At 69.6% G+C, this 44,422-nt stretch carries 44 protein-coding genes, 1 tRNA gene, 1 pseudogene and 1 riboswitch; of the genes and pseudogenes, 19 read left to right on the top strand and 27 right to left on the bottom strand.

From position 1 onward, the window contains the following. The coding region (locus ACFFNX_RS06470) for a ComEA family DNA-binding protein (protein ID WP_378196704.1) at positions 1–327 on the top strand (327 nt) is incomplete at its 5' end. Between the two features lie 77 nt (positions 328–404). Then, entirely contained in the window at positions 405–1,598 is a 1,194-nt protein-coding gene (locus tag ACFFNX_RS06475) for an arginine deiminase (RefSeq protein WP_378196707.1), read from the top strand. A gap of 20 nt (positions 1,599–1,618) precedes the next feature. Here ACFFNX_RS06475 and ACFFNX_RS06480 read toward each other — a convergent pair whose 3' ends face one another. The 4 genes from ACFFNX_RS06480 to ACFFNX_RS06495 form a co-directional block, all read right to left on the bottom strand. After that, entirely contained in the window at positions 1,619–2,104 is a 486-nt protein-coding gene (locus ACFFNX_RS06480; protein WP_378196710.1) for an ATP-binding protein, read from the bottom strand. 154 nt (positions 2,105–2,258) lie between these two features. Then, on the bottom strand, positions 2,259–4,091 hold the full coding sequence (locus ACFFNX_RS06485) for a sensor histidine kinase (RefSeq protein WP_446678503.1): 1,833 nt from the start codon (positions 4,089–4,091) through the stop codon (positions 2,259–2,261). Positions 4,092–4,220: 129 nt separating this feature from the next. Continuing rightward, entirely contained in the window at positions 4,221–5,570 is a 1,350-nt protein-coding gene (locus ACFFNX_RS06490) for a purine-cytosine permease family protein (RefSeq protein ID WP_378196716.1), read from the bottom strand. Then, positions 5,564–5,679, bottom strand: a riboswitch (TPP riboswitch). It overlaps the preceding gene by 7 nt. Positions 5,680–5,724: 45 nt before the next feature. Beyond that, the gene (locus tag ACFFNX_RS06495; RefSeq protein WP_378196719.1) at positions 5,725–6,063 is read right to left on the bottom strand and encodes a rhodanese-like domain-containing protein; all 339 of its coding nucleotides are present in this window, start codon (positions 6,061–6,063) and stop codon (positions 5,725–5,727) included. 84 nt (positions 6,064–6,147) lie between these two features. Here ACFFNX_RS06495 and ACFFNX_RS06500 point away from each other — a divergent pair, with 84 nt between their 5' ends. Next, entirely contained in the window at positions 6,148–6,666 is a 519-nt protein-coding gene (locus tag ACFFNX_RS06500) for an SSI family serine proteinase inhibitor (protein ID WP_378196722.1), read from the top strand. Positions 6,667–6,804: 138 nt separating this feature from the next. Here ACFFNX_RS06500 and ACFFNX_RS06505 read toward each other — a convergent pair whose 3' ends face one another. The 4 genes from ACFFNX_RS06505 to ACFFNX_RS06520 are packed head-to-tail and all read right to left on the bottom strand — an operon-like array spanning position 6,805 to position 9,242. Continuing rightward, positions 6,805–7,413 (bottom strand): hypothetical protein, encoded by a 609-nt coding sequence (locus ACFFNX_RS06505; protein ID WP_378196725.1) that lies wholly within the window; start codon positions 7,411–7,413, stop codon positions 6,805–6,807. A gap of 49 nt (positions 7,414–7,462) precedes the next feature. Further along, on the bottom strand, positions 7,463–8,323 hold the full coding sequence (locus ACFFNX_RS06510; RefSeq protein ID WP_378196728.1) for an Fpg/Nei family DNA glycosylase: 861 nt from the start codon (positions 8,321–8,323) through the stop codon (positions 7,463–7,465). 45 nt (positions 8,324–8,368) lie between these two features. Next, a complete protein-coding gene (locus tag ACFFNX_RS06515) occupies positions 8,369–8,986 on the bottom strand; it encodes a TenA family protein (protein ID WP_378196730.1) in 618 nt (205 codons plus the stop codon). 52 nt (positions 8,987–9,038) lie between these two features. Beyond that, a complete protein-coding gene (locus ACFFNX_RS06520; RefSeq protein ID WP_378196733.1) occupies positions 9,039–9,242 on the bottom strand; it encodes a DUF1918 domain-containing protein in 204 nt (67 codons plus the stop codon). 139 nt (positions 9,243–9,381) lie between these two features. Here ACFFNX_RS06520 and ACFFNX_RS06525 point away from each other — a divergent pair, with 139 nt between their 5' ends. Further along, a complete protein-coding gene (locus tag ACFFNX_RS06525; RefSeq protein ID WP_378196736.1) occupies positions 9,382–10,341 on the top strand; it encodes a CapA family protein in 960 nt (319 codons plus the stop codon). Here ACFFNX_RS06525 and ACFFNX_RS06530 read toward each other — a convergent pair. Next, positions 10,307–10,792 (bottom strand): pyridoxamine 5'-phosphate oxidase family protein, encoded by a 486-nt coding sequence (locus ACFFNX_RS06530; protein ID WP_378196739.1) that lies wholly within the window; start codon positions 10,790–10,792, stop codon positions 10,307–10,309. The two genes, ACFFNX_RS06525 and ACFFNX_RS06530, sit on opposite strands and share 35 nt — an antisense overlap. A 211-nt stretch (positions 10,793–11,003) precedes the next feature. Between ACFFNX_RS06530 and gdhA the strand changes: the two genes are divergently transcribed. The 3 genes from gdhA (at position 11,004) to ACFFNX_RS06545 (ending at position 14,237) form a co-directional block, all read left to right on the top strand. Then, the gene (gdhA, locus tag ACFFNX_RS06535; protein WP_378196742.1) at positions 11,004–12,353 is read left to right on the top strand and encodes an NADP-specific glutamate dehydrogenase; all 1,350 of its coding nucleotides are present in this window, start codon (positions 11,004–11,006) and stop codon (positions 12,351–12,353) included. Positions 12,354–12,575: 222 nt separating this feature from the next. After that, positions 12,576–13,340, top strand: a complete 765-nt coding sequence (locus ACFFNX_RS06540) for an NYN domain-containing protein (protein ID WP_378196745.1) — start codon at positions 12,576–12,578, stop codon at positions 13,338–13,340. 102 nt (positions 13,341–13,442) lie between these two features. Further along, the gene (locus ACFFNX_RS06545) at positions 13,443–14,237 is read left to right on the top strand and encodes a GH25 family lysozyme (RefSeq protein ID WP_378196748.1); all 795 of its coding nucleotides are present in this window, start codon (positions 13,443–13,445) and stop codon (positions 14,235–14,237) included. A 62-nt stretch (positions 14,238–14,299) separates the two neighbouring features. On the opposite strand, the gene ACFFNX_RS06550 is transcribed toward ACFFNX_RS06545, so the two are convergent. The 8 genes from ACFFNX_RS06550 to ACFFNX_RS06585 form a co-directional block, all read right to left on the bottom strand. Continuing rightward, a complete protein-coding gene (locus ACFFNX_RS06550; RefSeq protein WP_378196751.1) occupies positions 14,300–15,502 on the bottom strand; it encodes an ABC transporter permease in 1,203 nt (400 codons plus the stop codon). Beyond that, positions 15,499–16,203 carry an ABC transporter ATP-binding protein gene (locus ACFFNX_RS06555; RefSeq protein WP_378196754.1) on the bottom strand — a complete coding sequence of 235 codons (705 nt, stop codon included), beginning with the start codon at positions 16,201–16,203 and terminating at the stop codon, positions 15,499–15,501. The genes ACFFNX_RS06550 and ACFFNX_RS06555 overlap by 4 nt, the downstream gene beginning before the upstream one ends. Beyond that, positions 16,200–17,360: a peptidoglycan-binding protein gene (locus tag ACFFNX_RS06560; RefSeq protein ID WP_378196757.1), complete on the bottom strand. Its 1,161-nt coding sequence runs from the start codon at positions 17,358–17,360 to the stop codon at positions 16,200–16,202. Before ACFFNX_RS06560 ends, ACFFNX_RS06555 begins: the two co-directional genes overlap by 4 nt. Beyond that, a complete protein-coding gene (locus tag ACFFNX_RS06565) occupies positions 17,347–17,847 on the bottom strand; it encodes a hypothetical protein (protein WP_378196761.1) in 501 nt (166 codons plus the stop codon). Before ACFFNX_RS06565 ends, ACFFNX_RS06560 begins: the two co-directional genes overlap by 14 nt. 47 nt (positions 17,848–17,894) lie before the next feature. After that, complete coding sequence (locus ACFFNX_RS06570; protein WP_378196764.1) at positions 17,895–18,752, bottom strand: tetratricopeptide repeat protein; 858 nt, start codon at positions 18,750–18,752, stop codon at positions 17,895–17,897. A gap of 155 nt (positions 18,753–18,907) precedes the next feature. Then, positions 18,908–20,047, bottom strand: a complete 1,140-nt coding sequence (locus ACFFNX_RS06575; protein WP_378196767.1) for a sensor histidine kinase — start codon at positions 20,045–20,047, stop codon at positions 18,908–18,910. Then, positions 20,040–20,735, bottom strand: coding sequence for a response regulator transcription factor (locus tag ACFFNX_RS06580; protein ID WP_378196770.1), 696 nt, complete (start codon positions 20,733–20,735; stop codon positions 20,040–20,042). The genes ACFFNX_RS06575 and ACFFNX_RS06580 overlap by 8 nt, the downstream gene beginning before the upstream one ends. A 213-nt stretch (positions 20,736–20,948) precedes the next feature. After that, a tRNA-Leu gene (locus tag ACFFNX_RS06585) sits at positions 20,949–21,031 on the bottom strand. Positions 21,032–21,138: 107 nt separating this feature from the next. Here ACFFNX_RS06585 and ACFFNX_RS06590 point away from each other — a divergent pair. From ACFFNX_RS06590 to pknB, 7 genes are all read left to right on the top strand, one after another. Continuing rightward, entirely contained in the window at positions 21,139–21,879 is a 741-nt protein-coding gene (locus tag ACFFNX_RS06590) for an FHA domain-containing protein (protein ID WP_285629075.1), read from the top strand. Between the two features lie 11 nt (positions 21,880–21,890). Then, positions 21,891–22,373 carry an FHA domain-containing protein FhaB/FipA gene (locus tag ACFFNX_RS06595; protein ID WP_378196773.1) on the top strand — a complete coding sequence of 161 codons (483 nt, stop codon included), beginning with the start codon at positions 21,891–21,893 and terminating at the stop codon, positions 22,371–22,373. Beyond that, positions 22,370–23,935, top strand: a complete 1,566-nt coding sequence (locus ACFFNX_RS06600; RefSeq protein ID WP_378196776.1) for a PP2C family protein-serine/threonine phosphatase — start codon at positions 22,370–22,372, stop codon at positions 23,933–23,935. Before ACFFNX_RS06595 ends, ACFFNX_RS06600 begins: the two co-directional genes overlap by 4 nt. Beyond that, a complete protein-coding gene (locus tag ACFFNX_RS06605; RefSeq protein WP_378196779.1) occupies positions 23,932–25,428 on the top strand; it encodes an FtsW/RodA/SpoVE family cell cycle protein in 1,497 nt (498 codons plus the stop codon). Before ACFFNX_RS06600 ends, ACFFNX_RS06605 begins: the two co-directional genes overlap by 4 nt. After that, the gene (locus tag ACFFNX_RS06610; protein WP_378196783.1) at positions 25,425–26,867 is read left to right on the top strand and encodes a peptidoglycan D,D-transpeptidase FtsI family protein; all 1,443 of its coding nucleotides are present in this window, start codon (positions 25,425–25,427) and stop codon (positions 26,865–26,867) included. Before ACFFNX_RS06605 ends, ACFFNX_RS06610 begins: the two co-directional genes overlap by 4 nt. Before the next feature lie 141 nt (positions 26,868–27,008). Further along, positions 27,009–28,352 carry a protein kinase domain-containing protein gene (locus tag ACFFNX_RS06615; RefSeq protein ID WP_378196786.1) on the top strand — a complete coding sequence of 448 codons (1,344 nt, stop codon included), beginning with the start codon at positions 27,009–27,011 and terminating at the stop codon, positions 28,350–28,352. Positions 28,353–28,374: 22 nt separating this feature from the next. Continuing rightward, a complete protein-coding gene (pknB, locus tag ACFFNX_RS06620) occupies positions 28,375–30,174 on the top strand; it encodes a Stk1 family PASTA domain-containing Ser/Thr kinase (protein ID WP_378196790.1) in 1,800 nt (599 codons plus the stop codon). 219 nt (positions 30,175–30,393) lie between these two features. Here the strand turns inward: pknB and ACFFNX_RS06625 are convergent, their stop codons facing one another. The 4 genes and pseudogenes from ACFFNX_RS06625 to ACFFNX_RS06645 form a co-directional block, all read right to left on the bottom strand. Then, complete coding sequence (locus tag ACFFNX_RS06625) at positions 30,394–30,969, bottom strand: anthranilate synthase component II (protein ID WP_378196793.1); 576 nt, start codon at positions 30,967–30,969, stop codon at positions 30,394–30,396. Next, positions 30,966–31,154, bottom strand: coding sequence for a hypothetical protein (locus tag ACFFNX_RS06630; RefSeq protein WP_378196796.1), 189 nt, complete (start codon positions 31,152–31,154; stop codon positions 30,966–30,968). Before ACFFNX_RS06630 ends, ACFFNX_RS06625 begins: the two co-directional genes overlap by 4 nt. Next, a pseudogene (locus tag ACFFNX_RS52495) lies at positions 31,155–31,801 on the bottom strand (class E sortase). Further along, positions 31,782–32,540, bottom strand: coding sequence for a DUF881 domain-containing protein (locus tag ACFFNX_RS06645; protein WP_378196799.1), 759 nt, complete (start codon positions 32,538–32,540; stop codon positions 31,782–31,784). Before ACFFNX_RS06645 ends, ACFFNX_RS52495 begins: the two are co-directional and overlap by 20 nt. A 120-nt stretch (positions 32,541–32,660) precedes the next feature. On the opposite strand from ACFFNX_RS06645, the gene ACFFNX_RS06650 reads away from it, so the two are divergent. Then, positions 32,661–32,918, top strand: coding sequence for a cell division protein CrgA (locus tag ACFFNX_RS06650; protein ID WP_378196802.1), 258 nt, complete (start codon positions 32,661–32,663; stop codon positions 32,916–32,918). A 399-nt stretch (positions 32,919–33,317) separates the two neighbouring features. On the opposite strand, the gene ACFFNX_RS06655 is transcribed toward ACFFNX_RS06650, so the two are convergent. Both ACFFNX_RS06655 and ACFFNX_RS06660 read right to left on the bottom strand, forming a co-directional pair. Beyond that, on the bottom strand, positions 33,318–34,052 hold the full coding sequence (locus ACFFNX_RS06655) for a rhomboid family intramembrane serine protease (RefSeq protein WP_378196805.1): 735 nt from the start codon (positions 34,050–34,052) through the stop codon (positions 33,318–33,320). Between the two features lie 189 nt (positions 34,053–34,241). Beyond that, a complete protein-coding gene (locus tag ACFFNX_RS06660) occupies positions 34,242–34,760 on the bottom strand; it encodes a peptidylprolyl isomerase (RefSeq protein WP_378196808.1) in 519 nt (172 codons plus the stop codon). 144 nt (positions 34,761–34,904) lie between these two features. Between ACFFNX_RS06660 and ACFFNX_RS06665 the strand changes: the two genes are divergently transcribed. Next, the gene (locus tag ACFFNX_RS06665; protein ID WP_378196811.1) at positions 34,905–35,366 is read left to right on the top strand and encodes a hypothetical protein; all 462 of its coding nucleotides are present in this window, start codon (positions 34,905–34,907) and stop codon (positions 35,364–35,366) included. Positions 35,367–35,476: 110 nt separating this feature from the next. Beyond that, on the top strand, positions 35,477–36,223 hold the full coding sequence (locus ACFFNX_RS06670) for an acyltransferase (RefSeq protein ID WP_378196814.1): 747 nt from the start codon (positions 35,477–35,479) through the stop codon (positions 36,221–36,223). A 15-nt stretch (positions 36,224–36,238) separates the two neighbouring features. Here ACFFNX_RS06670 and ACFFNX_RS06675 read toward each other — a convergent pair whose 3' ends face one another. The 3 genes from ACFFNX_RS06675 to ACFFNX_RS06685 form a co-directional block, all read right to left on the bottom strand. Then, a complete protein-coding gene (locus ACFFNX_RS06675) occupies positions 36,239–37,837 on the bottom strand; it encodes a carboxylesterase/lipase family protein (protein WP_378196817.1) in 1,599 nt (532 codons plus the stop codon). Positions 37,838–37,936: 99 nt separating this feature from the next. Further along, the gene (locus ACFFNX_RS06680) at positions 37,937–38,590 is read right to left on the bottom strand and encodes a response regulator (protein ID WP_378196820.1); all 654 of its coding nucleotides are present in this window, start codon (positions 38,588–38,590) and stop codon (positions 37,937–37,939) included. 5 nt (positions 38,591–38,595) lie between these two features. Beyond that, positions 38,596–39,687: a sensor histidine kinase gene (locus ACFFNX_RS06685; protein WP_378196822.1), complete on the bottom strand. Its 1,092-nt coding sequence runs from the start codon at positions 39,685–39,687 to the stop codon at positions 38,596–38,598. A gap of 200 nt (positions 39,688–39,887) precedes the next feature. On the opposite strand from ACFFNX_RS06685, the gene ACFFNX_RS06690 reads away from it, so the two are divergent. Together ACFFNX_RS06690 and ACFFNX_RS06695 are read left to right on the top strand one after the other, a co-directional pair. After that, positions 39,888–40,844, top strand: coding sequence for an ATP-binding cassette domain-containing protein (locus tag ACFFNX_RS06690; protein WP_378196825.1), 957 nt, complete (start codon positions 39,888–39,890; stop codon positions 40,842–40,844). Further along, entirely contained in the window at positions 40,841–41,653 is an 813-nt protein-coding gene (locus tag ACFFNX_RS06695) for an ABC transporter permease (protein ID WP_378196828.1), read from the top strand. The genes ACFFNX_RS06690 and ACFFNX_RS06695 overlap by 4 nt, the downstream gene beginning before the upstream one ends. On the opposite strand, the gene ACFFNX_RS06700 is transcribed toward ACFFNX_RS06695, so the two are convergent. Continuing rightward, positions 41,650–44,422, bottom strand: a 2,773-nt coding sequence (locus ACFFNX_RS06700; protein ID WP_378196831.1) for an ATP-binding protein, incomplete at its 5' end; no start/stop codon positions are given. The two genes, ACFFNX_RS06695 and ACFFNX_RS06700, sit on opposite strands and share 4 nt — an antisense overlap.

A 44,422-nucleotide genomic window follows, 5' to 3' on the forward strand; every position in this document is an offset into this window, starting at 1 on the left:
GCGATCGCCGCCGCCAACATGCGCCGTGAGCTGCGCCGGCAGGCCCGCGAGCACGCCGCGGAGGACCCCGCGCTGGCCCGCGAGCTGCGCATCGGCCGGCCCGACCTGCCCCGGCAGTACGACGACGGCGGGCTGCTCGACATCAACCACGTGCCGGTGGCCGCGCTGACCACGCTGTCCGGCGTGACTCCGGAGATCGCCGAGCGGATCGTGTCGATGCGGGAGCACGTCGGCCGCTTCTCCTCCGCCGAGGAGCTCGTGGCGACCACGGACCTGCACCCGGACCTGACACCGGAGATCAAGGAGTACGGCATCTTTCTGCCATGATCATGTTGGAAAGTCCATGAAAGATGCCGACTGGGCGAAAACGCACGGCTTCACTTAGGGCGACTAAGCTCGCAAATGTGACTCATGCCTACCGTGTCGACAGCGAGGTCGGCCGCCTCAGAACGGTGCTCCTGCACCGTCCAGGCGCTGAGTTGAGGCGGCTGACGCCGCGGAACAACGATCAGCTTCTCTTCGACGGCATCCCGTGGGTCGGCCGTGCCCAGCAGGAGCACGACGCCTTCGCGCAGGCGCTGCGCGACCACGACGTCGAGGTGCTCTACCTCACCGAACTGCTCCAGGACACGTTGGAGTACCAGCCGGCGCGCGACGAGGCCATCGCCGGTGTACTCGACGACTCCCGGCTCGGCGACCAGCTCCGCAAGATCCTGGAGGCGTTCCTCGGCGACCTGACGCCGGAGGCCCTCACTCAGGTGCTCGTCGCCGGCCTCGCCCACGAGGAGCTGAAGACCGGCCGTGGTCTGGTCTACCAGCTCATGGACCGGCATGACTTCGTCATCGACCCGCTGCCGAACCTGCTGTTCACCCGCGACTCCAGCGTCTGGGTCGGCGACCGGGTGGCCGTGACGAGCCTGGCGATGCCGGCGCGGGAGCGCGAGACCGCGCTCGCCCAACTGATCTACCGGCACCATCCGAGGTTCGAGAACGTCGCACCCGTGTACGAACCCGCCCTGGAGCACCTGGAGGGCGGCGACGTGCTGCTCCTGGCCCCGGGCGTGCTGGCCATCGGCACCGGGGAGCGTACGACGCCGGCGGGGGTCGAGCGGCTGGCCCGGCAGGTCTTCGCCAGCGGGCTGGTGCACACCGTGCTCGCGGTGCCGATCGCCCAGGACCGCGCGACGATGCACCTGGACACGATCTGCACGATGGTCGACGTCGACAAGGTCGTCATGTATCCGGCCGTGGCGTACTCCCTGACCGCCTACACCGTGACCAGCGAGAACGGCGACCTGCGGGTGTCGCGCGCCCGCCCGTTCCTGGAGGCCGCGGCGCAGGCCATGAGCATCGACCGGCTCAGCGTGATCGACACCGGCCTCGACCCGGTCACCGCCGAGCGGGAGCAGTGGGACGACGGCAACAACACGCTCGCGGTCGGCCCGCGGCTGGCGGTGGCGTACGAGCGCAACGTCGAGACCAACGCCCGGCTGGAGGCGGCGGGCATCGAGGTCATCCGGATCGAGGGCAGCGAACTGGGCAGCGGGCGAGGCGGCCCGCGCTGCATGTCCTGTCCCGTGCTGCGCGACCCGGCCTGAGCCCGGCGGCCGACGGCCGTTCAGTGGGTCTGGTTGAGCAGGCTGTACGGGGGGCCGGCCACCGACCGGCCGTTCTTCGTCTGCGGGGAGTGCAGTGTCGCCCAGACGGTGGTGCCGTCGTCATCGTGGAGGACGCCCCAGCCGTCCGCGAGGGACTCGACGATGCCGAGGCCGCGTCCGCCCAGCGAGGACAGCGTGGAGCGGGCGCGCCGGGGCTCGGTCATGGCACCGCCGTCGCTGACCGCGAGCTGGATGAGGTCGCCCTGGCGGCTCCACGCGACGCGTATGTCGCCGGAGGGCAGGGGGCGCGCGTGCCGCAGGGCGTTGCTGATCAGCTCACTGACGATCACGGCGGCGTCGTCGGCGATGTCCTCGTACACCCCCGACTCGAGCAGCTCCGCCGCGAGACGCCTGCGTACCACCGAGACACTCGACGGCGCATGCGGCAGGAATACGACGCTCGACGCCCTCACCTCCCCCGGGGGCGCGGAACTTCTCCCGGACACTCCCCGTAACGTCACTCCGGTACGACCGAAATGCCCAGTTAAAGCGGTCGGAAACCCTGCCACAGGAATCTATTGCCAACACAACGAGCAACGGTGACCTCGACCGCGCACGAAATGATGGTGTAGATAGCCACAGACTGTCCAGTATGACCGACTACTGTGAGTGGCCGGCACGGGGGAGGGCGAACCGCATGCAGGTGCCCGGAGCGTCGGGCCGGGCGTGCGCGGTGACCTCTCCATGCTGGGCCCGGGCGAGTCTGCGCACGATGTAGAGTCCGAGTCCGAGTCCGCCGAACCGGCGGCGGTCCCCCGCCTCGCCCTGGACGAAGCGCTCGAAGACACGCTCGCGGTCTCCGGCCGGGATGCCGACACCGTCGTCTTCGACGGTGACAACGATCAATTCGTCCTCGGCCCCTGCGCGCACGGTGACCGTGCCCCCTCCCGGGGAGTACTTCACGGCGTTCTCCAGGAGCTGCCCGATGATGATGTCGGTGGCCATCGCGTCGCCGAGGGCCGCGGGCAGCTTCTCGTCGATCACCAGCTCCAGCGTGTGCTGCTCCGACATCCCGCGGAACCCCTCGACCGCGCCGCGCAGGAGGCGGTCCAGGTCGAACGGCTCGTTGGTCACATCGAGCCCGTCGGGCACGGCGCGAGAGTAGAGCAGGTTGTCCACCAGCTGCCCCAGCGTCTGGGCACGCTCGGCGATGATCGCGACCGCCTGCCGCCGGTCGGCGTCGCCGAGCTTGTCCCACCGGTTGACGAGCGTGCGGGCGAATCCGTGCACGACGGTGATCGGGGTGCGCAGCTCGTGGCTCGTCATCGACAGGAACAGGTCCTTGGCGGCCTCCAGCGACTTGGCCTCGGTCACGTCGCGGAAGTCCACGACGATCTCGTCGTGGTCTTCGATCTCGGAGTACAGCACGTTGAGCCAGGCGCCCGACTCGACCTGGATCGTCGGCTCCGCGTCCGGCGCGGGCAGCGCGAACGGCAGCGGCCGGCCGATCACCTCGTCGGCGTCCATTCCGGTGATCGCGCGCGCGGCGGGGTTCCACTGCCGGACGATGCCGTCGCGGTCGAGCACGGCGATGCCGTCGGCGCTGGCCTCGATGACGGCCCGTTCGTGCTTGCGCTGCTTGACCACCTCGGAGTAGCTGACCGCGTTGCCGACGACGACTCCGGCGTGGCCGGCGAACAGCTCCAGGAGCTCCAGTTCGATGTGACCCGCCCGGTGCCCGGAGAACAGGGCGTAGAGGGCGCCGTACGGCCGGCCGTGCACGGTGGAGACGCCGAGCGCGATCGTGTGCAGGCCCTCCAGCTCCGACCAGATCAGATCACCGAGGCTGCGCGTGTCGGCGGTGGCGAGCATGACCGTACGGCCGGAGCGCAGCAGCTCGCCGACCAGGCTCGTGCGCAGGTCGGAGGTCACACCGCGCAGGCGCTCCGGCAGGCCGCTGATGCTGACGAGCCGCAGGGTGCCGGTCGCCTGCTCGATGAGCACGAACCCGGCCGCGTCGGCGCCGGTCAGCTCGATGACGCTGTCCGCGACCCGGTCGAGGACGGCGGACAGCTCCCGCTCGGCGTTGAGGTCGGCCACCACGTCGTTGAGCCGCCGGACGAGACGGATCCGCTCGGCCGCCTGGTGCTGGACCGCCTCGTCCTCGTCGGCGGCCCGGTAGAAGCCGACCCAGCCGAGCAACTCGTCGTCGTCGGACCGCATGCAGCTCACCACGGCGCGTACGTCGATCAGGCGTCCGTCGCGGTTACGCCGCCGGGTGGCGAAGGAGATGTGCCCGCCCTCGCGTACGCGCTCGAGCACGGCTCGGTGCTCGGCCGTGTACTCCTCCGGGATCGTCCGCAGCGGCCGGCCGATCGCCTCGTCGGCGGTCCAGCCGAACAGCCGCTCAGCAGCGGGGTTCCACAGGCGTACGGTGAGGTCGGGCCCGAGCGCGATCATTGCGTCGGCGGCCGAGGCCACGGCCGCGCGCATCGTCGCGTCGGAGGTGTTCACGGGGCCATAGTGCCACCGCCGATGGGTCGAACGGTTGCGAAACCACTCTTAAGCGAAGTCGAGACTACTTCGCATTCGTGACGAGTCACTGTGACGCCGTGAGCGCCGTCACGCCTCTTCGGTGACCGGGCGTTCCGTACGCGTCAGGACGCCGATGGCCGCCGTGACCACGCATGCGACGGCGAACGACAGCAGGGAGGCACTCATCCAGCTCGACGGGGTGAAGTGCAGCGCGCTCTGGGCGTTCGTCCACATGCGGGACCACCAGCCGACGGTGCCCGGGTTGATCAGCTGGTACGTGGCGATGCCGACCGCCCAGGCGACGATCATCGACCAGCGAGCCGGGGCCCGCTCCGACACGTCCCAGCCGCGGCGGCCGCCGAAGCAGAAGAAGTCGACCGCCAGCACACCCAGCATCGGCACGAACACCGAGCCGATCAGCGTCAGGAAGCCGGCGTAGTCGTTCATGTTCAGCGCGAGCGCGAGCACCGTGATCAGCGCCCCCAGCGCGACCGTCAGCAGGCGCCGGTCCAGCCGTGGCGCGAGGTTCTGGATCGACATGGCGGTCGAGTAGACGTCCGCGAACGACTGGTCGGCCTCGCGCAGGACGAACACCGCGAAGAACAGCGTGCCGATCGCCACGTGCTGGAACGGCCCGAACACCTTCGTGGAGTCCCCGGCGACCAGCGCCAGGGCGAGCAGGCCGAGGACGTACGCGACGATCTGCGTCACCCCGTACGCCACACTGGCCGCGCCGAAGGCCGCGCGCTCGGACCGGGAGTGCCGCGTGTAGTCGGCGGCCATCGGCACCCAGGAGATCGAGACCGCCAGTGCCGCGTCCGCGCCGATCCAGAAGTGGCTCCACGAACCGTGCGTCAGATTCGGCAGCGGCTGGCGCGTGAGCTGGACGTAGAAGTAGATCAGGGCGATCACGACCGCGGTGGTCACGTAGCGGCGCAGCACCCGTACCGAACCGAGCGGCCAGATCGTCAGCACCGTGGTGATCACCCCGGCCACGACGACGTACACCCAGTGTGGTCCACCGCCGAAGATCTGCTCGGCCGCGTCCGCGATGACGATCAGCTCGAAGGTGCCCCAGCCGATCATCTGCAGGATGTTGAACACCGTCGGCACGTACGACAACCGGGTGCCGAAGAGGCCCCGCAGCAGCATCATGGCCGGTACACCGGCCCGCGCGCCCGGCACCGCGGCCAGGCCGAGCATGATCCCGCCGATCACGGTACCGACGATCATGGCGACGATGCCGGCCATGATCGGCAGTTGCGGCGTGCCCTGCGCGTCCGGCGCCAGCACGGTGACCGCGCCGGAGAAGGCGAGCAGGCTGACGCCCAGGTTGGCCCAGAACGCGCTCTGGTCCCAGAAGCTGAGGACCTTGGGCGCAGGCTGGTCGAGCGTGTACGGAGCCTCGTTGCGTGGTTGGTCGACGGCAGTGCTCACCGAGCACACTCCCTACGCCGGCATTACCCGGTCAGGTTCGAGCGGTCGGCGGCACCTGTGAAGCCGCCCTCTCAGCCCGGTCGACGTCCGAGCTCCCGCGATATCAAGTTGGCCGGTGACAATGTATACCGTCTCAGCGGATTTTCCAGCTGGCTCAGGCGACGTACGGGTCTCCGTCGGACTCGCTCACCATCGGCAGCCCGGCCGCCTCCCAGGCGTGCATGCCGCCGTCGACGTTCGCGGCCTTCCACCCGGCGTTGTTGAACGCCGCCACGGCCTGCGCGGACCGTGCCCCTGACCTGCAGATAACGTAGATATCGCGGTCGCCTGGAACCTCACGGACGCGGGCGTTCAGCTCGCTCAGCGGGATGTGCACGGCGTCGGGCGCGTGCCCGGCATGCCACTCGTCGTTCTCCCGCACGTCGAGCAGGTAGCCGTCGCCGGGAACCTCGGCGGCCGTGACGCTGGGCAACGGGTTGTTGAAAAGATTCACACATCCAAGGAACCATGTGCGAGCGGCCGGAGTCGAATCGTCATGAGGCAATCTCTATCGAGACTGGGAAGGACGGCCATCGTCGTGCCGGGCGTGGTCACGGCACTGGCGTTGACCGGCTGCAAGGACAACGGAACCGCGACGAGCCAACCGAGCGACCAGGCCTCACAGCCCGCACAGAGCGAGACGCCCGGCTCGCAGTCACCGGCGCCCGTCTCGCAGACCCCCACCCCGCCCCCCGGCGGCAAGACCGGCATGGACGGGACGAAACTCACCATCACGGTGCGCATGTCACCGACCTCGGACCCGATCAAGCGCACACTCACCTGCGACCCGCCGGGCGGCAACGCGCCGAACGCGGCGCAGGCGTGCGCGGGCCTGGACAAGGTGGCCGCGGCCAAGGGCGGCGACCCGTTCGCCCCCACGCCGAAGGGCCAGATGTGCACCCAGATCTTCGGCGGCCCGCAGACCGCCACGGTCAAGGGCACGTGGAAGGGCAAGAAGGTCGACACGACGTTCGGGCGCAAGAACGGCTGCGAGATCAAGCGCTGGAACGACCTGGCCGCACTGTTCGGACCACTGGCGCACACACCGACGCACTGACCCAGGGCGTCCCGAACCCCGGCCGTACGGCCTTCGCGGCGCGGGCGCGGAGCGCTGACCTGCCGGTCCCGCTGGGGCCGTCCGCGGGTATGCGCCCGCTCGCGCGCGAGGCGATCGACGGACGCCTGTCTCCGAGCGCTACACGCCGGCGCGTTTGCGAGGCGTGCCGTCGAGGATGGGTCCGGCCCAGTCGCGCAGGGCCGCGAGCACCGTTTCCATCGGCTCGCTCGCGTCGGTGATCTCGCCGAGCCAGATCGGCCGTTCGTCGGGCAGGCGATCTCTCCAGAAGCCCAGCTCGGCGGCGTCGGGCAGCTTGAACAGGTCCCGGAAGCATGCCACGGTCGGATCGGCCGTGTACGGGGATTCCCTGTCAAGGAAGGCCACCAGCGACAGGACCACGTCCATCTCGCCCGGAGGCTGCTCGTAGACCCTGAGCAGCGCAACATGATCCCAGGGCACGCGGGTATCGCGGTCGCCGAGGCGCAGGGTGAATCCCTCCGGATTCACCGTGGCGGGTGACTCGAACGGCCTACGACGCGTCAGGCCCGTCGCCGCCCTCCAGAGGCACACCAGAATCAGCGCGGCCGGAACGGCCGTCCTCACCGAGACGCCCGTTTTCCAGATGGACAGCGCGAGGAAGAGACCGAACAGAGACGCGCCGATCAGTCCGTAGCTGATGTTCCGTGTCGGATTAGAGGTGTTCGCGCCGAGGGTGATGTCGGCCGTCGGACCTGTCTGCCGACTCATAGCCCTCCCCACCGAAATCGCAGGCGATGTCGCGACCTGAGCGCAGAGCCTACTTGAGCAGGCGGGACATCCGGCGGTCGGCGAGGGGCTTGCCGCCGGTCTGGCACGTCGGGCAGTACTGCAGTGCCCGGTCGGCGAACGAGACCTCGCGGATCGTGTCACCGCAGACCGGGCACTTCTCCCCGGCGCGGCCGTGTACCCGCAGGCCCGACTTCTTCTCGCCCTTGAGGTCCTTGGCCGCCAAGCCCTTCGAACGTTCGACGGCGTCACCGAGCGTGGTGATGATCGCCTCGTAGAGTGTCGCGACCTCCTCCCCGGTGACGGTCGCGGCGAGCTTGTACGGCGACATCTTCGCGGCGTGCAGCACCTCGTCGGAGTAGGCGTTGCCGATGCCGGCGATCACGCTCTGATCGCGCAGGACGCCCTTGATCTGCGTACGGCGGCCGTCGAGGATCTTCGCCAGTGTCCCGGCGTCGAACTCCTCGCGCAGCGGGTCCGGTCCGAGCGTTCTGATGCCGGGCACCTCCTGCGGGTCGCGGACGACGTACACCGCGAGGCGCTTCTGCGTGCCGGCCTCGGTGAGGTCGAACCCGGACTCGTCGTCGAGATGAACGCGCATGGCGAGTGGGCCCTTGCCGGGCCTCGGCGGCGCGGCCGGCAGCTTGTCCTTCCATCGCAGCCAGCCCGCCCGCGACAGGTGGACGATCAGGTGCAGGCCGTCCACGTCGAGATCGAGGAACTTGCCGTACCGGGTGACATCGGTGATCGACAACCCGCTCAGCGCAGTGATCGGCGGGTCATAGGTCTTCAGGCACGAAATCGCGACGACGTCGACGCGGGCGATCGCCCGGCCGATCGCGTTCTCGCGCAGGAACGCGGCGAGGGACTCGACTTCCGGCAGCTCCGGCATGCTCCAAGGCTAAGCCTTGTCCACAGCCCTGTGGACAATGTGACGTCAGTTGCCAGGGGACGGCACGTCCCAGAACGCCAGCTCGTGGCGCATCCCCTCAAGGAACGCCGTACGGGCCCGCTCGGGGTCCGGCGCCGCCTCGTCGAGCATGACCGCGACGCGCCCGGTGAGCATCGCGAAGCCCGGGTCCGCGTAGGCGTCCACCCAGCGGCGGTAGCGGGGATCGGCCGGTGGGTTCTCCGCCAGGATCCGGCCGAGCATGGAGTACCCCCACATGCAGGGGTAGAGAGCCGCGAGCCCCTCGCCGTACGAGGCGGCCGCGTCCAGGAGGAACGCCGTGTACGCCGCGCAGGCGGGCCCCTTGACGGCCGCCTCGAGATCCGCGCCGAACTCCGCGGCGAGGGTCCGGTGCAGCGACAGCTCGTCGAAGAAGGTCGAGTGCGCCAGCTCGACGAGGTCGCCCAGATGCCCGTCGGGCGCCTGCCACGCCAGCCGGGCGAACACCCGTACATAGTCGTGGAGGAAGAGGTAGTCCTGCTCCAGCCACCCGCGGAAGACGGCGAGGTCGAGGTCGCCGCGCGCGATCCCGGCCACCGTCGGGTGGTGGAGCTGCTCCTCGACGAGCGGCCGGCCGATCGTTTCGAGTTTCCTAGCCAGACTCATGTCCGGCAGTCTCACACGATGAGGCGCCACCCGCAGGGCGGCGGAGTGCGCCTCAGTCCGCCTTCTCCCGGTGTGGCAGCCGTTCGACGAACGCGTCCGAGGAGGGGAAGAACACGCTCTCGTGCCCGTCCTCCCAGCGGACCAGGTACGGCGGTGCCCCATCCGTACCGTGCACCTCGATGATCACCGCCTGACGATCGTGGTCGCCGACGTGGTGGCCCCGGACCAGCAACGCATCGCCCGTGTGCGCTCGCATTGTCCCCTCCCATCTCCGGCTATGTGATCACCGTCGCCCGGCGGGCCCCGGCCGGGATAGGGCCGAAGGTCCACCGAGCCGCGCCGAATGTCGGGCGCTCCGGACGTACGGCCGCGCGATGCTGGGAAGGGGAGCGGACATGGCCGTGACGATCGCCCTGGGCGGCGACACGATGCTGGGCCGCGGCGTCGGCGAGGTGATCGCGGACACCGGGCCGGAGGGCCTGTTCGCCCCGGACGTCCGCGCGGAGTTCGCCGACGCCGATCTCGCCGTGCTGAACCTCGAGTGCTGCGTCTCGGACCGGGGCCGGCGGTGGGCCGCGCCGGGCAAGCCGTTCCACTTCCGCGCCCCGCCGGAGGCCGTGGGCGTGCTGACCGGGCTCGGCGTCGGCTGCGTGACACTGGCCAACAACCATGCGCTGGACTACGGCCACGAGGCGCTGGAGGACACGCTGGGCCATCTGGCCGGGGCCGGAATCGCGGTGGCGGGCGCCGGCCGTGACCGCGAGGAGGCGCGGGCGCCGGCCGTACTGGAGAGGTCCGGTACGCGCGTGGCCGTGATCGGCGTGACCGACCATCCGGAGGACTTCGCCGCGTCGGAGACCACGCCCGGAGTCGCGTACGCCTCGCTGAGCGAGGGCGTCCCATCGTGGCTGTCACGGCTGGTCGAGGATGCGGCGGCGGAGTACGACGTCGTCCTGGTGACGCCGCACTGGGGGCCCAACATGACCACCGAGCCCCTGCCGTACGTCCGCCGGGCGGCGCAATGCCTCGTGGACGCGGGAGCCACGCTTGTGGCCGGCCACTCCGCCCATGTCTTCCACGGGGTGAACGGCAACGTCCTGTACGACCTGGGCGACCTCATCGACGACTACGCCACGGACGAGGACCTGCGCAACGATCTGGGCCTGGCGTGGCGAGTCGAGATCGGTGACATCGGTGAGATGAGAGTGACGGCCCTGCCGCTGACGTTGAACTACGCGCGGACCGAACTCGCCCGGGACGAGGACCGTACGTGGATCGTCGACCGCCTGGGTTCCGCCTGCGCCGCGTTCGCCACGGAGGTCAGCGACCAGGGCCGCCGGCTGGCCGTCTGCTGATACGCCGGCCGGTGATGCGCGTGGGCCGGATGCGGAGGAAGAGCTCTCTGACGCCGCCCGCCCACGGTTCGAGGACCACGTCCAGGACCGATGCGCGTTCCTCCTCGGACTCCACGTGCTGCACCGGCCCCTGGACGAGCACGCTCCAGCCTTCCCGCGTCGCGGGGTGCAGATCATCGATCTCGAATGCGACGATGTATTCGGCGTCCGCTATCCCGGTGCGAAGATCCTCATCCGTCGGGCTGTCGTGCGCGGTCCGAAAGACGATGGCGCCTTCGTGCACCCCGTAGTTGACCGGCAGGACGGTGGGACCGTACCGGCCGGCATAGCCCAGCCGCCCGACGCCGCCCGGTGAGATCAGCCGCAGGCATTCGGCCTCGTCCAGGGCCTCTGGCACCGGCGCGTCCCCGCCCGCGCCGCCGGACGTCTCACCGGTCATGTCATCAGTCATCAGCAATCCCAGGTTCCGATCCAGATGAGTAGGCGCACCCAGGTCAAAGACTTCCCGTCACCACGAGGCCTAACCAGGGGGCAGCGTCAAGGCGCGACCACCGCTCCCGCAGGCGATGACCGGAAAAACCGGGCGTGTTCTCCATGTCCTATTTCGCGCGCCCATGAGACCGTAACGGTGGTGCCGATGGACGACGGAGAGGAATGACGGCGTGCCGGGTCTGGACGAGAAACTGCACGACATCTACGACGAGGTGCTACGCCGCAACCCCGGCGAGACCGAATTCCACCAGGCGGCGCACGAGGTTCTGACCAGCCTCGGTCCGGTGGTGGCCAAGCACCCCGAGTACGCCGACGCAGCCGTGATCCGCCGTCTGTGCGAACCCGAACGCCAGATCATCTTCCGCGTCCCCTGGGTCGACGACGCCGGCACCGTACGGATCAACCGGGGCTTCCGGGTGGAGTTCAACTCCGCGCTCGGCCCGTACAAGGGCGGCCTGCGCTTCCACCCCAGCGTCTACCTGGGCATCATCAAGTTCCTCGGCTTCGAGCAGATCTTCAAGAACGCCCTCACGGGCCTGCCGATCGGCGGGGGCAAGGGCGGTTCGGACTTCGACCCGAAGGGCCACTCCGACAGCGAGATCATGCGGTTCTGCCAGTCCTTCATGACCGAGCTCTACCGGCACATCGGCGAGTACACCGACGTGCCCGCGGGCGACATCGGGGTCGGTGGCCGCGAGATCGGTTACCTGTTCGGCCAGTACAAGCGGATCACCAACCGCTATGAGTCCGGGGTCCTGACCGGCAAGGGCCTGACCTGGGGCGGCTCCCAGGTGCGCACCGAGGCCACGGGCTATGGCACCGTCTTCTTCGTCGATGAGATCCTCAAGACCCGTCGCGACTCCTTCGACGGCAAGAGGGTCGTGGTGTCGGGCTCGGGCAACGTCGCCATCTACGCGATCGAAAAGGTCCAGCAGCTCGGCGGCAACGTGATCGCCTGCTCCGACTCCGGCGGCTACATCGTCGACGAGAAGGGCATCGACGTCGAGCTGCTCAGGGACCTCAAGGAGGTCCGCCGCGCCCGCATCGCCGAGTACGCCGAGGCTCGAACCGACGTGGCCCGGTACGTCGAAGGCCGCTCGGTATGGGAGGTCCCCTGCGACATCGCCCTGCCCTGCGCCACCCAGAACGAACTGGGCGGCTCGGACGCCGCAGCGCTGATCCGGAACAGCTGCGCGATCGTCGCGGAGGGCGCGAACATGCCGTGCACCCCCGAGGCCGTCCAGCTGATGGCCGACTCCGGCGTGATCTTCGCCCCGGGGAAGGCCGCCAACGCCGGGGGCGTCGCGACCAGCGCACTGGAGATGCAGCAGAACGCCTCCCGAGACTCCTGGGCCTTCGACCACACCGAGCAACGCCTCGCCGACATCATGCGCGGCATCCACGACCGCTGCCTGGAGACGGCCGACGAGTACGGCCGCCCCGGCGATTACGTCGCCGGGGCCAACATCGCCGGCTTCACCCAGGTCGCCGACGCCATGCTCGCCCTCGGCGTCATCTGACGAGACTCGGCACCGAGCGGTTCGCCGTGGAACCGGCACGGCGAACCGCTGGACGTCCGTTTCCCAGATCGCAACACTTGCTCCATTAACGGGCAAACACGAGCGTGTGCGAGGGAACGGGTGTTAACGGAACCGCACCGAAAGCGAGCGCAGAGGGCCGACCGGCGAGCCGGCGGCCGAGGCCTGCGGATCTTCGCGGCCCGCTCGTAAGGAGAAAGCATCATGGTCAGGGAGAACGCCGCGAGACTCGCCGTGCTCATCGACGCGGACAACACGCGGCCCGGGGTCACCGACGGGTTGCTGGCCGAGGTCGCCAAGTACGGAACCGCTCACGTCAAGCGGGCCTACGGCGACTGGACGGGGACGAGCCTGCGGGGCTGGAAGGATCAGCTGCTGGCCCAGTCGATCCAGCCGATCCAGCAGTTCGCCTACACGACCGGCAAGAACGCGACGGACGCGGCGATGGTGATCGATGCCATGGACCTGCTGTACACCGGGCGCTTCGACGGCTTCTGCATCGTCTCCAGCGACAGTGACTTCACCCGCCTCTCCTCGCGTATACGGGAGTCCGGCCTCACCGTGTACGGCTTCGGCGAACGCAAGACGCCCAAGCCATTCGTCTCGGCCTGTGACAAGTTCGTCTACATCGAGAACCTGCCCTACTCCCGCAACATCGCCCCACCCGCCCACGCACTGCCCGAGCCCACCGCGGCCTCGCTGGCGGTGTCCATCAGGGCGGACACCGAGTTGCTGGGCCAGCTAGCCAACGCGGTCGACGCGGCCTCCGACGAGGACGGCTGGGCGAACCTCGCGAACATCGGCTACATCGTCACCAAGCAACGCCCGGACTTCGACTCCCGCAACTACGGCTATCCCAAGCTCAGCGAACTGATGGCCGCGATCGGGCAGTTCGAGCTGGACCGCCGCAGCCCCGGCGACGGCAAACCGGCGGTCGTCTACGCGCGCAACAACCACGAGCAGCCCTGAGCCGCAATCGACCGCATCTCCCTGTTCGCCTCCCGGAGAGACGAATGGGCGGCCATTCTCTAATTGATCAACACCCGGCCCCCGTTCACCAAGGAGCAGGACTTGCGGACCTTCAAGCATGCACGGCGCGTCGCCGCGGCCGTTGTCACCACAGCGGCCTGCGGCGCGCTGATGGCCGGCCCCGCCCAGGCGTCACCGTCGCCCCGGCACGGGCAGGCCCACGCCGGGTCGGCCGCGCCGCGCGGCAGTGCGGCGACGGCGGTTCCACCGGGGATCCCGGGCCTGGACGTCAGCGGCTGGCAGGAGAACGTCGACTGGGACGCCGTCAAGGCCGACGGCGCCAGGTTCGCCTTCATCAAGGCGACCGAGAGCACCGACTACCACAGCGGTGAGTTCGACCAGCAATGGAACGGCTCCTACCGCGTCGGCCTGATTCACGCGGCCTACCATTACGCCACTCCGGACAGTGCGAGCGGTAAGGCCCAGGCGGACTACTTCGCCGACAACGGCGGCGGGCAGACCGGCGACGGCCGGACGCTGCCCGGCGTCCTCGACATCGAGGACAACGTGTACGGCCCGGACAAGTGCTACGGCTTCACCCCGGCCCAGATGGTGAGCTGGATCCACGACTTCATCAACGAGTACCACGCCCGTACGGGCTGGTGGGCCACCATCAACACCTTCACCGAATGGTGGAACGACTGCACCGGCGGATCCACCGAGTTCGCCAAGAAGGACGCGCTGTGGATCAACAATCACGGGGCCTCCCCGGACCCGCTTCCCGCGGGCTGGAAGACCTACTTCGTCTGGCAGTGGGCCGACACGGGCGTCTTCCCCGGCGACCAGGACGTCATGAACCCTGAGGCGCTCAAGCAACTGCTCCACCCGCACGCCTGAACACGTTCACCGGGGCCGTGCAGCACCACCTGTTGTTGCACGGCCCTTCGGCGCCCAGGCGCTCACAGCGCCCGCAGCGCCTCGGTGGGGGAGAGACGGGCGGCGCGAAGGGCCGGCAGCAGGCCGGCGATCGCACCGATCACGATCGCGGCACCGATCCCGCCGACCCACGCCTGGACCGGGATGACCACCGCCCAGCCCTTCGCGTTCGCGTAGATCGCGGTGGTCAGCGCCCCGGCCGCGACTCCGGCCACCCCGCCGAGCAACGCGAGCAAGACCGCCTCGGACAGGAACTGCGTGCGGATCTGCCCCCGGGTGGCGCCGAGCGCCCGGCGCAGCCCGATCTCCGATCGCCGTTCCAGCACTGAGATGATCATGATGTTCGCGACCCCCACCGCCCCCACGATCAGCGCCACCAGCCCGAGCCCGAGGAACAGGCTGTTGAACGCGCCCTTCGCGGCGGCTCGCGCGGTGAGCACGTCGGAGGGCTGGCTGACGTCGACGTCGCTGGGCGACTCGGGGTTCGCGGTCTGCGCGAGGACTCCCTGCACCGACTCCACCTTGTCCGTACGGGCCCGCACGTACACCGTCGTCGGAGGTCCGGCCACCGCCTTGCCCTGGTCGATGGTCGCGTAGGCGAGGTACCGCTCCGCGGCCGGGTAGCCGATCAAGGCGCTGGTGTCGATGTCGGCCGACAGCATCGCGGGCTTCAGGATGCCGACGACGTAGAACCACTGGTTCGTCAGCCAGATCCGTTGCCCCGGATAGACGCGATCGATCCCGAGGCGCTGCGCGGCGAGCGCGCCGAGCACGGTGACCGGCTGGCGCTCGGTCGCCGGGTTCAGCCAGCGGCCCTGGGCCACGCCGGTTCCGATCACCTCGGGGAGGTTGAGGCTGGCGGCCCGTACCTTCAGGGCGTTGGTGTTGACCACCGGGATCAACGGGCTGCGGTACACATTCGTGTTCTCGATGGCACCGGCGTGCGCCACGTTCTCGACATCGGGCAGGTGGGAGATCCGTTGCGGCGCGGCGACCGGCAGCTGTGCCGCCCCGCCGGTGAACGACTGGCCGGTGTTCGCCGTCAGCAGGTTCGTACCGAGCCGGTCGATCTGGGCCAGGAGCCCGGCCTGGGAGGACGCGGACAGGCCGAGCACCGCGACGATCGCCGCGGTGCCGATCGCTATCCCGAGCGCGGACAAGGCGGCCCGCAGGCGGCGAGCCCGGATGCCGACACCGGCCACGCGCATCTGGTCGGACAGCTTCATACGCCCTCCGTCGAACGCGCCGCGCTGTCGGCGACGATCTGCCCGTCGAGGACGTGCAACTGGCGGGGAAGCCGGGCGGCCAGTCCGCCGTCGTGCGTGATCATGAGGATTGTCGCCCCGTCGGCGTTGAGCTCGTGCAGCAGTTCGATGATGGCCGCCCCCGTCTTGCTGTCGAGGTTTCCGGTCGGCTCGTCGGCGAGCACGATGGCCGGGCGGCCGACCAGGGCGCGGGCGATCGCCACACGCTGGCGCTGTCCGCCCGAGAGCCTGCTCGGACGGAAGCCCGCCCGGTCCTCCAGCCCGACCCGGATGAGCGCCTCGGCGGCGCGCTCGCGCCGCTCGGCGGGTGCCGCGCCGCCGTACAGCAGGCCGTCGGCGACGTTCTCCAGGACGGTGGTGTGCTCGGACAGGTAGAACTGCTGGAAGACGAAGCCGATGCTGCGTGCCCGCAGGGCGGCGAGCCGGCGGTCGGTGAGCGTCGCGACGTCTTCCCCGTCGATCCGTACCGTGCCGCCGCTGGGCCGGTCCAGCGTGCCGAGGATGTGCAGCAGCGTGGACTTGCCCGATCCCGACGGGCCGACGATCGCGGCCAGTTCCCCGCTCCGTACCGTGAAACTGACGCCGCGCAGCGCGTGGACGGGGGGCTGCGTGCCGTACGTCTTGGTGACCTGCTCCAGTTCGATGACGTTGGTCTGGCTCATGTCGACGGCACCACCACTCGGTCATCGGCCGACAGGGCGCCGGAGACCTGCACCCGTCCGTTGGCGTCGTCGAACAGTCCCAGCGTGACCGGCACGATCCGGGTCTGGCCGCGGTCCCCCACCGCGGCCTCGACCGCGTATCCCCCGCCGGCCTGGCCGATGAGCGCGGTCACCGGCACGATCAGCGCGTTCTTGACGCCGTCCGTGGTGATCTGCACCTGGACCGGTGCCTGCTCAAGATCTCCGGCGTCCTTCGGGTGCTTGAGCGTGACGTAGACCGGGATCGTGGCCGACCCCGAGTCGGAGTCGGCCTTGCCGGAGGACGTCGCGACCGTGCCGATCCGGCTGACCACACCGGACGTGATCCGGTTGTCCGGCAGCGTGATCTGCGCCTGGTCGCCCTTCTTGACCTCGGACTGCTGGGAGGCGTCGAGCTTCACGGTCACCTCGCGCCGGTTCGACGACGCCTCCATGATCGGACGGCCCGAGCCCGCGCCGGTGCCGTTCTCGACCATCACCTTGCTGATCCGCAGTGGGCCGGGCAGGAACACCGCCTGGCCGAGGTTCAGCCTGCCCGTCACGTCGGCGCCGCGTTTGTCCTGGAGCTTCTCCAGGGCCTCTGCGGTCCCCGCGCCGAAATAGTTCGAATCGGGATCGAGCGCGGACTTGTCGGCGTAGCCCTCGTTCACCAGGGTCCTGTTCAGCGCCCGGACGTCCTTGCCGTCGTCGCCCTGGGCCAGGTCCCGGTACGCGGGCGTGCTTCCGCAGATCAGAATCACCGGTTTCTCCCCGACCTTGTACAGCGTCTCGCCGCAGTCGATCAGGGTCCCCGCCGCCGGTACCCAGGTGTAGGTCCCGCTCGCCCGGCCGACCACCGAGTACGGGGTCCCGTCGGCGCCGGCCGAGTACGACAGCGTCCCGCTCTGGCTGACCTGCGAGGACAGCGGGCCTTGCCGGACCGCCTCGAGCGTCGTCCCGTCGCCGGCCCTCGTGGCGGGCTTGCCGTCGTCGCCGATCAGGGCCGTCACGGCGAGGACCACGCCGCCGACCACGACCACGAGGCCGCCACCGAGCAGCCTGCGCCGCTTACGCCGCCGGGCCGGCGCCTCAGCGGAAACGCCGGGCCTCGCCGGGGTCCCGACCTCAGCCGTTGCCATTCTCGGAGCCTCCTCCCACGTGGGCCACGTCGCGGCATGCGTTCATCGCCTTCTTGAACTGCGGTGACTTGGTGTCAATGCGGTCCCGGTCCACCAGGAGGCGCCCGTCCTGCGGGTCGGGGAAGTCCTGTATGCCGTTCTTGCGCATGCACTGCGCGAACTTCAGCCATTCTTGCTGCGCTTTGGCGACATCCGCAGGATCGTCCTTGATCCCGGGCGGCTCCTGTGACTTACACGCCTGCTGCGCCTTCTTGAACTGCGACGAGTTTCGGTTCGGTCCCCCCGCCGCGATCACGAACCTGCCGTTCTTGTCGGGGTCGGGGAAGTTGGTCACGCCGTTCTCGCGCATGCACTGCGCGTACTTCACCGCCTGCTCCAGAGTGGGGTTCGCGTTCGAGCCGGACGAGCTGGAGCCCGAGTCACCGGAGCCACCGCATCCCGCAGCGGCCAGGGCGAGGGCGGCCAGCAGTGCAGCAACCTTTTTCATCGTTTCCCCTTCCGAGGGACATCGCTTTCAGGGGGCCACTTCTGCGGTCAGCCGGCTTTGCCGCGGGCGATGTAGAGGTTCATGTCGGCGAAGTCGAGGGTGACGTTGTAGGGCTTGTAGAAGCAGTGAGAGAAGTGGGCCGGCACGTCGAACCCGTAGGGCTGGGTGACCGACCTCCTTGGCGACGGCGGCGCCGAGGCGGATCTCCTCCGGGTAGCAGGGGTAGGCGACGGACACCACCCGCGCGCCGGAGCCGGCGATGTCGCCCCTGCTGTGCACCATGTGCTCACGGGCCAGCCACAGCGGCAGGGCCCGGCTTCCTTGGCCACTTCCGCGGACATGCCCAGCCACGGCTCGCCGGTGTAGAACGTGAAGCGCTTCGGCGGCCCGCCGTTGACCGAGGCCTCTACCAGCGGTTCCGGGTCCATCTGCTGCCACGGCAGCCGCGCGATGTCGCCGTGAACCTGATACGGCCTGCCGCTCACCACCGCGAACCATTCGGCGTAGACCTCCGCGCCGGCCGCCTGCCAGCGCGGTACGGAAAGGGAGAGTTCGTCCTGCCGGATGTAGCAGTCGCCCAGGAGCTTGTTGGTCTCCCTGTCGTCGGGGGCCAGCTTGAGGGCCATCGTGAGATACTTCTCAGCCTCGGGGAACCTGTTGGCCAGTAGCCCGACATGGCCGCGCCGGCGGGCCGCCCACAGGTTCGTGGGGTCCTTTTTCAGGATCTCCTCATACGCGCGGCCGGCCTGCTCGAACCTCCCGGCCTTGAACAGCGCGTCCGCGTCACCGCCGTCGGCCTGCGCCGTGGCCGCCTCGCCCGGCAGGGGCGCCACCGCGGCGGCACCGGCCACCACGGCGGCCCCCCGGAACAGCGAACGGCGGCCCCGTTCTCCGTCGTCGGCCACGGCCTTCTCCCTTTCGCGATCATCTTTCGAGACCGGGACACAAGGCCCTCGGCACGGACTGCTGTGGTCCATGCCTCTACTGAAGACGGAGAAATGTTGCCGTGGCGTATGTGCTTTTCGATACGCCCGCGATACAGGTGACCACCGGTGATCAATTAACGATCTGGTGAGGCCCCGTTCGGGGACGATGCCTCCGGCGCGCCGGAAAGCCGGATCGTGACGAGGAGACCGCCGGCAGGGCGGGGTGTGAGGTCGAGGGTGCCGTCGTGTGCTCGAACGATGCTGCGCACGATGGCCAGCCCGAGGCCGACCCCGGCGTGCTCGTCGGTGCGTATGCGTTGTGTTCCGCGTTGGAAGGGTTCGGTGAGGGTCGGCAGGAGTTCCGGTGGGAGCGGAGGGCCGGTGTTCTCGACTCGCAGCACGCTCGCGTCGTGCTGGGACTCGGTGTGGATCGTCACGGTGCCACCGGTGGGGATGTTGTGGACGATGGCGTTCTGGACGAGGTTCGTCACCATCCGGAGCAGGAGCGCCGCGGAGCCGAAGGTCGACGTCGTCTCGCCGGTGACATCGAGTGTGATCTTGCGCCGTTCGGCGTAGGGAAGCAGCGTTTCGGCGGCTTCCTCGGCGATGAGGGACAGGTCGACGGGCTCGCGGGCGAAGCTCCCGCGGTCGGCGCGGCTGAGCAGCAGGAGGGCCTCGGTGAGGTCGATCGCCCGCGTGTTGACGGTACGGAGGCGTTCGATGAGTTCACCCTGGTCGCGTGCCGGGTCGTTGCGGGCGATGTCGAGGAGCGTCTGCGAGATCGCCAACGGGGTGCGCAGTTCGTGGGAGGCGTTCGCGGCGAATCTCTGTTGTTCGGCGACGTGGGACTCGAGTTGTTCGAGCATGGTGTCGAACACGTCGGCGAGTTCGCGAAATTCGTCCTCGGGACCCGGCAGCCGAACCCGGTGGGACAGCGAGCCGTTCGCGGCCATCCGCGCCGCGTCCGTGATCCGGGTGAGCGGTGCGAGCATCCGACCGGCGAGAATCCAGCCTCCCAGGAGGCCGAACACCAGAAGGAAGGCCAGCGCTGCGGCCGCGGCGGGGACGAAGCCGCGCAGGAGTTCGGAGCGGCTGGTCGCCACGATGATCACACCGCCGAACCTCTTCCGCATGGCCCCGGGGTCGTCATCGGGCACATGGCGCAGCGCGAACACCCACATCACGGCCAGCAGGAGAACACCGGCGACGAGGAGGAATCCGGCGTAGCTGATGGTGAGTTTCAGCCGGGCGCTGAGCCCGGAGCGCCTATTCACGAGTACGGCCGGGGCGGACGGTGTCCGCACCGGCGTCGATCCGGTACCCGACACCGGGCACCGTAACGATCAGCCATGGTTCCCCGAGCCGTTTACGCAGTGCGGAGACGGTGATACGGACGGCGTTGGTGAAGGGGTCGGCGTTCTCGTCCCAGGCCCGCTCCAGCAGCTCTTCGGCACTGACGACACCGCCTTCGGCGGCGACGAGAACGTCGAGCACGGCGAACTGCTTCCGGGTGAGCGCGACGTACCGCCCGTCACGAAAGACCTCCCGCCGAAACGGATCGAGCCGCAGCCCCGCGATCTCACGAACCGGAGGCCGAACGTAAGCCCGCCTGCGATCAAGCGCCCGCAGCCGCATGACAAGCTCACGAAGCTCAAACGGCTTGGTGAGGTAGTCGTCCGCACCGAGCCCGAACCCAGAAGCCTTGTCATCGATCCGATCAGCAGCGGTGAGCATGAGAATCGGAATGCCACTACCAGAAGCAACGATCCACCGAGCAACCTCATCCCCAGAGGGCCCAGGGATATCCCGATCAAGCACCACAAGGTCATAGGAGTTAACCCCGAGCAACTCCAGCGCGGAGTCACCATCCCCAGCGATGTCCACCGCCATCGCCTCCAGCCGCAACCCATCCCGCACAGCCTCGGCCAGAAAAACCTCATCCTCCACAACCAAAACCCGCACACCAAAACCCTAAACACCAAGCCATATCGCCAACATATGCAAAAACCCAACCCCCACCAAGACCCACGAGAGACACGGAAGCCGTGGGGGTGTGGGGGCGTGGGGGGCGAAGCCCCCCACATCGGGGGGCTCCGGGGGGTCGTCCCCCCGGACAAAATAGCGCGGACCACCGGGAAGCCCCCGAAGGGGGCGACCACGATGGCCCGTCTCGCGTGGGCGAGGAGGGATTTGAACCCTCACATCCTCTCGGACACACGGACCTGAACCGTGCGCGTCTGCCGTTCCGCCACTCGCCCGTGGCGACTCAGAGATTAGCACCACTGCCGGACTGGTCGGAACTTGCTTGCTCCATGCGAACCAACGCCCGGATACGATCGTCTAGCAGTGGAGAAGGGAGGTGCACGTGGGTGTCCTACAGCGCTTCGAGCGTCGGCTCGAAGGCATGGTGGAGGGTGCCTTCGCTCGGGCTTTCAAGTCGGAGCTGCAGCCAGTGGAGGTCGCCAGCGCCATCCAGCGTGAGATGGACGAGCGCGCCGCGATCGTCGCGCAGGGCCGCACGCTGGTGCCGAACGACTTCGTCGTCGAGATCTCGCATCCCGACGGCGAGCGGCTCGCGGTATACGCCGACAGTCTGAGCCAGGAGCTCTCCAACCTCGCACGTGAGCACGCGAAGGAGCAGGGTTATTCCTTCGTGGGGCCGGTACGGGTGCGGTTCGAGAACGCCGATGATCTACGCACCGGCATGTTCCGTATTCGGTCCGGTGTCATCCGCGGTTCGACCGTTGAGGGTGGTGAGATCCGCCAGCCGATGAGCGACATGCCGCCGCCGGCGCGCGGGTTCTCCGGCGGACGGCCGCGGCTTCTCGTCAGTACCGAGGGTCAGGAGAGCCACACGTACGACCTCACCACACCGGTGACTTTGCTGGGTCGCGGCACCGATTGTGATCTTCGGCTTGTCGACCCGGGAGTTTCCCGGCACCATGCCGAGATCAGAGTCGAGGGTCCGGAGGTGGTCGCGGTCGACCTAGGGTCGACCAACGGCACTTTCGTCAACGGCCAGCCGATCCGGCGTGTGACGTTGCGTGATGGCGCGCGCGTCACTCTGGGCCGTACAACCCTCGTGTTCCGTCGCGACAGGGAGTAGCTCCGACTCCGATGAACCAACTGACTTTGACCCTCATGAAGGTGGCGTTCCTAGCCGTTCTGTGGCTGTTCGTCATTGCGGCCGTGGGTGTGATCCGGGCCGACCTGTGGGGGTCCAAGGCCGCCGCCAAGGCGCTGCGGTCCCGCAATGCGGCCCAGCCCGCCCGGCAGCCGAAGGCCGCGGCGCCGCGTTCGAGGCGTTCGGAGCCGACGAAGCTCGTCATCACTCAGGGCGCCCGTGCGGGCACGACCCTCGATCTCGCCGGTACAGAGATCGTCATGGGTCGTGGCAATGACGTCACGCTGCCTCTTGGGGACGACTACTCTTCGGGACGGCATGCCCGGCTCTTCTCACAGAACGGTCAGTGGTTCGTGGAGGATCTCGGTTCCACCAACGGCACCTTCCTCGGGCGTGCCAAGGTGAGCCGGCCGGAGCCCGTTCCCGTCGGCGTACCGATTCGAATCGGGAAAACTGTCATAGAGCTGCGCAAATGACAATCGGAATACGCTTCGCCGCACGATCGGACGTCGGCCTCCTCCGGGAGGGCAACGAGGACTCCGCGTACGCCGGTACGCGGCTTCTGGCCGTTGCCGACGGGATGGGGGGGCACGTCGGCGGCGAGATCGCGAGTGCCGCGGCGATCGAGACCCTGAAGCCACTCGACCTCGACATCCCGGCGAACGAGATCGTCGGCGTGCTCGAACAGGCCGTCCACCGCGCGAACGAGACGCTGCACAGCATCGTGGAGGGCGACCCGTCCCTGCAGGGCATGGGCACGACGCTCACCGCGATGCTCTGGAACGGCCGGCAGATGGCCCTCGTCCACATCGGCGACTCGCGGGCGTACCTCCTCCGCAACGGCGAGCTGTTCCAGATCACGCACGACCACACGCTCGTCCAGTCCCTGGTCGACGAGGGCCGGATCAGCCTCGACGAGGCGGCCTCTCACCCTCAGCGCTCCCTCCTGCTGCGCGCGCTCGACGGCCGTGGCGAGGTCGAGCCCGACGTGTCGCTGCGCGAGGCGCAGCTCGGCGACCGTTATCTCCTGTGCTCCGACGGGCTGTGCTCGGTGGTGACCGCGGAGACGATCCACCACGCGCTGAGCTCCGTCGCCGAGCCGGAGCAGGCGGTACGCCAGCTCATCGACCTGGCCAACCGCGGCGGCGGGCCGGACAACATCACCTGCGTCGTCGCCGACGTCGTGGAGCTGGAGCAGCAGCCCCCCGGGCCGCCGCAGAACCCCATCGTGGCCGGCGCGGCGCACAACGCCACCCGCACCCGCGGCGAGGCGGACAACCCGGGCGGCGCTCCCGGCGGCGCGATGGCCGGTGAGTCTCCGGCCCACCGCGCCGCGGCGCTGCGCGGAGAGCCGCAGCAGGCCGGCGCGGCGGTGACCGTCGCCGACATACAGGCGGTGCCGCCCCAGGCCGACGACGCCCTGCAGCTGACCCAGATGCGCCCGCGCCGCCGGTGGCCCTGGCTGCTCGGGATCGCGGTCGTGCTGGTCCTGTTGGTGGCGGGCGGATCGTACGTCGCCTGGAGCAGCGTGCAGGGGCAGTACTACGTCGCCGCCGACAACGGCCAAGTGGTGATCTTCCAGGGCATGAACGACAAGGTCCTCGGGCAGAAGCTGTCCCACCTGAAGGAGCGTTCGGACCTCAAGGTGGACGACCTCACTCCCGACGCCCAGTCATCGGTGCGCAAGACCATCGACAACCTCGGCAGCCTGGCGAGCGCCCGCAGGACCATCGACAACCTGCGCGGCAAGGTCTGCCGCACCTCGGTCGCCGAGGATGGCAAGGGCGTGGTCTCCATCTGGAAGGGCCGCGAACAGCAGGACGTGGGTTGCGCCAACAAGGTGGTCGAGACCTCCAACCCCAAGCTCCACACGAGCTCCCTGACCTCGAAGTCCAAGCAGCAGGTCCAGAAGGGGATCACGCTGCCCGACCTGGAGCACGCGCGCGACAAGGTCCAGCAGCTGCGTGACGAGGCGTTGCAGTGCACCCGCCACCCCACTTCGCTGCCGGGTTGCCCGCAGCCGGATAAACACTCATGAGCGCCATATCGACCAACGAAGCAGGCATCCCCGTCGCGACGCGCCCCCGGCGCAGCGCCCAGCTCGGGATGCTCGTCTTCGCGATGGTCATCACGGTCGCGGGGTTCGCTCAGGTCGGACTGGCGCGCGACGGATCGCTGCCCGCCGGCATGTACGGCTACGGGATCGGCCTGGGCATCCTGGCGGCGGGCGCCTACGTCGTGGTGGCGCGCTTCGCGCCGTACGCCGATCCGCTGCTGTTGCCGCTGGCGGTGTTCCTCAACGGCATCGGCCTGGCCATGATCTACCGGCTGGACCTCAAGACCAGTGCCGACGCCAAGGCCACCATCGCGGCCGGCAAGAGCTACTCCTACATCGGGCCCTCGACCACCAACCAGCTCGAGTGGACCGCGCTCGCCATCATCTTCTTCGCCGTCACGCTGCTGGTGCTGCGCGACGTCAAGGTCGTGCAGCGCTACATCTACACGATCGGCGCCCTCGGCCTGTTCTTCCTCGCGCTGCCGGGCTTCCTGCCCTCCTCGATCAGTGGCGCGATGGGCGCCAAGATCTGGATCCGGATCGGCTCGATGTCGATCCAACCCGGTGAGTTCTCCAAGCTCGCGCTGGTGGCGTTCTTCGCCGGCTACCTGGTCAACAAGCGCCAGGCGATGTCGACCGTGGGCAAGGAGTTCGGGCCGATCAAGTTGCCGCGCGGCCGCGACCTGGGCCCGATCCTGGTCATCTGGGTGATCTGCCTCGGCGTGCTGGCCCTGGAGAACGACTTCGGCACCGCGATCCTGTTCTTCGGCCTGTTCGTGAGCATGCTCTACATCGCCACCGAGCGCTTCGAGTGGGTGGCGATCGGCCTGCTGCTGCTCGCCGGCGCCTGCCTGATGGCGCCGCTGATCCCGCACGTGGCCCAGCGGATCGACACCTGGCTGGACCCCACGCCGTACTTCGACGGCGGCTGCAAGATCAACGGTGTCATCCACAACCAGATGGCCCAGACCTGCGCCGCCCACGGCGGCCAGTACATCGCCGACAGCGGCCAGCTCATGCGCGGCCTGTTCTCGATGGGCCAAGGCGGCGTGCTCGGCACCGGCATGGGCCAGGGTGAGCCGTGGCGCACGCCGCTGTCCTACAGCGACTTCATCTTCACGTCCTTCGGTGAGGAGCTCGGGCTCACCGGCCTCATGGTGATCCTGCTCGTGTACGCGCTGATCGTGCAGCGCGGCATGAAGGCCGCGATCGCCACCAAGGACAACTTCGCCAAGCTGTTCGCCGGCGGTGTGTCGTTCGTGTTCGCGCTGCAGGTCTTCGTGATCGTCGGCGGCGTCACGCGGCTCATCCCGCTGACCGGTCTCACCACGCCGTTCCTCGCGCAGGGAGGTTCGTCGCTCCTCGCCAACTGGATCCTGATCGCCATCTTGATCCGCATCAGTGACGCGGCACGGCGTCCGGCACCGCAGCCCATCCAGGACGAGGGAATGACCCAGGTGGTGAACACCGCGTGAACAAGCCTCTTCGCCGGGTGGCGATCGCAGCTCTGACGTTGCTCGTCATCTTGATGATCAACGTGAACTACATCCAGGGTTCGCAGGCGGACAAGCTCAAGAGCGACCCGTTGAACAACCGGCAGTTCACCGCGCAGTGGCAGCACAACCGCGGCCCGATCACCGCCGGCGGCGTGACCCTGGCCTCCTCCAAAAAGATCAACAAGAAGGAGTACCAGCGCGTCTACCGGCAGGGCGCCCTGTACTCCCCGATCACCGGCTTCCTGAGCCCGTTCAACCGCACCGGCATCGAGGGCGGCTACAACGGCCTGCTCGACGGCACCGACAAGCGGCTGACCGTGCGCAACTGGTTCGACATGCTGGTCGGCAAGAAGGCCGCGGGCGCGACGGTGCAGACCTCGATCGTCCCGAAGGCACAGCAGGCGGCCTACGACGGCATCCGTCAGGCCACCATCAGCGGCCGGCGTGGCGCCGCGGTCGCCATCGACGTCAAGACCGGGGCCATCCTCGCGATGGCCTCCTTCCCGTCGTACGACACCAACGACCTGGCCACCCACGACAGCGCCAAGGCGGCCAAGGCGTCCACCCAGTTGCAGGGGCAAAAGGGCAACCCGATGCTCAACAAGGCGATGAACGAGACGTTCCCCCCGGGCTCCTCGTTCAAGATCGTCGACACGGCGACCGCCCTTGAGAGCGGTGGGATGAATGCGAACTCCCCGTTCGACGCCAGCGAGTTCCACCTGCCCGAGTCGGGCCAGACGCTGCACAACGCCGACGGCGACGAGCAGAAGTGCAACGGGTCCCCGCAGCTGATCCAGTCCTTCGCGGCGTCCTGCAACTCCACGTTCGCCCGCCTGGCCGGAACGCTCGGCCAGGACAAGCTCCTCGCGCAGGCCAAGAAGTTCGGCTTCGACAAGCCGTTCCAGGTCGAGCCGGGCATGAGCAGCGCGAGCGCGCTCTACCCGACCAAGCCCATGGGCGGCGACAAGCTGGCCATGTCCGGCATCGGCCAGGGCGACGTCACCGTGACACCGTTGCAGATGGCGATGGTGGCCCAGGCGGTCGCCAACAACGGCAAGCAGATGAAGCCGTACCTGGTCAAGCGGGTCACCGCGCCGGACCAGTCCGAGCTGGCCACCGCGCAGGAGCAGGTGCTGGGCCAGCCGATCAGCGCGAACACGGCCAGCCAGCTGCAGGAGATGATGCGGCAGGTGGTGCAGTCCGGTACCGCGGCGTCCGTGGTCGGCGGGCAGGACATCGCCGGTAAGACCGGCACCGCCGAGACCGGCAACGGCTACTACGACGACTGGTTCGTCGGCTTCGCTCCCCAGCACAACCCGAAGGTCGCCTTCGCGGTCGTCACCGAGGGCAGCGAGCAGTCCAGCGGTGCGCAGAACTCCGCGCCGACCGCGTTGAGAATCGTCCAGGCGGTGCTCTAGCCCCATGACCGAGCGCAGCGAGGGAATCGGAAGACGCGCCCCTGTGGTCACTCCCTCCGACGCAGGAGGGCCTATGACCGAGCGCAGCGAGGGAATCAAGGACGCGCCACCGCGGTCGCTCTCCCCGATGGAGGAGCGCTCATGACCCCCCTCGTCCTCAACCACCGTTACCGCCTCGATGAGCGCCTCGCCTCCGGCGGCATGGGCGAGGTCTGGAAGGCCACCGACGAGCTGCTCGGCCGCCCGGTCGCGGTCAAGCTCCTCAAGGAGATGTACTTCTCCGACGAGAGCTTCCGCGACCGGTTCCGCGCCGAGGCGCGGTTCGCGGCGTCGTTGCAGCACAGCGGCATCGCCCAGGTCTACGACTACGGCGAGCAGGACGAACTGGCCTATCTGGTGATGGAGCTGGTGAACGGCGAGACGCTGTCGCGGATCCTGTCCGTCGAGGGCCGTCTCAGCCCGGAGACCACGCTCGACATCATCGGCCAGGCGGCCCGCGCCCTGAACATCGCCCACACCACCGGAATCATCCACCGCGACATCAAGCCGGCGAACCTCATGGTCACCGGCGACGGCGTCGTGAAGATCACCGACTTCGGCATCGCCCGGGGCGGCGGGTCGGCCACGATGACCCAGACCGGCCAGGTGATGGGCACCGCGCAGTACGTCTCGCCCGAGCAGGCGACCGGCCGCCGCATCACCCCGGCCTCCGACCTGTACTCCCTGGGCGTCGTGGCGTACGAGTGCCTGGCGGGCATGCCGCCGTTCGCCGCCGACACCCCGATCGCGCTGGCCCTCATGCACGTCCGCGAGGACCCGCCGCCGCTGCCCGCCGACGTTCCCCCGGCCGTACGCGGCCTGGTCAGCGCGATGATGGCCAAGGAGCCCGAAGACCGTCCGGTCGGCGCGCACGAGGTGGCCGAGCAGGCACACCGGCTGCGGCTGTCGGGCGGCGGTGCCGTCGGCACCGAAATGGGAGCCGCGACCGAGGTCGTGCCGGCCGACGATGTGCACGCCCAGGCGCAAGAGGCCGACTTCTTCGATGAGACGCGGCCCGCGGCGGGCGAGGCCGGCAGGCGCCGCCGCACGAACGTACTGGTCGCGGCGATCGCGTGCGCGGTGATCCTCGTGGCCACGGGGGTGTTCGCGGCGACCGCCCTGTTGAAGAGTTCCGGCCACACTAAGCTCGTGGACGGCAACCGGGTCGTGCCCGCGGACAGTCCCGCGTCGACCGGGCCGTACAGCAGCGAGCCGGACGCTGTACCGTCTCAGCAGCCTGAGCCTTCCGAGCCCGCCCCCACGGACTCGTACCCCTTCCCATCGCCGAGTTCCTCGACATCGGCGCCGTCAACCAACCCGACCCCGACACCTAAGCCCCCAAAGCGGACGCCCACACCGCCGGTGACACCATCGTCGCCGAGTTCTCCGGACCCGACACCGTCAAGCAGTGCCGACGGCGCGCTAGGTTCTGAGGGCAGGGCGTGAACGACTAGGGAAAGTGCCAGATATGACTCAGCCTCGGCTACTCGGTGGCCGCTACGAACTCGATGGTGTCATCGGGCGTGGCGGCATGGCCGAGGTCTACCGAGCTCGCGACCTTCGCCTCGACCGCGTGGTGGCGATCAAGACACTCCGGTCTGACCTTGCCCGCGACCCGACGTTCCAGGCCCGGTTCCGCCGGGAGGCCCAGTCCGCGGCGTCGCTGAACCACCCGTCCGTCATCGCCGTGTACGACACCGGCGAGGACATGCTCGACAACAACCCGGTGCCCTACATCGTCATGGAGTACGTCGAGGGCCGCACCCTCCGTGACGTCCTCCAGGAGGAGCACCGGATCGCGCCGGACCGCGCCCTGCAGATGACCGACGGCATCCTGCGCGCCCTCGACTACTCCCACCGCGGCGGCATCGTGCACCGGGACATCAAGCCCGCGAACGTCATGCTGACCACCAGCGGCGAGGTCAAGGTCATGGACTTCGGCATCGCGCGCGCGCTCGCCGACTCCGCGGCCACGATGACCGCCACGGCGCAGGTCATCGGCACCGCCCAGTACCTCTCGCCGGAACAGGCCCGCGGTGAGCGGGTCGACGCCCGCAGCGACATCTACTCCACGGGCTGCGTGCTGTTCGAGCTGATGACCGGCCGTCCGCCGTTCCAGGGCGACTCGCCGGTGGCCATCGCCTACCAGCACGTACGGGAAGAACCGATCCCGCCGTCGCAGCTCGACCCGTCGATCCCGCAGTACGCCAACGCGATCGTCATGAAGGCGCTCACGAAGGACGCGAACTACCGCTACCAGAGCGCGGCGGAGATGCGGGCCGACATCCAGCGGGCGTCACAGGGCATGCCCGTCGCAGCGCCGACGATGGCGATGAACGCCGGCACGCAGGTCATGCAGGGCAACCCGCGCACGCAGGCGATGCGCCCCTCGTCGACGATGGGGTACGACCTGCCGCCGGCGCAGTATGCCGAGCCGGAGCGCGAGGAGGGCAACGGCAAGAAGATCGCGCTGTGGGCGCTCGTGGGCGTCCTCGCCGTCGGCGCGATCGTCGCGCTCTACATGATGTTCAGCGGTGGTGGCGGCGGCGCGGACAACAGCAACCAGATCGCCATGCCGAGCGACATCGTCGGCAGCGACCAGACGACCGCCAAGCAGGAGCTGGTCGGGCTGGGCTTCGTCGAGAGCAACATCAAGATCAAGCACAAGACCGACGACAGCGCCGACAAGAACCAGGTGCTCGACGTCGACCCGGCTCCGCAGACCAAGATCGACAAGACGAAGGTGGCGACCACGCAGGTCACTCTCACGGTCTCCTTGGGCAAGGCCAGGGTCACGGTGCCCTCGGTCAAGGGCATGAGCGAGGATGACGCCAAGTCCGCGCTGGAGAGCGCCGGTCTGAAGGCCGGGTCGACGCAGACGATCTCCTCGACCACGGTGCCCAAGGGCAGCGTCGTGAAGTCGGACCCCGCGAGTGGCACCAAGGCGGAGAAGGGCACCGAGGTGACGCTGTACATCTCCAGCGGCCCGGGCAAAACGCTGGTCCCCAACGAGGTCGGCAAGTCGGTCGACGACGCGAAGTCCGATCTGCGCAGCCACGGCTTCCGGGTCTCCATCAACTACGTCGACGTCGGGGCCGGCCAGCCGGACGGCCAGGTCATGCAGCAGACGCCGAGCGAGGGCGAGACGGCCAACCGCGGCAGCACGGTCACACTGACCGTCAGCCGGGCGCAGCAGGACCAGCCGACGCCGCCGGGGTCCGGGGTGCCGACCCCGCCATGGGGCGGCGGCGGCAACAACAACAACTAGGCCGCGACGACGAGACCCCCACACGCCATGCGTGCGGGGGTCTCGTCATGTCGGGTGGGATGCCCGGGCCGTGCCCGGACATGAAAGGAGGGCCTCCGCCGCTCGGGGGCAACGGCGGAAGCCCTCATTGGTGGAATCAGGCTCACCATCCTTGGCGTTACACCCGCCGAGAGCATTCTTTTACCCGTCTTTTCCCTACGGACCGGCGACCTGCGACTCTCACAGAGCGTGTACGAGCCAATTCGCAAAAAGTTCGTGGCCGGCCGTGCTGAGCACCGACTCGGGGTGAAACTGGACCCCCTCCACCGGCGCGCTCCGGTGGCGTATCCCCATGATCACGCCGTCGAGTGTGCGGGCGCTGACGATGAGGTCGGCCGGTACGGTCGCGGGGTCCAGCGCCAGCGAGTGGTAACGCGTGACGGTCAGCGGATCCGGCAGCTCGCGGAACACCCCGGCCCCGTCGTGGCGGATGTCACTGGTGTAGCCGTGTACGACCTCCGGCGCACGGCGCACCGTGCCGCCGTGAACGGTGGCGATCACCTGGTGGCCGAGGCAGACACCGAGCACGGGCCGCCGGGCCTGCGCCGCGATGTCCAGGCAGACCCCGGTGTCCTCCGGGCGTCCGGGGCCGGGGCTGAGCAGCACGCCGTCGAAGGCCTCCACGTCGCCGGGTGCCACCTCGGACCGGTCGCGTACGACGCAGTAGGCGCCCATTTCGCGCAGGTAGGACACGATCGTGTGGACGAAGCTGTCCTGGTTGTCCACGACCAGCACCCGGCGTGCGACGGACATCATGGACCCGGGCTCGCCGGAGCCGAGGCGCCGCCCCCGACCGTGCCGTGGTCGAACTGGAGCTTCGGCTCGACCCAGGGGAAGAGGAAGTACCAGAGCAGCACGCCCAGGACGACCAGTGCGGCCAGGACGAGGCCGGTCCGCTGGAGCCGGTCGCCGGGCAGATGGCGCCAGAGCCAGGCGTACATCTAAGAGCTCGCCTCCTTCACTCGCGGCGTCGACGAGACGAGCTGGCCGAAGACGATGAGCCGCTGGGCCGCGGAGTACTTCGGGTTGCAGGTGGTCAGCGTGATGAGCCGCTTGGTCGGGTTGGCCTTCGGATGCTCGGGCACCGGCGCGGCCACGGAGATGTCACTGGGCTGGACGACCTTGGTCGAGGTGACCTTGTAGACGTACTGGCCGGCGCGGGTGTCGATGAGGATCTTGTCGCCGGCGTGCAGGTCACCGAGCTTGTTGAAGGGCGCGAGGTAGGTCGGTGGCCGGAGACCACGAAGTTGCCGATCTGGCCGGGCATCGCGGTGCCGGGGTAGTGACCGGGCCCCTTGCGCAGGTCGGCGACGGAGACGCCCTCGATGATGACGTAACGGAAGCTCTTGCCGAGCCGCGGGATGCGGATGAGGGCGAGGCCGTGCCCGAGGCGAACGCGCTCGGTGGTGACCTTGCCGGCGCCGGCCTTCGGCCCCGCGTTCCACGAGCGGGTGAGCTCGTCGTCCAGCTTGTGCTGGGCCGCCTGGGTATAGGCGCCGGTGCCCCACAGCTCGTACGCGACGAAGAGCAGCACCACGAGGCCGGCCGTGATGCACAGCTCGCCGATGCTACGGATGAGTATCCGCACCGGCGGTCTCCGTGGCGTACTTGGGCGTCGCGTTGCCGGTGTAGGCGGGCAACGTCGTCTTCTGGAGGGTTTTCACCGTGTACCCGAGTCCGTATTCGTCGACGTACTGTCGGTAGATCTGAATCTCCGGCGAGGCGTCGAGTGCCGCGCGCAACCGCTCGGGGACGCCGGTGGCGGTGATGCGGAACGGCGGCGAGTAGACGACTCCCTGCAGGATGAGCGTATTGCCTACGCAGCGGACGGCGCTGGTGGAGATCAGCCGTTGGTCCATTATTTGCATGGCCGTGGCGCCGCCGGCCCACAGCGCGTTGACCACGGCCTGCACATCCTGCTGGTGGACGACGAGATCGTCGGGGCTGGGGTCGCCGGGCACGCGGCGGTCGTGCGGCGCGTCGTTCAGCGAGACGCGGACGGCCCGGCCGCTCACGGGGGTGAACCCGGACAGCGCGGCGAGCCGATCGGCCTCCTGCTGCTCGGTGCGTACACCGGCGTCGCGCCGCCCGGCCTCCCGGCCGAGCTCGTCGACCTGCCGGTGGAGGCGCTGGTAGGTGCCCTGGGCCTGCTGGTAGCCGCGCTGCTCCTGCGCGATCAGTTCGGTGACGCGCGTGCGGTCGCCGCCGCGGAGGTCGGTGCCACGGGCGGTGCTGGCGCTGGCGGCGAAGAGAGTGCCGGCGAAAAGCGTGAGGGCCGGAATGGCATGACGCCAGGTCAGGGCCCTTGGCCGGGGTTTTACCCCCATCGTCACCCCCCACTGCCAGTGTTATGGTCGTACGCTGCTCACCAGCGACTACGCTAACCGACAAACTGACCCATGCGCGGGTCGGCGTCAGGCCATGCCCGCCCCGAGGAGAGACCCACCGTGCCCAAGTCGAAGGTACGCAAGAAGGCCGTCTACACTCCGCCGCAGCGGTCCCAGAAGGTCGCGGTCAGCCCGCGGTGGCTGGTGCCGACCATGGTGGGCTGCTGGCTGCTGGGCCTGGCCTGGATCGCCGTCTACTACGTCACGGCGAGCGTCAGCGCGACGATCCCGCTCATCACCTCGCTCAGCAACTGGAACCTGCTGATCGGCTTCGGGGTGATCGTTGTCGGTGTGATCCTTTCAACGCGCTGGCGTTGACGAGTTCCCCACAACGTTATCCACAGGACCGCTGAGACGGAGCGGGGTGGTGGCCGGCCGTACGGGCCGCTGCCCCTGAGGTCGCATCGGATCGAGCGGGATATCTCGCCGATCTCCCTGCGGCCAGGACAAAGCATGGCTATGCTCGACAACATACGCGCGCTGAATCCCGTACCCGGCACGGTGACGGCGCACGGCGCAACGGAGCGCCCGCGGATCACGACAAGGCCGGAGCGAAAGCCCGAAGTTCCCCGACGGCACCGCCGTCACCCAACAGGGTTTTCCACATGCTGTGGATGACCCTGTGGATTACGCCTGCCCTCCTTCACCGGCACCGCTGACCCTGGACCTGAGAAGGCCCCGACCGGGCGAACCGGCGGGGCCTTCGTCGATCGTTCGTCAGGCGGTCAACGCGGTGGTCTGGATGACGGTCAGGACGATGAGGACCGCCGCGACGATCGCGGACGCCGCCACCTGGACGGCCTGTTGCCGTCCCCGGGGTGCGTACGCGAATGCCACGGCCAGCACCGCGCCGGTGATCAGCCCGCCCACGTGCCCTTCCCAGGAGATGCCCGAGAAGGTGAACGTGAACATCAGGTTGATCACGATGAGAAAGGCGATGCCCCTGGTGTCCACCCCCAGGCGGCGTCCGACCACGAAGAACGCCGCGAACAGGCCGAAGATGGCACCCGAGGCGCCCAGTGCGGGCTGGCCCGGGTCGACCAGGAAGAGCAGGACGTTGCCGCCCAGCGCCGACAGCACATAGAGCACCGTGAACCGCAGCCGGCCGAGCACCTGCTCCAACTGCGGCCCGAGCACCCACAGCGCCCACATGTTGAACAGGATGTGGGTGATGCCGAACGTGCCCTGGCTCAGCGGGACGTGCAGGAACGCCGCGGTGATCAGGCGGTACCACTCGCCCTCGGCGACGCCGTAGCCCGGAATGACCTGGCCGAACTGCGTCTTCAGCACGCCCAGCATCTCGAACCGGTCGACGAAGCTCGGCGAGGCCAGCTCACCGACGTAGGCGAGGACGTTGATCGCGATCAGCGTCAGGGTCACGGCCGGCCGGGTGGCGACACGCCCGCCGAAGACCGTACGCGCCTCGCGCACCGTACGGTTGCCGTCCCGCACGCACTCAGGGCACTGGTGGCCCACGGAGGCGTCGCGCATGCAGTCGGGGCAGATGGGACGTTCGCAGCGTGTGCAGCTGACATACGTCTCACGGCCCGGATGCCGGTAGCACGTCGGAACCTGCGGAGCCTGAGGAGCGTGCGGTGTGTCGCTGCTCATCGTCGTCTTCCTCTGCGTGTCGGTACCTGTCTAACGACGGTCGATGGTCACCGATTCCAGAACGACGTCCTTGACGGGCCGGTCGCCGCGGTCGGTCTCGGTCTTGGCGATCGCGTCGACGACGTCGGCGCCCTCGATCACCTCGCCGAAGATCGTGTGCCGGCCGTTGAGGTGCGGCGTCGGCACGACGGTGATGAAGAACTGCGAACCGTTGGTGCCCGGCCCCGCGTTGGCCATCGCGAACAGGTGCGGGCGGTCGAAGCGCAGGTCCGCGTGGACCTCGTCCTCGAACTCATAGCCCGGGCCGCCCCGTCCGTTGCCGAGCGGGTCGCCGCCCTGGAGCATGAAGTTGTCGATCACCCGGTGGAAGATCGTGCCGTTGTACAGCGGGTTGTTCGTCCGCTGGCCGGTGCGCGGGTCGGTCCACTCGATCGTGCCCTCGGCGAGGCCGACGAAGTTCTGCACCGTCTTCGGCGCGCGGTCAGGGAAAAGACGCAGCACGATGGTGCCCATCGTCGTGCGCAGCGTCGCGGTGAGGTCTTCAGCCACGAAGACTCCTCCTCGTATCGAATCCGATGTTCACAAGGGACACAGGTGCGTGTACCCCCGCGTGACGCATCCTGTCAGATCGGCGATTGACATCGCTTGTCGTGGGAACAGAGTCCGACGAGACCGCATATGACGGAGGGCAGGATGTCCCTACGAAACAAGAGCCGGAAGATGCCGCAGGTGAACATCGACAGCGCGCGTCTGCAGGACGTTCAGGAGAGGGTTGCCGAAGGTGCCCGTCAGGCGGCGCAGCGGGTGGGCCCCACCACTCGCCAGGCGCAGAAGATGGCCGCGAAGAAGATGAAGATCGCACGTCATTGGAGTGCGCCACGGATCGACCAGGCCGGTCACTACTTCGAGCAGGAGGTCGGGCCGCGTGTCGGCGCGCTCCTCCACCGTACGGCCGATCGGGTCGAGCCGGGCGTTCCGAAGCGTCGCCGCGGCCTCGCCGCGGCCCTCCTCTTCGTCGGGGGCGCCGTGGGCGCCGCCGGCGCGATCGCGACACGCCGTAGCGCGTCGCGGCCGACCGAGGAGGCGACCTCCCCCGAGCACCTTCCGTCGGCGTCGGACAACTCCGACTCCGACCGTGCTCACAGCAACAGCTGAGCGCCTCACCGTCGACCGGGCCCGGCCAGCACACTGGCCGGGCCCGTCGGCGTTCCGAAACCGGTCAACATGGGGCGAATCACATTCGGGTTCCCTGTACCGTCTGACTCATGTCGCTTAGATCCTCGCTCAGCGCCACGAGCCGCAGGGTCATCGCGGTGGTGCTGCACCGGGTCTGGGAGTGGCTGCGCGCCCATGCCGAGATCTCACCGAGCACCCCGGCCGGCCGGCGGTTCGGCTACCTCGGTGAAGGCGCGTGCATCGGCTTTCCGCCCGGCGCGATCTACGGCGAGCCGTGGATCCGCATCGGCGACCACACCCTCATCGGCGTCCACGTCACGCTCTCGGCCGGGTTCGTGCCCGGCCTCGACCTGGGCCCGGATCCGATCGTGACCATCGGCAAGGCCTGCTCCATCGGCCGGGGCAGCCACATCGTCGGGCACAAGTCGATCGAGATCGGCGACGACGTCTTCACCGGCCCGTACGTCTACATCACCGACCAGAACCACGGTTACACCGACCCGGACACCCCCGTCGGGCGGCAGTGGCCGGTCAACGACGCCGTCGTCATCGGCTCCGGCTGCTGGCTCGGCACCGGAGCGATCATCCTGCCGGGCACCCGCCTGGGCCGGAACGTCGTGGTGGCCGGGGGCGCCGTCGTCCGCGGCGAGTTCCCCGACCACAGTGTCATCGCCGGTGTGCCGGCGAAGGTCATCCGCAGCTACGACCCGGAGGCCGGCTGGCTCCCGCCGCAGCCGGAGGTTCCCCTGGACGAGGAGACCCTCGCCCAGATCGCCGAGCTGACCGGCGACCGGGAGCCGGCCCAGGTCCCCGAGTCGGGCGAACGCGCGAGCTGAGCGGGGTCCCCGGCCTCACATGTCCAACGCGTCGAAGGGGTAGCCGTTCCACAGGGCGCGTTCGGCGCCCCGCGGGTCATCGGCGGTCCCCGGGTGGAGGCTCCACATCATCGTGGTGCGCCGGGGCACCTGGTAGGCGGGCCACGACGGCCGCGCGACCCTACGACGGGCGTTCGGGTCACCGGTGCGGGCGAAGGAGGTCCAGGCGTCGACCATCTGGCCCGACAGGCGGGTCAGCCGGGCCCGGTCCGTCTTCAGCGCCTCGGCACCGCCCTCGATCCCGGTGAAGCGGAGCGTGCCGAACACGAACGGCAACTCGATCGTGTGCACCGCGCCCACGCCCTTCGGGGGACGCCAGCCGAACTCGTACACGTAGGTCGGACGCCACCGGCTCTGCGCCGCCGCGAGCCGGGTCGCCGGTACCCGGAGGCCCTGGTCGGTGAACATCGCCAGTGCCGCGTCCCGCGCCGTACGCCCCTTGCGGTAGACCGCGGTCATCCGCGGGCGGCGCGCGGCGAGCCGGGGCGGGAAGAAGCCGTCGTACTCGGCGGCGAGCCGGTCCAGCCCATGCGGGTCGTACTGACCGAAGAAGTTCATCTCGTCCTTGTTCGTGCCGATGAGCAGGTCGACGCCACGCGCGTTGCCGGCCGCCACACGCCTGGTCACCGAGTCGCGGACGAGTGTGCCGTCGACGTACGGACCGAAGTACAGGGCGCCGCCGGCGGAGCCGGGCAGGGACGCGGCCGCCTTGTTCCCAAGGTCGATCAGCTCCGTGGTCGACATCGCCTTGAGCCTGGCGATGCTCCTGACCGGGAAGGAGGCCGCCAGCTTGCGCTCCAACGCCGCGGAGTGCACCAGCGACCCGTTGCCGCTCTCCAGGATGACGCGGCGGAACAGCCGTTCGGGATGGTCGGTGGCGAGCATCGCACTGAGCGAGAACGCACCCTCCGACTCGCCGACGGCCGTCACCTGGGACGGGTCGCCGCCGAAGTCGGCGACGTGCTGGCGCACCCAGGTCAGCGCCGCGATCTGGTCGCGCAGCCCGTTGTTGCCCGAGCCCCGGTAGGACGGATCCACACCACCGAGCTCCGTCCAGCCGAACACGCCGAGCCGGTAGTTCAGCGAGATCACCACGGCGTCTCCGCTCGTGGCGAGCTTCGTCCCGTCGTAGCGCGGCTCGTTGGCGGTGCCGAAACGCGCGGCGCCGCCGTGGATGAAAACGATCACGGGACGCTTGGCGCGGTCGGGACGCGGCGTCCAGACGTTGAGGTAGAGGCAGTCCTCGTCCGTGTAGACCTGCCGCTGGTCGGGATAGTCCTCCGACAGCTGGTCGCGGTCCTGCGGGCACACGCGCTTGTCGTCGTCGGCCGTCAGCGTCCCGCGCCAGGGCGGTACGGGCTGGGGCGGGCGGAACCTGCGGTCGCCGACCGGCGGCGCGGCGTACGGGACGCCGCGGAAGGCGCAGATCCTGGCCCGCGCGGTGCCGCCGACGATCCCCAGCGAGGTCTTGGTCGTGCAGCCCGAGCGCGGGTGCGCTGAGGCGGACGGCGCGCCACACGCCGCGGCCGCGACGAGCGCGGCCGCGATCCCGGCGATCCGGATACGGCGGAACATGAGATCTCCTCTCGCGTTGACCGCACCGAGCCAACGCGAGGCGACCGCTCCACCGGATCGCCGGTACGGGTGAACCCGCGGCCACCCGTACGAGTGAGGTCAGTCCGTGCCCGCGACGACCAGGCCGGACTCGTAGGCGAACACCACGGCCTGCGCCCGGTCGCGCAGATGCAGCTTGGTCAGCACGTTGCTCACGTGCGTCTTCACGGTGTGCTCGCTGACGACGAGCTCGGCGGCGATCTCGCTGTTGGACCGGCCGCGGGCGAGCCCCCGCAGCGTGTCGAGCTCGCGGTCGGTCAGCTCGGCGAGGCGCCTCCTGAGGGCGGGGCGCGGGCTGCCGCGGCGTATGACGTCCTCGATCAGCCGCCGGGTGACCGACGGAGCGAGCAGCGACTCGCCCGCGGCGACGAGCCGCACCGCGCGGACGAGATCGTCGCGCCGGACGTCCTTGAGCAGGAAGCCGCTGGCGCCGGCCCGCAGAGCGTCATAGACGTGGTCGTCGATGTCGTACATGGTCAGGACCAGCACCTTCGCCGATGTGCGCCGGCAGATCTCGGCCGTGGCGGCCACCCCGTCGACGTTCGGCATCCGGATGTCCATCAGCACGATGTCCGGCGCCAGCTCGACCGCCTTGGCGATCGCCTCGGCGCCGTCGGCGGCCTCGCCGACCACTGATATGTCGTCGTGCGCATTCAAGATCATGGCGAAACCGCCGCGGAACAGGTCCTGGTCGTCGGCGACGAGCACACGCATTCGTGTTATCCGATCGGCAGGGTGGCGGTGACGGTGAAACCGTACGGGTCGATGACGAGTGTGCCTCCGCACGCGCCCGCGCGTTCGCGCATGCCGACGATGCCGTGGCCCTCGCGTACGTCGGGCGCGCCGCCGCCGTCGTCGGCGACCTCGATCGTCAGGGCCCGGTCCGACCAGCCGAGGCACAGGCTCACCGTACGGGCGGCCGCGTGGCGCAGCGTGTTGGTCAGGCACTCCTGGATGATCCGGTACGCCGCGACGTCCACGGCCGCCGGGACCGGCCGCCGGGCCCCTTGCTCTTCGAGGTGGACCTCGAGCCCGGCCTGACGGGCGCGGTCGATCAGGCCGGGCGTCGCGGCGAGGCCCGGCTGGGGTTCGCGCTCGGCCGTGCCGCGCAGCGCCCCGAGCATCTGACGGAGCTGGCCGATCGCCTCACGCCCGGTGTCGGCGATCGCCTCGAAGGCCGCGTCGGCGCGTGCCGGGTCCGAGCGCACGACGAGCGGGCCCGCCTCGGCCTGCACGACCATGAGCCCGACCGAGTGGGTGACGATGTCGTGCATGTCGCGGGCGATCCGCGTGCGTTCCTCGGCGACGGCGACGGCGCGCTCCTCCTCCAGCCGCCGTGTGCGTTCCTCCATGGCCTGGCGCTGCGCGCGGTGGGCCCGGGCGCCCACGCCCAGGGCGTACGCGGCGACGTAGGAGGTGATGACGTAGCCGGAGGTGTCGAAGCTCTCGTGCGGCAGGACCAGGGAGAAGACCACCCCGGCCGCCACGACCACGCTGCCGGCCGCACGCCAGATCGGCTTGGCCAGGTCGGCGAAGGTGTAGGTCCACACCAGCGGCCCGTACGGCATCAGCCATGGCAACTGGTGCGTGAGGCTCTCGTGCCCGAGCGCGAGCACGGTGACCGCGCTGCCCGCCACCAGACCGACGGGGATGAGGAACGTCCGGCGCCAGATCACCGGCACCGATCCCAGCACGGACAGCAGCACGACCCACCACGGCTGGACGTACGGGACGAACGCGGGCACGACCATCGCGACGGTGACGACGGCACCGACCGCGAGGTCCACGCGCGGCACTCGCAGAGACTTCACGTCCGCCCTTCCGGCTCGGGGACCGTCCAGCGTACGGCCAGGTCAGGACTGCCGCCTCCCTCGCGCGGCCCGGCCACGGCTCACTCTCCGGACCGAGGCGTGTCAGCGGCGTGTCAGCGGCCGTAACCGCGATGTGCGCGGCGCGTCAGGTGGCCGGTGCACAGTGGGCACGCACGAGACCGAACTAGGGGAAGACGCGGATGGACGACGTGATACGGGCCGAGGGCCTGAAGAAACGCTTCGGAGAGACCCAGGCGCTGGCGGGAGTCGACATCCTCGCGCGCCGCGGGACCGTGCTCGGCGTGCTGGGGCCGAACGGCGCGGGCAAGACCACGGCCGTGCGGATCCTGGCCACGCTGATCAAGCCGGATGAGGGCCGTGCCGAGGTCTGCGGCTTCGACGTGGTCAAGGACGCCGCGCAGGTACGGCGGCTGATCAGCCTGACCGGCCAGTACGCCTCGGTCGACGAGGAGCTGACCGGCCTGGAGAACCTCATCATGATCGCCCGGCTGGTCGGCCACAGCCGGGGCGAGTCGCGGCGGCGGGCACGGAGTCTGATCGACCGGTTCGGCCTGTCCGAGGCGGGCGGCCGGGCCGCCAAGAACTACTCCGGCGGCATGCGCCGCCGGCTCGACCTCGCGGCCGGGCTCGTCAACGACCCCCAGGTGATCTACCTGGACGAGCCGACGACCGGCCTGGACCCGCGGGCGCGCAACGCCGTCTGGGACACCGTGCGGCAGCTGGTGCGCGACGGCGCGACCGTGTTGCTCACCACGCAGCAGTTGGACGAGGCCGAGGCGCTCGCCGACCGGATCCTGGTCTTCGACCGCGGCCGGGTGGTCGCCGACGGCACCTCCGAGGAGCTGAAGGAGAAGGTCGGCGGCCAGACGCTCGCCGTACGGGCGCTGGACCGGGCCCGTATGCCGGAGGTCGTCGGCGTCGTCGCCCGGGTCACCGGCGCGCGGCCCGAGGCCGATGAGGACACCGGCCTGGTCACCGCGCCGCTGGACGACCCGGCGGCGCTCAGCGCGGTGGTGCGCGGCCTCGACGAGGCCGGCGTCGTCGCGTCCGACCTGGCGTTGCGCCGGCCCAGCCTGGATGAGGTCTTCCTCAGCCTGACCGGCCACCACGCCGAAGCCGAAGGAGAGAACGAATGACCGCGATCACCGTCGACCCGACGCCGACGCCCGCGCCGAGGATCGGGCCCGCGCAGACGTTGCAGAGAGGGCTGACGCTCGCCTGGCGCAACGTCATGCAGCTCAAGCACTCGCCGGAGAAGCTGATCGACGTCACGCTGATGCCGGTGGTGTTCCTCCTGCTGTTCCTGTACGTCTTCGGCGGTGTGGTCGCGGGCAACACCCACGCGTACCTGCAGCAGTTGCTGCCCGGTCTGGTCGCGCAGATGGGGATGTTCGCCTCGATGGGCCTGGGCACGTCACTGTGCGAGGACATCCGCAAGGGTGTGTTCGACCGGCTCCGCAGCCTGCCGATCGCCCGGTCCGCGCCGCTCATCGGCGCGGTGATCGGCGACGCGGTCCGCTTCCTCGTCTCGATGGTGGTGCTGGTGGCGTTCGGGTCGCTGCTCGGCTTCCGCTTCCACACGAACCCGCTGTCGGTGCTGGCGGCGTTCGCCCTGGCGTACGTGTTCTACTTCGCGGTCTGCTGGGTCTCGGTGCTGGTCGGGCTGGTGGCGCCGTCGCCGGAGACGGTGCAGGGCCTGGGGTTCATCTGGGCGATGCCGCTGACCTTCGGCAGCAGCGTCCTGCTGGCCAACACCGGGACCATGCCCGGCTGGCTCCAGGCATGGGTGAAGGTCAACCCGGTGACGCACCTCGCGGACGCGTTGCGGGCGCTGATGGTCGGCGGGCCGATCGGCGACCACGCCTGGTACACGCTCGCGTGGGCCGCCGGGATCGTGGTCGTGACCTTCCCCGTCGCCGTGTGGATGTACGGCCGGAAGGTCTAGCGGAGAGCCAGGGCCTGGTCGCGGGTGATGCGGCGGCCACGGGCGTACGCCTCGTCGAAGGCCTCGCGGCCCAGCGCGGCGAGGGCCGCGGTCGTGGCGCGTTCGATCTCCAGGTTCCACGGGTCGGGTTCGCCCTGGAGGGTGTGCGCGCCGCCGAGCAGTTCGGCGGCGCGCACGTGCTCGCCCCGGGACGCGGCCAGCGCCGCCAGTCCCTGCACGAGCGTGCCGATGAGCCGGTCGATCGGCATCTGGACGATCTCGGCGATCGCACGCATCGCCCGGTCGTGCCACCGCGCCGCGGCGGCGAGGTCGCCCTCCTGCTCCGCCAGGCTGCCCCGCTTGCTGAACACCATCGCCGCGGTGGTGCCGAAGTCCAGTCGCGCCGTCTTCGGCTCGATGAGGGCGATCGCGTGGTCGATGAGTTCGCGCGCCTGCTCCAGATCGTTCTCCCACCGGGCGAGTTCGCCGAGCAACAGCCATCCGCGAGCCGCGTCGGCGTGCTCGGCGATCCGCTCCGCGTTCCGCGCGCCGCGCTCCAGGTCCGCGCGTGCCCCCGCGAAGTCGCCCGCCATGGCGCGTGCCCGGCCGAGCAGGATCCCGAGGCTCGCGGCCTGGTCGGGGCTGATGCCCGAGACGGTGTAGCCGTAGGCCTCCTCCGTCGCGCGGATCGCCTCCTCCGCCCGGCCGCGCGCGAGGTGCACCTCCGCGATGCCCGCCAGGGCGCTGACGAGCCCCCAGCGGTCACCGAGCTCCTGGAACCCCGCATGCGCCTCGGCCGCGGCGCGGGCCGACCGGTCGATGTCACCCCCGTTCCCGGCCAGGAACGCGACGAAGATGTGGCCGGCCGCCCTGGTCCACGGGTCCTGATGGTCCCCGATGAGGTCCAGCTCGCGCAGGGCGAGGTCGACGTCTCCGGAGAGGATCGCGACGAGAGGGCGGCACAGTGCCAGGACGGGATGGGTCGAGGCGTCCGTCCGCAGCGCGATGACCTTCTCGATCTGCTCGCGCAGGCGCTCTGGATCGGGGCCGCCCTCACGGGACATCTCCTGGACCAGCGACGCCGTGAAACCGCAGATGACGTAGGCGTCCTCGGCACCCGGCGGCGGGCGGTCGTCGACGAGCTCCCAGACCTCGACCGCCCATTGCCCGGCCTCGGCCTCGTAGTCGCACAGGATCCAGAACCAGGCCAGCGCCCCGATGAGGCGTACGGCGGTCCCCACGTCACGGGTGTCGATCGCGTGGCGCAGCGCGTTGTTGCAGTTGTCGCGCTCGGCGTTCAGCCGCTCGAGCCAGTACATCTGGCCGTGGCCGCGCAGTTCGGGCTCGGCCCGCTCGGCGAGCCGGAGGAAGTACGCGGCGTGGGCGTCCCGGAACCGCTCGTCCTCCCCGGCCTCGGTCAGCCGCTCGGCGGCGTACGCGCGCACGGTCTCCAGCAGCCGGTAGCGCACCTCGGCCTCGCCCGTGGCCATGACCAGCGACTTGTCGACCAGCGAGGCGATCAGGTCGATGACGTCCTCGCCGAGCACCTCCTCGGCGCTCGCCAGCGTCGCACCGCCGTTGAACACCGAGAGGCGGCGCAGCACCCGGCGCTCGGCGTCGTCGAGCAGGTCCCAGCTCCAGTCGACCACCGCGCGCAGCGTCTGGTGGCGTGGCAGGGCGGTGCGGCTGCCGACGTTGAGCAGCCGGAACCGGTCATCGAGCCGGTCGGCGACCTGCGCGGGCGTGAGCGCGCGTAGCCGCGCGGCGGCCAGCTCGATCGCCAGCGGCGCGCCGTCCAGGGCCCGGCAGATGCGCACGACCGGCTCGACCGTGGTCGCGTCCAGCGCAAACCCGGGGCGTACCGCGGCGGCCCGATCGGTGAACAGGCGCACCGCGTCGTACTCCCGGGCGTCGTCCGGATCGGCGTCCTCGGGCGGCAGCGCCAGCGAGGGCACCGGGCACAGCGCCTCACCGGTGATGCCGAGCGGCTCGCGGCTGGTGACGATGATCTGTACGCCCGGCGCGGCGGACAGCACGCGGTCGGCCAGCGTCGCCGCCGCGTCGAGCAGGTGCTCACAGTTGTCCAGCACCAGGATCAGCCGCTTGGTGGCCAGCTCGACGAGCCGGTCGAGCGGACGGGCGATCTCCCGGGTCTCCAGCAGGCGGATCGTCTCGGGAATGCCGATCGCGACGAGCACGGCCTGCGGCACATCGAGCGCCCCGCGCACCGGGGCCAGCGGCACGAACCACACGCCGTCGGGCGACGTGGCGGCCATCCGGCTCGCCGTCTCACCCGCCAGCCGGGTCTTGCCGCTGCCACCCGGGCCGGTGAGCGTGACGAGCCGGTGGGTGGCGAGCAACGCGCGGACCCGCTCGATCTCCTCGGTACGGCCGACGAAGCTGGTGAGCTGGGCGGGCAGGTTGCTCCGCCGCTCCGGCTCACGCGAGGGCGAGGGCGCGGGCGGGCGCTCGGCCAGCGCCGCCCGCAGGATCGACAGGTGCACCGCGGCCAGCTCGGGTGAGGGGTCCACGCCGAGGCCCTCGGCGAGAGTGCGGCGGGCGTCCTCATAGACGATGAGGGCGTCGGCCTGGCGGCCCGCGGCGTACAAGGCCCGCATGAGCTGCCCGCGCAACCGCTCACGCAGCGGGTGGAGAGTGGTGAGCTCCTCGAGCTCGGGTATGAGGCGCGCGGCGTGGCCGAGCGCGATCTCGGCCTCGAACCGCTCCTCGGCGGCCTCGACGCGCAGTGCCTCGAGCCGGGCGATCGGCGCGGCGGCGAAGGCCGCTCCG

The sequence above is a fragment of the Actinoallomurus acaciae genome (genome assembly GCF_042429965.1).
GTDB classification, from domain to species: Bacteria; Actinomycetota; Actinomycetes; order Streptosporangiales; family Streptosporangiaceae; genus Actinoallomurus; species Actinoallomurus acaciae.

What these genes read in the sequence shown, in the direction of transcription:
- ACFFNX_RS06605 (WP_378196779.1), top strand. Translation starts at nt 23,932, where the DNA reads ATGAGCGCCATATCGACCAACGAAGCAGGCATCCCCGTCGCGACGCGC.
- ACFFNX_RS06665 (WP_378196811.1), top strand. Translation starts at nt 34,905, where the DNA reads ATGTCCCTACGAAACAAGAGCCGGAAGATGCCGCAGGTGAACATCGAC.
- ACFFNX_RS06675 (WP_378196817.1), bottom strand. Translation starts at nt 37,837, where the DNA reads ATGTTCCGCCGTATCCGGATCGCCGGGATCGCGGCCGCGCTCGTCGCG.
- ACFFNX_RS06625 (WP_378196793.1), bottom strand. Translation starts at nt 30,969, where the DNA reads ATGATGTCCGTCGCACGCCGGGTGCTGGTCGTGGACAACCAGGACAGC.
- ACFFNX_RS06515 (WP_378196730.1), bottom strand. Translation starts at nt 8,986, where the DNA reads ATGAGTCTGGCTAGGAAACTCGAAACGATCGGCCGGCCGCTCGTCGAG.
- ACFFNX_RS06565 (WP_378196761.1), bottom strand. Translation starts at nt 17,847, where the DNA reads ATGAAAAAGGTTGCTGCACTGCTGGCCGCCCTCGCCCTGGCCGCTGCG.
- ACFFNX_RS06600 (WP_378196776.1), top strand. Translation starts at nt 22,370, where the DNA reads ATGACAATCGGAATACGCTTCGCCGCACGATCGGACGTCGGCCTCCTC.
- ACFFNX_RS06520 (WP_378196733.1), bottom strand. Translation starts at nt 9,242, where the DNA reads ATGCGAGCGCACACGGGCGATGCGTTGCTGGTCCGGGGCCACCACGTC.
- ACFFNX_RS06510 (WP_378196728.1), bottom strand. Translation starts at nt 8,323, where the DNA reads ATGCCGGAGCTGCCGGAAGTCGAGTCCCTCGCCGCGTTCCTGCGCGAG.
- ACFFNX_RS06525 (WP_378196736.1), top strand. Translation starts at nt 9,382, where the DNA reads ATGGCCGTGACGATCGCCCTGGGCGGCGACACGATGCTGGGCCGCGGC.
- ACFFNX_RS06695 (WP_378196828.1), top strand. Translation starts at nt 40,841, where the DNA reads ATGACCGCGATCACCGTCGACCCGACGCCGACGCCCGCGCCGAGGATC.
- ACFFNX_RS06615 (WP_378196786.1), top strand. Translation starts at nt 27,009, where the DNA reads ATGACCCCCCTCGTCCTCAACCACCGTTACCGCCTCGATGAGCGCCTC.
- ACFFNX_RS06505 (WP_378196725.1), bottom strand. Translation starts at nt 7,413, where the DNA reads ATGAGTCGGCAGACAGGTCCGACGGCCGACATCACCCTCGGCGCGAAC.
- ACFFNX_RS06670 (WP_378196814.1), top strand. Translation starts at nt 35,477, where the DNA reads ATGTCGCTTAGATCCTCGCTCAGCGCCACGAGCCGCAGGGTCATCGCG.
- ACFFNX_RS06690 (WP_378196825.1), top strand. Translation starts at nt 39,888, where the DNA reads ATGGACGACGTGATACGGGCCGAGGGCCTGAAGAAACGCTTCGGAGAG.
- ACFFNX_RS06540 (WP_378196745.1), top strand. Translation starts at nt 12,576, where the DNA reads ATGGTCAGGGAGAACGCCGCGAGACTCGCCGTGCTCATCGACGCGGAC.
- ACFFNX_RS06630 (WP_378196796.1), bottom strand. Translation starts at nt 31,154, where the DNA reads ATGTACGCCTGGCTCTGGCGCCATCTGCCCGGCGACCGGCTCCAGCGG.
- ACFFNX_RS06550 (WP_378196751.1), bottom strand. Translation starts at nt 15,502, where the DNA reads ATGAAGCTGTCCGACCAGATGCGCGTGGCCGGTGTCGGCATCCGGGCT.
- ACFFNX_RS06555 (WP_378196754.1), bottom strand. Translation starts at nt 16,203, where the DNA reads ATGAGCCAGACCAACGTCATCGAACTGGAGCAGGTCACCAAGACGTAC.
- ACFFNX_RS06485 (WP_446678503.1), bottom strand. Translation starts at nt 4,091, where the DNA reads ATGCGCGCGGCCGTGGCCTCGGCCGCCGACGCAATGATCGCGCTCGGG.
- ACFFNX_RS06680 (WP_378196820.1), bottom strand. Translation starts at nt 38,590, where the DNA reads ATGCGTGTGCTCGTCGCCGACGACCAGGACCTGTTCCGCGGCGGTTTC.
- pknB (WP_378196790.1), top strand. Translation starts at nt 28,375, where the DNA reads ATGACTCAGCCTCGGCTACTCGGTGGCCGCTACGAACTCGATGGTGTC.
- ACFFNX_RS06595 (WP_378196773.1), top strand. Translation starts at nt 21,891, where the DNA reads ATGAACCAACTGACTTTGACCCTCATGAAGGTGGCGTTCCTAGCCGTT.
- ACFFNX_RS06645 (WP_378196799.1), bottom strand. Translation starts at nt 32,540, where the DNA reads ATGGGGGTAAAACCCCGGCCAAGGGCCCTGACCTGGCGTCATGCCATT.
- ACFFNX_RS06530 (WP_378196739.1), bottom strand. Translation starts at nt 10,792, where the DNA reads ATGACTGATGACATGACCGGTGAGACGTCCGGCGGCGCGGGCGGGGAC.
- ACFFNX_RS06560 (WP_378196757.1), bottom strand. Translation starts at nt 17,360, where the DNA reads ATGGCAACGGCTGAGGTCGGGACCCCGGCGAGGCCCGGCGTTTCCGCT.